The sequence below is a fragment of the Ruegeria jejuensis genome, from assembly GCF_041537905.1.
In the GTDB taxonomy this organism is placed as follows: Bacteria; Pseudomonadota; Alphaproteobacteria; order Rhodobacterales; family Rhodobacteraceae; genus Ruegeria_C.
On the sequence record NZ_JBGRUO010000018.1, the window covers coordinates 1 to 55005 of the forward strand.

A 55005-nucleotide genomic window follows, 5' to 3' on the forward strand; every position below is an offset into this window, starting at 1 on the left:
ATGAACCGCGCTGCTTCAGCGCTGTGTTGTACGAAGGCCAGTTCCTGGTCTTATACGTCGTAGGGGACCAACTGCTCATAACATCCAGCTATCACGCTGGATTCACGAGATGAATCCCCTCAGGCGATTTGTGCAACAAAGCCCTGATGGAACCCGCATTGGCACGGGATCTAATACGGGTGTTTTACGCGTTTTGCGGTCGATGTCTTTAAGAGCCCGCTTGGCCGCCGGTTTGTCGGTTCCCTGGGCCGCCGCTGCGGGCAGCCCAAGGATATGTCTTGATCATCAATACTCAGAGCAAGAAATGGATCTCGGTCAGGTCCGTGGAGATGGTGCTTGCGAGCTCGATTTCGTTGTCCAGATAGGAGATCACCGTCGATCCACCCTGCTGGTTGATAGCGAGATCATCAAATTCGAGGCCGGTTCCATTGATACGGATGCGGTCCTCGACCAGATCGAAATCTGCAATCAGATCCGATCCGGTCGCAACGCCAAAGACGAAAATGTCGGCTCCGTTGCCGCCGGCCATCCGGTCGTCGCCGAGACCACCGATCATGCGGTCATCGCCGTCCTGACCACGCAAGATGTCATCACCTAGATTACCCCGCAGAGCGTCGTTGCCATCGCCGCCCTGCAAGTTGTCCCGACCCTGATTGCCAAACAGTTGATCATCACCTCCGTCACCGCGGAGGATATCGTCACCGGCGCGTCCCCGCAGGATGTCGTTGCCTTCGAGACCGTCAATCTCATTGCTGCCGCCATTGCCGCGCAGGACATCGTTATGGGCTGAGCCGATCAGGTTCTCGATGAAGGCATAGCTGTCCCCTGCCGCATCGCCGGTGTTAACAGCTGCATTGGCGAGGTCGGCGCGTAGGCCTGCCTCGGCGTTGCGATAGCTGGCCGCGTCAATGCCTGAGCCACCATGCAACAGATCGGCACCGGCACCGCCTTCCAGTTCGTCCTCGTCGCTGCCGCCGTAAAGGTCGTCATCGCCGCTGCCACCAATGAGCACATCATCTCCATCATGTGCAAACAGCCGGTCATCTCCACCGCCGCCGACCATGCTGTCGTCTCCGTCGCCACCGAACAGCGTATCCTCGCCGAGCCCGCCATCGAGATCATCGTCGCCGCCACGGCCGCTGAGGAAATCGTCGCCCGAACCACCAGAAAGCAGGTTGGCGCCATCGGTGCCATAAAACGTGTCGGCATAGAGCGATCCAGTTAGCCCCTCGATGCTGATCAGCGTGTCGGTGATCGCGCCGTTCACAACCTGCGGACCGCCGAGTGCAAGATCGACGGTATAGGTGAACCCACCAAGCGGCACGTTGTAAGACACGATATCAAAGCCTGCGCCGCCATTGAGGATGTTCTCTCCGCGGTTTCCGCGCAGCAGGTCATCGCCGTCGCCACCGACAATTCCATCATCGCCAAAGGCGCCGACAAGCGTGTCATTGCCGCCGCCACCGATCAGAACTGAGTTCGTATTGCTTGCACGAACAATGTCGTCGCCATCGCCCATGACCGCCATCTCGAAGTTCTCGACGGTTTCGGTGATCACACCGTTCGACGCAGTGCCGGTCTGCAGATGCACCGTCCAGTCTGCCGATGAGGCCGAGAAGTCGATCCGGTCAAACCCGTTGCCGCCGTCGAAATCGTCGGTTCCTGCGCCATTGAAGATGACGTCATCACCGGCTCCCCCGCGCACGATGTCGTCGCCTGAACCGTCGTAGATTTCGTCATTGCCCCATTGCCCATGCAGGTGATCATCGCCGGTTTCGCCACGCAGCGTATCGTGTCCGTGACCGCCGCGCAGGGTGTCATCACCCGAAGCACCATTGAGCGCGTCATGTCCAAACCCGCCATGCAGGCTGTCATCTCCAGCTCCACCCAGCAGCGCGTCGTTATCAATCCCGCCACTGAGGGTGTCATCATGGCTGCCACCGCTGAGATAGTCCCTGCCGCTGCCGCCCATGAGCATGTCATTGCCGCTGCCGCCGCTCAGGATGTCGTTGCCCTCGAAGCCCCAAATACTGTCGACCGAGCCGCCGCCGCGCAGGTCGTTGGACAATGCGTTGCCGCGAATCTCGTCGCCCCTGTTGGTGCCGACGGCATTCTCGATCCGCGCGCCGTAAGCGATGGCGATGTTGTCGGTCATCCCGTGGGTCGAGGAAAACGCACCCTCACGCAGGTCCAGCCGGACACCAAGCGCGTTGGTATCCCCGGACAGGTCTAGCCAGTCATCCGCCCCACCGGCATCCCAGATCGCATAGACCGGATCGTCATTCACGCTCCAGTCATGGATCGGGTCGTTAGCCAGGGTCGCGTTGTATCCGTAACGCGTGTTGCCCAGACGTGTCTCGTCGTTGATCCCGTAGACCTCCTGGACCACCTTGACGTCATGCAGCATCAGGCTATCAGCGTGGTTGCCGTTGAAGTCGGCCCCCGTATTGGTTTCGCTGAAATAGGACATGATCGTGTATTGCCGGGAGTCCTCGAAATACTCCGCCGAGTTGGCGTAGGTCGGGGACGGGATATCACCGGCGTCATAGTCGCCAGGGTGATCGAAGTTCAGCGCATGGCCGATCTCGTGCATCAAGATGCGGAACCCGCTTTCACCCGGATCGGCACCGTTCAGGATCTGGTTTGCAATACCGGGATAAAGCGTGTTGATGGTGATATCTCCATCGCGGCTGTTGCTCGGGTCATCGTCGGGATGCCGGCCATAAGCGACGCCCGGGGCTGGTACCTGAACCGGTTGCCCGTCGATCTCGACCGTCGGGCCAATGTCACGGGCCAGGAACTGAATTTGCCCCGCATGGCTGGTGCCCGCGTTGAAGAACGCCAGGTTCGACACGTCGGCCCATTGCTGCAGCGCGAGGGCCGCACCGTCACGCGCGTCGGCACCAAAGCCCTGATAGCTCTGCGCCGATAGCAGTCCAACCACATCCGCCCAGTCGTCGGGAAGGGTCTGCGGGAAGGAAAATGACACGACATGCAGATCACCGCCATTCTGGGGCCAGTAAATGCCGCCGCCCTCCCACTGGTCGGGTAGATCATCCAGATCAATTGACGGTTTGTTTCCTTGGAAAACAGGATCGGGTAGATTTGGAACGGTAGACATAACAATAACTCCTTGAAAATTCTGGCCCGGCACACCGCTCGGTGGGCAGTGAGCAAGTGGCGGTCAGCCTCTAACAGATGTCAGGTAAGCAGCACGTCACGGACCGGGGCCCGGGGGCCGAGCCCTTACAAGTTTGAATTTTTGAGACTTCGAGGGTGGCCGAAGCTCGCGACCGCAGCTCTGCTTCAGCCGTTCACCGGTCTGCGATACAACAGAACGACGTCCGTCACACTGACGCTTCCGCCGCTTTCTTCGTCAACCTTGAAGACAAACCGATTGGTGCCTGTGTGAAGCTGGCTGCCTCCGAGGACCTCGTGAACCGTCCTTGGTTCACTGCTTTTCATGGGGAGTGAGAGCACGGTCGCTTCATCTCCCGTTCCAAGCTTCTGCACCTCGACCTTCAGCTTCAGATCGGCTGCCCCGTCGGGGTCGGCGCGAAAGCACAACACCGGGCGGCTTGTCGAGGAATTCAGAATGATGTTGTCAGGTGGATTGAAGTCCACATGAGCTTCTTGCGTCTGAAAGAACGACAGCTTGAAGCCTGCATCGATAAGAACTGCGTAGTCGGAAAGAGTTGCGGACATAATATTTCTCCTCACAAAATTCTGGCACTTCAACGGATGGCAGCGGTCTAACACCGATACGAGAAAGCGGATTAAGATCGCCGTATCAGTCTGCCATCCGGCCAATGGCCAGCGCTTACCCCATCGCCAACAATTGCGATGCACCTCTCATCCTAAGGCGGTCGAACTGATACACATCGTGGAGTTATGTTGAGTCTTCACTCAACGTTGCCGCAACGTGGTTGCGCCTTTCGCTAACCGACTGGCTTATCTGCCACAGCCACCGCGACATGTTCTTCCGGATCAACCGATTTACGAAGACGGTTGAGCGCGCGGTCAAACCTGTCTCGTGCCCTTGCGTGGACAACGGGAAACCTGTCTGCATAGGCTTCAAGGTTGAACCGTGGGAAGCGTTTTGTAATCTCGCAAATGGTGGCATGAGCCGCTTCGGTTTTGCCCAGCATGGCCTGTGACAAGGCACAAAAACCGAGACTGGAGACATGTTCGAACCCGCGCTGCGATGCCGCTACCGACCTTTCGTAATCACCAAGGAAAAACGCAATCCGGGTTTCCACGATCCGATGATAACCGGGGAGCGCAGGATTAAGCGCCTGCGCCTGATCGAGCATTTCGCGGGCCGCGGTCAGATCGCCAAGAACAAGTGCAAGTGGCGTGCTTACCGCGATACAGGCATCGGCGTCCGACGAAACAGACTGCGCTGCTTGCCGCGTCGCTTCGACTGCGCGCTGCAGATCACCGTCACCGGCCCACTTTATGGCCACCAATGCCAGATTGGCTGGGTCGTGCGGTTCAAGGCGGTATGCCTGCTCGATCGCCTCACCCGCCTCGTCGAGCATCTCGGGGGAGGGGTCTGCAACGACATCATAGGCCCAGCGCAGCATGACCGATTTCATCGCCCAGCATCGGGCGAAACGCGGGTCCAACTCCAGCGAGCGACGAAAATGCTCGATTGAGCGCATTAGCCCCGTTTCATCGGGTTCAAGATTGATATCGCACCCCCTGATGAAATGCTCAAACGCGTTGAGGTCGTCGGGGGCGAGAACGGAGGCTGATTTGAACTGCGCTACGTGAAGCTCACCGTGCCAACCGACGAGCTTTGAAACAACCGATCTGACAATTTCATCGCGCGCTGCATTCAGGTTGGTCGCCGAGCGCTCCGCCTTGTCCGACCAAAGCGCTTGTCCCGATTTGCCATCCACCAACTGGAAACGCGCCCGAACGAAGCCACCGATAATATCGAGATTGCTTTCAAGCAGATAGTCAGCCTCAAGCGACTGCGCTATGGCCCGCGCATCCTGTTGCATGTCCACGGAAAATGACGACATGCGCGCAACCACGGCGATGTCACGATACCGCCCCAGCTCGTTGACGAGATCGGTTGCGATGGCCTCTGAGACTTGCGCGCAGTCCTGCGCCTGTTCTTTGACATAGGGCCTCAGAATGGCGAGAGTCACACGAGCCTCGCGCGGGGGCAGAAGCCCCGCCATGCCTGCTTCGCCTGTCTGTACGCCGCCCAGGAATTTGAACCCGCGACCGCGCAAGGTCTTGATGAAACTGGGGTTTTGTGCATCGTCGCCCAAGGCCACGCGCAGGTCGTGAATGTACTCTCGAACAAGGTCGGGCGTAACGTGCAACCCTGGCCAGACTTCTGCGAGCAGTTCTTCACGCGACACAATCTCGCCGGTGCGGGCAACGAGACATTCCAGAACCGCAGCGGCTTTGGGCGTTAGCGAAACGGAGACATCGCCTTTGATGAGGTAGTGTTTGTTTGGGTTGTAGATCCAATCCGGCATCGTACTTTTTTGCGCTTCACAATGCTGAAGCCTCACGCTCTTAAATCTCAAGCATACCATCAGATGAAAATGATTGCATTGAATCTCCCGCGCCGAGACGGTCTGTGCAAAGGGGAGAGAGGCGATAGTGATGGCGCCGTTGCGCTAATACTCAAAAAGCGCGCTGTCTCTATCGCCGCCCAGTTTGCCGATAATCGCTGTCACCGCAGGGTTTGAGCCTGAGCGAACTCAAACGATGTCGGGCGACGTGGAGCCCCCAAATCCCTTCTTCACCCACCGGGCTCTGGCCAAAGGGCCGCCCTTGCCCCTATGCCGCACCTGATGCAAACTTACGCATGGAGGAGGAATGTCTGTTGCACCGTGGGGTCTGCTGCCAAAAAGACCAGCGCGGCGATGTGTTTCGGGAGAAGTGAGTCATGACATCCAAGACCGCAGGTTCCACACCACCGGACGATCTTACGCCACAGCAGCCGGGCAGCCCCGCAGTAAATAAGGTGACGGCAGATGATATCACCGAGTCACTGAAGGCCGGGTTTTCCGACTTTCTGGCGCGCCCCGTCATGAGCGGCTTCTTCGGTCTGTTCTATGCGGTGTTCGGAATCCTGTTTGTTTGGTGCCTGTTCTGGCTCGGCAAGATCTGGATGGTCATTCCAGCCGCTATAGGCTTTCCGCTCGTCGCGCCTTTTGCTGCGGCCGGGCTTTATGAGATGTCCCGCCGGTTGCAGAAGGGAGAGAGCTTCGGTTGGTCTGAAATCCTCACTGTCATGGCCAAGCAACGCAAGCGTGAAATGGGCTGGTTAGCCTTTGTCACCCTGTTCATTTTGTGGGTGTGGTTCTACCAGTTTCGGACTTTGCTGGTGATCATCCTGAAAGATTCATCCTTTTCGGATTTGGACGGGTTTTTGAACACCGTGTTCTTCACATCGGAAGGCTGGATCTTCCTTGCTTTTGGCACCTGCGTCGGCGCGTTTCTGTCGGCAGTTCTCTTCTCGGTGACCGTCGTTGCCATGCCCATGCTGCTCGACCGGGAAGTTGATTTCATTTCTGCAATGTTGACATCCATTCGCGTCGTTTATGAAAACCCCGTGGTCATGCTCGTCTGGGCGGCGATTATCATTGTCACCATGCTGTTGTCGCTGGTTCCGGCGTTTCTGGGCCTGATTTTCACGCTGCCGATCCTTGGCCACACCACATGGCATCTCTATCAGCGGGCCGTGACCCCAGAGGAGGGGTGATCCCCGATACGTTTGGGTCGAGACTCCCCCCGCGTGCAGAACGCTCTTTATTGGATTGCCAATGATTTGCGAGGTCCGCCTTGGGCTCTGCGCCAACTTGCGACAGTGCGGCAAACCCATACAGGCGAGCGGATTTAGCATCGATCTGAAATTCTCAAGCCGAGCGCATAGGCCAGTGCTCCATCAGGGCTTCAAATGTAAATTTTTTTGACAGTTGATAAATAAATAATGTACGCTAAAGTTGCTTCTGCCGGAGACGTCTAGGCTTTTATTCAGAAAGGATTCGAAAGGATGGCCGCAGCATGAACATCATAGTGGTTCTCGTCGACAGCCTGAACAAGGATTGCCTTTCCGCTTACAATCCCGGCACATCCTGCCAAACACCAAATGTCGAAAAACTCGCGGCGCGCGGGCAGGTGTTCGAAGACCATTATGTCGGCAGCTTGCCCTGTATGCCTGCGCGGCGAGAAATCATGTCAGGGCGCAAGGAATTTCTCTGGCGACCCTGGGGCGGGATGGAGGTCTTTGACCCTCGAATGCCCAAGGAAATCGCCAAGGCCGGTTACAACACCGCCATGGTCACCGACCACTACCATTACTGGGAGGAAGAGGCGAACGGCTACATGCAGGGGTTCCAGAACCTGCAACTCGTGCGCGGGCACGAGGTGGATGGCTGGAAATTGCCCGATCCCCATGCCGAAGATCCGCCTTGGGTCAAGAACGTGATGAAATACCGCGCCGCCGAGCACATTCGCCAATACGCGGCCAATGTGAAGGACTTTAAAGGCGAGGAAGACTATTTCGCGCCCAAGGTATTCCAGGGCGCCATGGACTGGCTTGACGAGAATGCCAGCAAGGGGCCGTTCTTTCTGCAGGTGGAGTGTTTCGACGTGCACGAACCCTTCGAAGTGCCCGAACCCTACGCCTCGATGTATACCGAAGGCGACAAGAACGATTTCAACATTTGGCCGCCATATCAGGTCTATGCCGATCTTGAACGATTCATGGATGAAACCACGCCCGAAGAACTGGCATTCTTGCGCGCCCAGTACATGGGCAAGGTCACGATGATGGATACCTGGCTCGGCAAATTCATGGCCAAGATGGATGCGCTGGACCTCTGGGGGGATACCATGGTGGTATTTACCACCGATCACGGCCATGACCTGGGAGAGCGGCGCGCCTTCGGCAAACAGTTCCCGCATTATGACAGCCACGCCAATATTCCGATGATCGTCTGGCATCCGAAGGCGCCGGGCAATGGCCAACATGTCAGTGGGCTAACCCAGACAGTTGATCTGTTTGCTACGCTGATCGAAGCCGCCGGGGGTGAGGTTCCGGAGGGCAACCGTCATTCAAAGTCCATTCTGCCCATGATCAGCGACGGCGCTGACAGTCCGCATGACGCGCTGATCTACGGTACATTCGGTCAAGGGCTGTGTGTGACGGATGGCGAATACACGCTGTTCCGCGCACCGGTAGAAGGCAAACCGCTCTTTACCTATTCCACGGCAATCTTCCGTCCGCTGATTGTCGACAATCCAGTGGATGGCCGCGTCGGGCGACCACCCGAACCCCCTGCGGAACAGGGCATGTTTGACCCATCCGTCGATCTGCCGCTTTGGAAAACGCCGATCAGCATCGACCCGCGCACTTATGAGTGCTTTCTCTACAACCGCGCGCGCGATCCGGGTCAGACCGAAAACCTGTGGCACAGCGATGCCGGGCAAAGACACCGAATGCTACGACTGGCGCGCGATCTTATGGATCAGGAAGGCTATCCGGCGGAACAACTGGAACGGCTCGGCATGACCGATGCGGATCTCAGGGTTGCGTCATAGGCGGCAGCGCCTGCGGGCCTACCGACCGAACGCGGCCCTGCCGGCTGTTGCAAAATTTGGAATTGGTGTCGTCCGGCTCGTCTTCGCCCTGAGGATAGCCCCTGGGCACATTCTCGTTCAGCCTCGCTGGGCAAGCGGCCACCCGCCCGTCCGCCGAATGCCGGCGCATCGCTTTTGGCTGGTTTTACGACCGGGTGATCCGCGGGGCCCGTCCAGTTGCTGCCGGGACCCGGCGTCATCCGCCGGACCACGGCACCCGTTCGGCAGGATCAAAGCGCCTCCGCCTTGACCAGCGAATGCACGTCCTCGACCCGCGCCGTCTCCAGATCGCTTTCGGTTATGCCAAAGCGTTGGTTCATCAGGTCTTCGATCCCGTGTACCATCGCCAGCGCGTCCAACCCGTAATAGCGCATCAGATAGGGTCGCGACCCGCCATGGGCGTAGGTGTCTTTGAGCCCCAGCCTTACCAGCCGCTTGCCGACACCGGCATCAGCCATGGTTTCCGCCACCAGCGATCCGATGCCGCCTTCGGTCACATGGTTTTCCAGCGTTACAACGCCGTGTTTCACCGATCCGATGTGATCCAGCAGCGCCTTGTGGTCAAAAGGCTTGATCGTATGCAAATGTAGATGCCGGATCGACAGACCCGCACGTGACAGGGCCGAGCGGGCACGCATGGCTTCTTCGGTGCAGATACCAGCGGTCACGACAAGAATGTCGTCGCCTGTCGATAGCTCGCGCATCTCGCCGACCTTGATCGGCGTGTCGAACAGGCGCGGAACCGAGCCGCGCAGCACGCGACACCAGACCGGGCCATCGATACTGTCGGCGGCTTCACAGATGCTTTCCACCTCGGTGGCGTCACCGGTCTCCAGAATCGTCATGTTCGGAATGGACCGCATGACCGAGATATCCTCGATCGATTGGTGAGTCATTCCACCCGGAGTGGTGACGCCGGGGAGAAACCCCATGAGGCGAACCTTGCGGCGTGGATAGGCGATGGACGCCATCAGCTGATCATAGGGTCGCCGATACATGAACACGCCAAAGGTGTGGATGAAGGGCCGGAACCCGGCCAGGCCCAGACCACCGGCAAAGCTCATCATGTTCTGCTCGGCCATGCCAAGGCTCAGGAACTGATCGGGGTGCCGGTCACGGAACCCGTCCACCTCGCAGGACGAAGTCAGGTCCGCCGACAGGCACAGGATGTCAGGATTTCCGGCTGCGAATTTCTCGAAGGCCGAGGCGTAGGGGCGGGATACCATTTCTACCATGTCGCAGGCTCCTCAGTGCAGATAGTCGACGGGATCAACGCCAAGATCGGCGGCGATGGACTGGTTCATCCGGGCGCGTTCGTCTTCGGATTTGAAGCGCACGTAGTGCAGCCGGGGGAACCGCTCTTCGAGGATCGACATTGTGTGGAACGGGTTGGTGCGCGCGAGGATGATCAGGGGTTTGCCGTCATGCGGCTCGTTCACCGCATCGCGCATCGCACCAATATCGTGGCCGTCGATCTCGACGCAGGCGGCACCAAAGTTCAGGAACTTGGTGCGGATATCGCCCACCTCCATCACGCTGGACATAGCGCCGTCGCATTGCTGGTCATTCACGTCCATGATGGCAAACAAGTTGTCGATGCCGTGATAGGCGGCGGCTTGCACTGCCTCCCACGTCTGGCCCTCCTGCACCTCGCCATCGGACATGAACACCCAGGTGCGCCCGGAATCGCCACGTCGCTTGCGGCCATAGGCAAGCCCCGCGCCGGTCGACAGGCCGATGCCCAGCGTGCCGTTATGCACCTCCATGCCGGGGCTGTGTTCGGCCCCGATCATCTCCACGCTGGAGCCGTCCTTGTTGAACATCTCCAGCCCTTCGGGGGCCATCCGACCCACCTCGATAAGCGTGGCGTAGGCAACCAGAGCGTAATGGGCCGGTGCAATGAACAACCGGTCGAAATCTGGTGTTGCAGGCCCGTTATAGCCCGCGCCCGTGTGATAATCCGGATTCGATGGCGACGGGACACCCTCGAACGGTTTAGGGATCATGGGCAAAGTCGGAGCGCCCAGATTCAGTTCTTCATTATAAAGCCAGGCAAGTTGCTCTCCGGCCGAACAGGCCTGAGACAGATAGCCGCCATTGTTTCGCATGGAATGTTCAAAAACACGGCGCCTGATCCCAAGTGCGACCTCGTCGGTGGTCTTCTCATTGCGCATTGCGCGGGCCTCCTCGCTGAAATTCGTGGTTGTTCTGTCACGTATCATATGACATATTATTTTACAAATGTAAAAGTGAGTAATCAAAAATGACAAGCGCCGGGCGCCGTGACGCTCCCAAAATGACCGTTGCGCATTGGGGCGCCTATCATATCACCGAGGGGGATGAAGGCATCGACCTGCATCCGAACCCGGAAAACCCATCGCCCGCGCAGATCGGTGATGGCTGGCTTTCGGCGGCCACAGACAAAAAGGCCCGCATCCTGCAGCCTGCCATCCGCAAAGGCTGGCTTGACGGTGATGCGGGCCGCAACCGCTGCGATGATGCCTATATGCAAATGCCATGGGATGAAGTCCTGGACATTGCAGCGGGTGAAATAGCCCGCGTGTCCAAAGATCACGGGAATCAGGCGATTTTCGGCGGGTCTTATGGCTGGGCCAGCGCGGGCCGGTTCCATCACAGCCAGTCACAGCTGCGGCGGTTTCTGAACCTGACCGGCGGCTATGTGGCCGCGCGCGATACATATTCACATGCGGCGGCCGAAGTGATCCTGCCCTACATCACCGGCATGCCATTGAAGCAGCTCGAAGAAGGGCTGACCAGCTGGCCGCTGATCGCAGAGAACTGCTCGCTCATGCTGGCATTCGGCGGCATCTCGGGGCGGACGGCGCAGATCGCGTCGGGCGGCACCTGGTCGCATGAGGTTCAGGACTGGCTGCGCCATGCTGCCCGGAACCGGATGCGGACCATCTGCGTCTCACCGCTGGACACTGACTATGACACGGTGCCGGCAGAGACCTGGCTGCCGATCCGTCCCGGTTCGGATGTGGCGCTGATGCTGGCGCTGTCGCATGAGCTGATTCGCAATGGCTGGCAGGACGAAGCCTTTCTGGCGCGCTATACCCATGGCTATGGCCGGTTCCGCGCCTATGTGATGGGCGAGTCGGATGGTATCGCGAAATCTCCCGAATGGGCCGGGCCACTCTGCGATCTGGAACCTGCAGAGATTGCCGAACTGGCCGCCACGCTGTCGCGTGAAAAGGTGATGATCTCGGTCGCCTGGGGGCTGCAGCGCGCCGATCACGGCGAACAGACGGTCTGGGCGGCGCTGGCGCTGGCCTGTCTGTTGGGACAGATCGGCCAGCCCGGCACCGGCTTTGGCTTTGGCTACGGCTCGACCACGCCGCCGGGTCGGCCCCGACGGTTCATCCACTGGCCCTCGGTGCCGCAGGGCAACAACGCGGTGGCTGATTTCATTCCGGTCGCGCGGGTGGCGGATATGCTGCTGAACCCCGGTGGCAGCTATACCTATGACGGGCAGACCCGATCCTATCCTGACATTCGCCTCGTTTATTGGTGCGGTGGCAACCCGTTCCACCATCATCAGGACCTGCTGCGGCTGGAGCGCGCCTGGACACGGCCCGAAACCGTGATCGTGCAGGATCACAGCTGGACGGCAACCGCCAAACGGGCGGATATCGTGCTGCCCGCCACCACGCCGCTGGAACGCGAAGACCTGTTCCTGAACCGGCGCGACCCCAATCTGATCGCCATGCGGCAAGCACTGCAGCCGGTGGGCGACGGGCGGCACGACCATGACATCTTCTGCGGGCTCGCGACGCGGCTGGGTCTGGAACAGGCCTTTAGCGAAGGGCGCGACGCTGCGGGCTGGCAGGCCTGGCTTTGGGACGAATGCCGCAAGGTGGCGAGCCGCGAAGGAATCGACCTGCCGGAGTATGAGCGCTTTCTGGAGGCAGGGCATTTCGAGATTCCCGACAACCACGAGACCCGCATCCTGTTCCGCGACTTCATCGACAATCCAGAGGGCCAGCCACTGGCCACGCCAAGCGGTAAGATCGAACTCTACAGCGAGGCGATTGCCGCGATGGATCACGCCGATTGCCCCGGCCATCCGGCCTGGCTGGAACCGGCCGAGTGGCTGGGGGCCGCAGAGCCCGACCAATTGCACCTGATTTCCAACCAGCCTGCGACCCGCCTGCACAGTCAACTTGACAATGGTCTTGCGAGCCGCAGTCACAAGATCGAAGGCCGGGAACGCTGTCGCCTGCACCCGGCCAAAGCGGCCGCGCTCGGGCTGCGTGAGGGCGATGTGGTGCGGATATTCAACGACCGCGGGGCCTGTCTGGCGGCGGTGGAACTGTCAGATCATATGCGTCAGGATGTCGTGGTCCTCCCAACCGGGGCCTGGCTGGACCTTCAGGACACACCCGACGGGCGGCTGGACGTGCATGGCAATCCCAACGTCCTGACCATTGACAAGGGGGCGTCGGGATTGACGCAGGGCAATATCAGCCACACCGCACTGGTCCGGGTCGAGAAATGGGTTGCTCCGCTGCCGGATATCCGCGCCTTTGACCCGCCCCGGTTTGTACCGCGAACCGCGCAAGATACAGGAGGCTGAACATATGGAACAGCTATGGTTGGGCATCGACGCGGGGACCACCGCAATCAAGGCGGGCATATATCGGCCCGATGGGACGTGCGTTTCCACCGGTGCCTGCCCCAGCCCGGTGATCACCCCGCAGCCGGGCCAGTCGCAACAGGACATGGCGCAGGTTTGGGACGGAGTCTGCACCGCGATCAGAGCGGCGCTGGAGGGTGTCGATGCAAGCCGGATCGCCAGCATCGGGATCGCCGCACAGGGCGACGGGCTGTGGGCGCTGGACGAGGCTGGCACGCCGGTTGGTCCGGCGATCCTGTGGAACGACACCCGCGCCGCGCCGGTGCTGGAGGGTCTGAGCGCTGCCCAGCAATCCGTGATCAACCGCACCTGCAATACCTCCTTGTGGCCCGGCACATCAGGCACGATTTTCCGGTGGTTGATGGAGGCCGCGCCAGAGCAAGTCGCGCGGGTCCGGTATGTCATGCACTGCGCCGGATGGGTGGGCTATTGCCTGACCGGAGAGATGGCGGTGGATCATTCCGATGCAACCATCCCCTTCCTCGACCTCAACAGCCGCACATACTCGACCGATGCCATGGCTGCGCTCGGTGTCGGCCAGATCGAACAAGCGCTGTTGCCCGTCCGATCGGCGGAAACGCGGCTGGGCGGGATCAGCGCGGATGCAGCAGCGCTTACCGGCCTGATCGCGGATACGCCCGTGTCGGTGGGGACACTGGACCTCTCCGCCATGATCGTCGGCATGGGCATGGATCAGCCCGGCGATACGATGATGATCCTTGGCACCACGGCAGTGATCAACATCCTGACCGACAGGATTGCGCCCAGCGATGCCCCGGTCGGCGCGACGGTGCTGCACGCCAACGGCCAAGTCATGACCCGCGTTCTGGCCCCGACCACGGGCGCGGCGGCCTTTGACTGGTTCTGCGCCCTGCATCCGCAAACGCTTGGCGGAGAAACCCCTGCCGAGATCGCGGCCAAGCTGAACGCCCTGGCCGAAGCCGTGCCGCCGGGATCAAACGGCGTCACCTTCCTGCCCTATCTGAACGGCGAGCGTGCGCCCTTTGTCGAACCCGAGGCCAGCGGTGCGTTTTTTGGCCTGAAAGCCACCAGCACCAAGGCCGATATGGGCCGCGCGGTGATGGAGGGCGCAGCCTTCAGCCTGCGCCATTGCTATCTGGCCGAACGCGGGCACCTGCCCCGGACGCCGATCCGGCTGACCGGGGGCGGGGCGAAGAATGCGCTCTGGTGCCAGATCATTGCCGATGTGATGCAGACGCCGATCCAGGTCAGCGCCGCCTCGGATCACGGCCTTTGGGGCGCGGCGTGCCTGGGGGCTGCCGCGACCGGCAAGGGCAAGGCCTGCGCACTCGCACAGCGCGCGGAAGAGACCGTGACATATGACCCCGATCCCGAAACAGCGCAGCCCTATGACCACGCCTTCATTAGATACGCGGCGTTATCTGAGGCGTGCCAAACCCTCTGGGCCCAGCAAAAAGGCAAGGACCTGACATGACCAATATGATGAAAGCAGCGGTGTATCACGCGCTGGATGATATCCGCCTGGAAGAACGGCCAATCCCCGAGATCGGGCGTGATGAGATCCTGCTCAAGACACTGGCCTGCGGGCTTTGCGGTGGCGAGACGATGGCCTGGTACAAGAAGGCCGATCCGAAAGTCCTGGGACACGAGCCCATTGGTGAGGTGGTAGAGGTTGGCGTCGATGTGAGCGACTACAAGATCGGCGACCGACTGTTCATCAACCACCATGTGGGGCGCGTTGACAGCCACCTGTCCCGTCGCGGTCATTTCACCCGCGATCCGTTCTATGCCTCGATGAAGCTCGATCCCGGCGGCGTCTGCGAATACTATCGCGTCACCGCGCAGCATTTGCGCATGGATGCCCACAAGCTGCCCGACAACATCTCGACCGAGGCCGCCGTGACCATCGAACCATGGTCCTGCGTGCTGTCAGGCTTGAAGGTCTGCAACATCCAGCCCGGCGACACCGTGGCCGTTGTGGGTGCCGGGTTCATGGGCCAGGGTTTCGTACATCTCGCGCCGCTCTTTGGGGCGGGCAAGGTCATCGCACTGGATTTCTCGGACTGGCGTCTGGCGAAGGCCCGCGAATTCGGGGCGACCCATACGATCAACCCCAAGACCGAAGATGCCGTTGAAGCCCTGCGCGCGGCCAATAACGGCCGTCTGGCCGATACCGTGATCGTCATCGCGCCGTTTCCGCAAGCCTGGGCCGATGCCGAAGCGTTGGTCGAGGTGGGTGGCACGCTGCATCTGGGCGCGCCGCTGGCCCCCGGCACCGATTGGGTGCGCGAAGGAAGCCGTGCCTATTTCGACCAGATCACCATCACCTCGCGCTACAGTTCGGATCATACCGACACCTACAGCTATATCCGCCTGCTGGAAGCGGGTCGGATCAAGGCGGATGAGGCGATCTCGCACCGATTTGACATTTCCGACAGCGCCGAGGCGTTCGAGATGCTGCGTAAGGCAGAAAAGTCGCTGAAGATTGTGGTTTATCCCCACGGTATCCCGAAGGAGGCTGCCCATGCTTGAGGCGCTGAAAGAAGAGGTCTGCGAACAGAACCACGAATTGCCCGCAAACGGTCTGGTGGTGGGGTCGGGTGGCAATGTGTCTGGGCGCGACCCCGAAACGGGACTGGTCGTCATCAAACCCTCGGGCGTGAAGTTCAAAACGCTTACGCCTGAGACCATGGTGGTGGTGGACATGGACGGGAATGTGATCGAGGGCGACAGAAAGCCTTCGGTCGATACCGGTGTGCACCTCTATATCTATCGCCACCGCCCGGACGTGTTCGGCATCACCCACACCCATTCGCCCTATGCCACATCCTTTGCAGCGCGGGGCGAGCGGATACCGGCGGTGCTGACGCCGATCACCCATATCCTGGGCCGCGACGTGCCCTGTTCACGCTATGCCACACCCGGCGAGGTGGATACCGGACAGGCTGTGATCGAGGCGGCAGAGGGCGGGTACGCGGCGCTGGTACAAGCGCATGGTGTCTTCACCATGGGCAAATCGGCGAGCGAGGCCACCTCGATCGCCATGTATCTGGAAGAGGCTGCCATGACCACGCATCTGGCCATGTGCCGGGGTCCGGTCGAAGAGCTGTCGCAAGAGGAAATTGACCGCTGCTTCAACTGGTTCCGCAAGAACTATGGCCAATCCGGGCAAAAAAAAGTAAACGCGTAAGATGCGCCGCGACGATCCCAATCGCCAGAAAGACAAAGACGCTTTGCTCGCCAATGTGGCCCTGCTCTATTACGGCGAAGGCCTAACCCAGAGCGAGATTGCCAAGCGGATGGGGGTCTCGCGCCCCACCGTGGTGAACATGCTGCGCGACAGCCGGGATCGCGGAATTGTCGAGATCAGGGTTGGCGGCGATGTGCTGTCCGGATCGAACCTGTCCCGTGCCTTGTGCGATCGGTTCGGGTTGCAGGATGCCTATGTCGCCCGCTCGCGCGACGGGGCGCGGCAGGCGGCGCGGGCCGAGGTTCTGCCGCAGGTCGCGCGGGTGGCGGCGATGGCCATGTTGGACATCGTGCGCGCGGGCGATACGGTCGGGGTGGCCTGGGGCGAAACGATCAAGGCAACGTCGCTGGCGATGAGCCGCGGTGACCTGACTGACGTGACCGTGTGCCAAATGATCGGCTCGATGGTGTCGGACCGGGTGCCGACATCAGAAGATTGCGCCATCCGAATCGCCAACTGCCTGAATGCCGAGTGTTTTACCCTGCACGCGCCAGCGGTGCTGTCCTCGGTCGCGCTGGCTCATCAGCTGAAATCCGAACCGACCATTGCTGCGCAGCTGGACCGGCTGCGGGGGCTGGACGTGGCGGTGTTCTCGGTCGGCAATACGCGCAGCGACACCCATCTGTTGGCTGCCGGGATCGCAGATCGCGATGAGCTGTCTCAGGCGGTTGCGGCGGGGGCCCAAGGCATCCTCTGCGGTCGCTATATCGACCATGAGGGCCAAGGCATGGGCTTGCCGCCCGAAGACCGGCTGATTGCCATAGAAATAGCGCAGTTGCGCGCGGCGGATCGCAAGTTTCTCGTCGCCGCCGGTGAGGACCGGTTGGACGCCGTCATGGCGGCGCTGCGCGGCGGATTGGTCACCCATCTTTGCGTCGATGACGCGCTCGGCGAACGGCTGCTAGAACAGGGCTGACCAAGCTGATCTTTGCAAGAACGTATCGAAGCGGACACCCGCCGGCGGAGTATTCGTGAGCGTCGCTTGATCTGCCTTATGACAAAACATTTGACAATTGTAAAATCCAAGCACTACAATTGATCCAACCGCCCGACCAAGGAGAATTGGGCGCCAGAGTGCTGATATCCAAAGGGAGGATACGATGTCGAATTCCAAGGTAAGCTATGTGTCCAGACGCAACATCCTGAAGGGAGGAGTCGCCGCAAGCGCCGCTCTGGCCGCGCCGAGCTTTTTTGTTGGCAAAGCCCATGCTGCAACCGAAAAGCTGAAGATCGGCATCATCCCCGCCTATTCCTTTGGCATCTACTGGCTGATCCAGGACCAGGGTTTTGCTCCCGGTGTCGAGATGGAGTTCAGCGTCTTCCCCTCCGGCCCGCCCGCGATCGAGGCGATGGTCGGCGGGTCGGTCGATGCGATCACCGTCGGTTCGGTCCCGCCACTTGCGGCAATGGCCCGCAAGGTGGCCGATTTCCGCGAAATCTCGATCTGCGGCGATGCCTCGGGGCTGTTCACCATCGTCGGCGCGCCGGGTCTTTCGTCACTCGCCGATCTGGAAGGCAAGCGGATCGCCGTGACATCGGGATCGAATTTCGACTTCTTCCTCGGTGTCGCGCTGGAGCAAGCCGGACTGGCAGATATGGACCTCAAACGCATCAACATGGAGCCCATTGATGCGCAGGCCGCGCTGATCGCGGGCGCGGTTGATGCGACGGTGCCGCTGGCGACCTCGCGGGAGTTGATCTTTGACAAGTTGCCGGGGGCCAGCATGCTGGTGGACGGGGCAAAGATGCCGCTTGATGCCCGCCCGTCGATCATGGATGTGTTCATGACCATCCAGCAGACAATGGACGCCAAACAAGACGCGTTGATCGAGGTGGTTTCGGCCTTCCACAATCAGGGTGTGGACATGCTGCGCAACGACAATGACGCGGTGGTGCAGCGCATGATCGCCTGGCAGGAAAGCGTCGGTCGCGCCGGTGTGACCGCCGAAGAGGTCGAACCGCTGCTGAACGGGTACTTCTATTTCGATACGCAAGAGATCAAGGATATCTATGCGCAAGGCGTGCTCTACAATGCGCTGGCGGTGCAGTCCGAGTTTCTGGTCGCGAATGACCGCATCCCGAGCCTGCCGGATCTCGATGCCCTGATCAGCGACCAGATTGTTAGCAGACTCTGATATGGCCTTGCTGAATCTAATGACCTCAAGGCGCCTTTGGCTGGGCGCCTTGTCGGTGGCACTGGTGTTCGCGGTCTACATCTGGATCACCAATCTGCCCGACAACAACCCCGCCCTGCTTCCACCGATTTCGGACATCGTGAAGTCGTTCTTCACTAATCTCGAATCCGGTAGCCTGATCACCGCGCTTGGGGCCAGCCTGTTCCGCATCTTCATGGGGTTTTTCATCGGCACCACAGCGGCGCTGATCGTGGGCTGCCTGGTGGGCTGGTACAAGACCATTGAATATTTGGTCGACCCGCTGATCGAGGCGCTGCGCCCGATCCCGCCCCTGGCCTATATCCCGATCATCATCATCTGGTTCGGGATCGAGGAATTCAGCCGCGTGCTGATCATCTCAATCGCCTGTTTCATGGTGTGCGTGGTCAACGTGATCGCCGGGATGAAGAACGTGCCGCAGGTCTATGTGGATGCGGCCTCGACGATGGGGGCCAGCCGGTTTCAGGTGTTTCGCACGGTTGCGGTTCCTGCGGCCACACCGTTCATCATCACCGGCTACCGCATCGCGCTGGGTGCTGCCTGGACAACGCTGGTGGCCTCTGAGCTGTTGGCCGCACAAAACGGCCTTGGTTTCCTGTTGCAGGAAGGACGGCGCTATTTCCTGACCGATCAGGTGATGATGGTGATCGTCATCATCGGCACCTGCGCGTTCATCATGGACAGAATCTTCCGCCGAATTCAGGCACATCTCATGCAATGGTCGGAGGCGCGGGAATAATGCCCGAGATTAAAGTCGACAATCTGACTCACACTTTCGGCAAGGGCGGGCCAGCTGCGCTGACCGTTCTCGAAGGGATCGACCTCACCTTTGAATCGGGCAGTTTCAACTCGATCATCGGCACGTCAGGCTGTGGCAAATCCACGCTGCTGAAAATGATGGCCGGGCTGTTTGATCCCTCCGATGGGCAGATGACCCTGGATGGCGAGATCATCCAGGGCACCAATCGACGCCGGGGCATGGTGTTCCAGCAGGATGCGGTGTTTCCCTGGATGACCGTGTCCAAGAACATCTCATACGGGCCGCGCCTGCGTGGGGCGTCCAAGGCGGAACAGGCCGAGATTGAAGCGAAGTGGACCGAGATGGTCGGCCTCAAGGGTTTCGAGGATCGCTGGCCGCGCGAATTGTCCGGCGGGATGCGCAAACGTGTCGACATCGGACGGGTCTATGCCAACGACCCGGATGTGCTGCTGATGGACGAACCCTTTGGTGCGCTGGATGCCCAGACCAAGGAACGGATGCAGTCAGATCTGCTGGAGACCTGGAGCCAGACCAAGAAAACCGTTGTCTTCGTGACCCACGACATCGAAGAAGCGATCTTTCTGTCCGACAAGATCGTGGTGATGTCCGCGCGTCCCGGCCGTATTCATCATATCGAAGAGGTCGCCCTGCCACGTCCCAGAACGGACGAAATGCGCCTGACTGAGGAGTTTCTGGCCATCAAACGCAGGCTTTGGGGCATGTTGGATCACTAGGCACGGTGGCCTTGTGCGGGTTCGTGCGCTGGCTACGGGCAATTCTCGATACTTAGTAGATCAAGCTGACTACCGGTTGGAAATCCCAAATAATGCTGGCGCGACGACCAACGATGGCCCGTCCCTGTACACCGCCGCGTGCTCACGAAGCTTCGGCGCGTTGATCAGCCAGAAAAGACGCGCATGAAAAGCAGTGGCCCGCCTAAGCGCGACCATTGATGCAGGCTTGGGGACATGTCGGCGTGGATGCAACCGTGTCAGACGCTATTTCTTGTCCAGCACGTTTTCTTTGAACGCGGTTTCGAAATCGGCCTGTTTTTGTGGGCTGGCCTCGGTCTGGTAGGTCGATTTCCACTCGTCCATTGTCATGCCGTAGAAAATCTCGCGCGCTTCGCTCTTGTCCATCTCGATGCCTTTTTCATTGGCCGCTTCCTGATACCAGCGGCTCAGGCAGTTGCGGCAGAATCCGGCGAGGTTCATCAGGTCGATGTTCTGGACGTCGGTGCGGTCTTGCATCAGGTGCTGCTGCAGGCGGCGAAAGGCGGCGGCCTGAAGCTCGATTTCGGTTTGAGGGTCCATTGTCGCGCTCCGGGGTTGCGAGAGGTTGTCTTGCAGTAACATCACAGGTTGGATGGGAAAACAAACGCTTGATGGCGTCGGGCTGTGCCGTCTGCTCAGGCGAGTTTCAGGGCCAGCCAAGGTGTCAGGCAGAAGATCAGCGTCAGAATTTTGTAGTTCGCCAGATAGGTGAAATAGGCCTTTCGCACTTCGGCGGGGGACATGTCGAACATTCTGCCGTGAATTCCAGCGACCCAGTCTTTCAGGACGATGATCATGATCGTGCTGAACCCGAGAATCGCCAAGTTGAGGAGCGTTATCCACCCGAAAACGGTGGTGAGCATATCCTGTGTCATCGGCACCTCCATTGCCTTGGAGATGGGGGGTAAGCGGTGCGTGCGCAATAAACGGCGCGCTGATTGCGCGCCTTCCAGACACTATGTCACAGGCTGCTTTGCGCCAGTGCGTCCTGCAGGATCACGGCCAGCCGTTCGGCCCAGGCGCGCTGCCCGGCATGGTCGGCGATCAGGTCGTTGCGCAGCTCGATCAGGGCGTTGGGGCGATGATGCCCGGTGCAATGCTGATCGATGGAATCCCCCGGCAGCACGCCGGTATACGGCTCGTTCACGCCGACACAGAGATCGCCTTCGGCCTCCAGCCGGTTGACCAGAGGGCGCGAGAACCGCTCATCGGGGGTGTGCAGCACGCCCGCATGCCAAGGCCGGGGCGCGTGCCCGCGCAATTGCCGGGTGAAGGAATGCATCGCGATCACCACCATATGGGGCAGCGACGCAAGCCGTTCATAGGCATCATGATACGGGCGATAGCACATATTCAGCCGTCGCTCGCGTTCCTCTGCTCCTGCATTGCGGTTGGCGGGGATGACCGAGCCGTCATAAAGTTTCATCAACAATGTGGGATCGTCCTCGCCCCGGTTGGGGTCGATGGCCAGGCGCGAGAAATTGGCGGCGATCACCGGGGCGTTCAGCAGCTCTCCCAGATGTTTCGACACTTCATAGGCGCCAACATCATAGGCGATGTGGCGTTCCATATCCTCGCGCGGCAGGCCCAGATCACCACCATTGATCGCGGGCGGCACCATGTTGGTAGCGTGATCGCAGGTGATCAGCCAGCGCCCGGGGCGATCCTCACCATGAATGAAAAACGGGGAATATGTCATCAGCCTGTCATCTTCTTTGCCGCACCTCTAGGACAGTTGCCTGCAAAAGGGAATTGGGTCATAAGCGGCGCAAGTGATGTTTGCGGTAACATCCGGAATGGCAGGAGGGCAAGACGATGCGACGTCTGAGAAATGTGAAAATCGTGGCAACGCTGGGACCGGCGTCAGAGACTTATGAGACGATCCGGGCCTTGCACGAGGCGGGCGCGGATGTGTTCCGGCTGAACATGAGCCACGGCTCCCACGATGAGATTCGCCAGAAGCACAGCATCATCCGAAAGATCGAGCAGGATCTGGACAGCCCGATTGCAATTCTGGCCGATCTGCAGGGTCCCAAGCTGCGTGTCGGTGTATTTGCCAATGACGCCGAGGAACTGGTCGAGGGCGCGGCGTTCCGGCTGGACCTGGATGATACTCCGGGGGATGCTGCCCGGGTCTGCCTGCCGCATCCAGAGATATTTCAAGCGCTGGAACCCGGTGCGCGGCTTTTGGTCAATGACGGCAAGATCCGCCTGACCGTGCAGGAGTGCGGCCCTGATTTCGCCAATACGACCGTCGAGACGGGTGGTACGATCTCCAACCGCAAGGGTGTGAACGTGCCCGACGTGGTGCTGCCGCTGGCTGCCTTGTCCGAGAAGGACCGCAAGGATCTGGAATTTGTCTGCGATCTGGGTGTGGACTGGCTGGCGCTGAGCTTTGTGCAGCGGGCCAAGGACGTGTTCGAGGCGCGCGCGCTCGCCGATGGCCGCGCCGCGATCCTCAGCAAGATCGAGAAACCGGCGGCGATCGAGGCATTTGACGACATCCTTGATGCCTCGGACGGGATCATGGTGGCGCGGGGCGATCTGGGCGTGGAATTGCCAGTCTCTGCCGTGCCGCCGATCCAGAAGCGTCTGGTGCGCAAATGCCGGGCTGCGGCCAAGCCGGTGATCGTGGCGACCCAGATGCTGGAAAGCATGATCGAAAGCCCGATGCCAACCCGGGCCGAGGTCTCGGATGTGGCCACGGCGATCTATGAGGGCACAGACGCCATCATGCTGAGCGCCGAATCCGCTGCCGGGTCCTATCCGGTGGAATCGGTCAGCACCATGAACAAGGTGGCCATCGAGGTCGAGGCCGACCCGACCTATACACAGATCATCGCGGCGTCCCGGTCGGCTGCCGGCACGACCGTTGCAGACGGTATCGTCGCCGCCGCCCGCGAGATTGCGGAAAAGACAGAGATCAAGGCGATCTGCTGTTTTACCCAAAGCGGCACAACGGGCCTGCTGACGGCGCGCGAGCGTCCCGGCATCCCGATCATCGCCATGACCTCGGTGTTGGACACGGCGCGGCGGCTCTGCCTGTCCTGGGGCTGCAACTGCGTCATCACACCGGAACTGGAGCGGTTCAAGGGCGCCGTCGTTGCCGCCGCGCGCGCTGCGCGCTCAGGCGGGTTTGCTGCCGAAGCCGACCAGATCGTGGTCACTGCAGGCGTTCCTTTCAACGTGCCCGGCAGCACCAACATCCTGCGCATCGCCCCCTGCGACGAGCGGTTGATCTACAATATGGATCCGGGGTAAGACCGCGCGCCGTTCGGTCAGACGCCGCGCGACCTCACCGTTTGTTGGTGCCCGGCGCTTGCCTGATGTTGTCCGGGCTCGTTGGGTTGGATCGCAATGATGCTTGGCATTTGCGGGCGAACGTTCATTTCCGGGCGGCTTTTCTGCGGCGTGCGGTCATCGCGCGCCCGTCTCGGATGCTGAGACCCATCAAGGTGAGGTTGATTGCACCTGCGCACAGCTCGATGATCTGCACGATGTAAAAGCCCGCGTCGAAAGACCCCGCATTTGCCTTGGCGCTCAGGTAAAATGCTGCCGGGACGAGGACGAGCAGACCATTTGCGGCAATGATCGGCATGCGCTTTTTCTTGGCAAGCGCCGGCGCGTCCTTGCGCCGCTTTCCAATCGACATGCCGGTGGCACCGACAAGTGCCATGGCGGGGACGAGGATCAAAAGGCCCCTCACAATCATGGACTTGACCATGGCGACTGTCTCATAGGTTCCGAACACTTCGCTGTAGATCGTCGAGGTCCAGAAGATGAGGATCGTCAGAAATCCGACTGTTCCGGCGATGGGATGGATTGCTCTCAACATGTGATGGCTCCGATTGGTGTTATGCGACGCAGTGGTTTTCGACGGCGAGTTTTCGGAAGAGGTGGGGCCGGGCCACGGCGCTGGCAGGGTACTCGGCGAGGCGGCTCTGGAACTCGGGATCGTTGAACGCTTCGCGGAAGCTCTGAACGTCCTGCCAGATCGCATAGTTCACAAAACTCGAACTACCTGCGATGCCCTTGTGCAACTGGGTCGAAATGTAGCCCGGCCGAGTTTTCATGAAGTCAGCGTCATGGGCCCAGGCCGCCAGCAGGGCCTCTTCGTCCTTTGCATCGACGGTGAACAGGTTGATCAGCACGATCGGGCCTTCTTCGGCCTGCATCTGATCGGCCAAAGTTGTGATTGCATCCAATTCTTCAAAACGCGGGGCCATGGGATTTCCTTTCGGCAAGAATTAACATAGCATGCTATTTAATATTGCACAGCATGCTATGCAAGTGGTAATTTCACTCATGGAATTCGAAAAAGAGAGTTCGGCGGGATATCTCGTCAATCATATGGCGCGGCTGTTCGCCAAAGAGCTGCAGCAACGCATCGCGCCCCATGGCATCGTGGTCGGGCAGTTTCCGATCTTGCTGGAGCTTTGGCAGAAAGACGGCGTTTCGCAAAAATCGCTGCTGGATAAGATCGATGTCGAGCAGGCAACCCTGGCCAATACGCTCAACCGAATGGAACGTGACGGGCTGATAAAACGAACAAAAGACCCAACGGACGCCCGCGCTCAACAGATTTGGCTAACGAACAAGGCTAGCGCATTGCGGGAATACGCCTATGCGTCTGCTCAGCGCGTGAACGCTGAGGCGTTGGATGTTCTGAATGCGTCAGAACAAGAGCAGTTCATGGACTATATGCGCCGGATCATAAGCAGTATGCGCGCATCATAGGCATGTGGGACCGCGCTTCCCTTGGTCCGGTGGGCGCGCCTGAAGCAGCGCGCCGCAACCTATTAGGTATTTGGGCCGATCAAACCTTCAGGTTCGGAATGATCTGCTTTTTGCGGCTCATCACGCCGTGCAGGACCACGGTGTCACCCGCCGGTGCGGCGTCGAAAGATTTCTCGGCCACCGATTTCACCAGATCGTTGGGGACCAGCAGGGTCGCTTCCTCGTTCAGGATATCCACCACAAAGAGCAGCACCTGATCGACACCATCCTCTGAGGCAACGGTGGTCATGCTGTCCATCAGCGAGGCTTTGCGATCCAGCACCACGCCCGGTGCGGTGGTTTCCAGAACCGAGACGCGGAACTTGGTGCCCTCGACCGCGTATTCCTTGCTGTCCATGCGCAGCAACTCGGCGTCCGAGAAGCTGGAGACGTCGGATTTTGCGGCGAACATTTCGGCGGCATAGGCGGGGATATCCAGACCCAGTTCTGCGGCCAGCGCCTCAGCGACGGCGCGATCATGGTCGGTGGTGGTGGGGGAGCGGAATTCCAGCGTGTCGGACAGGATGCAGGTCAGGGCCGCGCCCTTGACGGCTTCGGGCATCTTGGCGGAATCGTCACCGATCAGGTCCATCATGATGGTTGCCGTGCAGGCCAGCGGGCGCACGGTGATGTCGATCGGGCCTTTGGTTTCAAGACCGCCGACCAGCTTGTGGTGGTCGATGATGGCGCGGATATCGGCGCTGTTGATGCTGTCGGGCAGCTCAGCCGGGTTGTTGGTGTCAACGATGACGACCGGCGCATCCTCGGCCACGTCATCGATGATCTCGGGCTTGTCCAGACCCCAGCGTTCCAGCATGAAGGCGGCCTCGGTGTTGGGCTCGCCCAGCAGCACCGGCTTGGCGGTCTCGCCCTTGATCTCGTTCAGGTACCAGGCCCAGAGAATGGGAGAACCGGTGGAGTCGGTATCGGGGGATTTATGTCCAAAGATTTGGGTGGTCATGTCGCTGTCCTATCGTCACGAATTTGCGCGCCTTATAGGGGGGGTGGCAGGCCTTGTCACCCGGGCTGTTGGCGGCAAATGGACGCCGGGCCATCAGTGGCATAGAACTGGGGACAATGAAGCGCGAACAGGATATTTATGCGCCGGTCAAGGCGCTGCTGCAACGACAGGGATATGTCGTCAAAGGCGAGGTTGGCGCCGCTGATGTGGTGGCAAGGCGCGGCGACGAGGCGCCGGTGATTGTGGAACTGAAGCTGCGGTTTTCGCTGGCGCTCTATCATCAGGCGATCGCACGGTTCCGGCTGACCGATCAGGTTTATATTGCGGTTCCCAGACCCACGGGCCGCAGCCAGCGGCGGGTGCTGCGGGACAATATCGCCATGTGCCGCCGGTTGAGCCTGGGCCTGATCACGGTGCGCGGAGATGGACGGGCCGAGGTGCAGTGCGATCCGGGGCCTTACGCGCCACGCAAATCCCGCAAGCTTACCGCGCGTTTGCTGCGCGAGTTCGACCGACTGCAGGGCGACCCGAATGCGGGCGGGGCCACACGGCACGGAATTGTCACCGCCTATCGTCAGGACGCGTTGCGCTGCGCGGCCTATCTGGCCGAACATGGCGTGACCAAGGGCGCCGCGGTGGCGAAATCCACTGGTGTGTCGCAGGCGACGCGGCTGATGCGAGACAATCACTACGGCTGGTTCGAGCGGGCGGGAACCGGGTTATACGCCCTGACCGAGGCTGGCGCTGAGGGGTTGCGGCACTGGGCTTATAGCTGGGAACCCGACTGAGCGCGATATCGGTCCGTTGTGCTGGCCAGTGTAACAAATTCTTCACGCTGAATTCATGCCGACATGTCATGTATGTTACAAACCCAGTCTCCAGTTCTCTCACTCGTCAAAGCCGACAGGGAGCTTTTTATGCCACTTATTCGACGTTCGCGCCGTGCCGTTCTGGCTTCGGGTGCGGCCTTTGTTGCAATGCCTTCGATCAGCCGCGCAGCGTCGCGCCCCAGTTTCAACCACGGTGTCCAGTCCGGGGACGTGGACACCACCTCGGGCATGCTCTGGACCAGAACCGATCGTCCCGCCAAAGGGCGTGAGGTTGAAGTGGCAGATCTGCTGCGTTTCATCAAAACCGCAGGTGTCGAAAACACCGTCTGGTTGACCGCAGACGTGCATTACACGGCGGCGCATTACTATGATCCGAACGCCGCGCAGTTCAGTGATTTTGAACCGTTCTGGGAATTCGTTTCTGGCCCGCTGCATGCTGGCAGCTTCGGACCCAACGCGCTCGACAATACGTTCGGTCCCGAAGTGAAGTTTGTGAAAGCACCGCCCGAGGGTCAGGTCAATCTGCCGCCGTCGATGGGGCTGCAGTTCTTCGGCCTTGTGGACATTGACGGCGCAACGCAGCAGATGACCGTTCGCCTGATGGATCGCGCAGATACCGAGCTCTACCGTGTGACGCTGGACCCGGTCGGTACATCAATCTGATCGTTCAGGGGGCGTGCCGCCGGGCGCGTCCCGCTCTCTTGATCGGTCCGATGTAAGGCACGTGTCTTCAGTCGCATCTGCGCTGTCGGAGCCTGCAAACCGGACAACCAAGAATTTGCCAAGATAATTCACGCAGAGCCGTTGACACACACATGCGATATGCCTAGCTATGCGCCGTTAGCACTCAGGATGCTTGAGTGCTAACGGCCCTCCGCGGGAGGCGTGAGGGCGCAAAAGGAAACGTACTTTGAGCCCAAGGAGCTGCAAAGATGGCATTGAAACCGCTTCATGACCGCGTGCTGGTTCGTCGCGTAGAGAGCGAAGAAAAAACCGCAGGCGGCCTGATCATTCCCGACAGCGCAAAAGAAAAGCCCAGCGAAGGTGAAGTCGTCGCAATCGGCGAAGGCGCGCGCAAGGACAGTGGCGAACTGATCGCGATGTCGGTCAAAGCAGGCGACCGCATCCTGTTCGGCAAATGGTCCGGCACCGAAGTGAGCATCGACGGCGAAGAGCTGCTGATGATGAAGGAAAGCGACATCATGGGGATCATGGCCTAAGTCCCTGGGGCTTTGCCGATCTCATATCGCTCAACGCTGACAAGAATTCTCAAGGAGAAAGAACATGGCTGCTAAGGACGTCAAGTTCGATACCGATGCCCGCAACAAGATGCTGCAGGGCGTCAACATCCTGGCCGACGCGGTCAAGGTGACCCTCGGCCCGAAAGGCCGCAACGTGGTTCTGGACAAATCCTTCGGCGCGCCGCGCATCACCAAGGACGGTGTGTCGGTTGCCAAGGAAATCGAACTGGAAAACAAGTTCGAAAACATGGGCGCACAAATGGTCAAGGAAGTTGCTTCCCGGACCAATGACGAAGCCGGTGACGGCACCACCACCGCAACGGTTCTGGCCCAGTCCATCGTCAAGGAAGGCCTCAAGCAGGTTGCTGCCGGTCTGAACCCGATGGATCTGAAGCGTGGCATCGATCTGGCAACCTCGAAAGTTGTCGAAGGCATCAAGTCCGCTTCGCGCGAAGTCAAAGACAGCGCTGAAGTTGCTCAGGTTGGCACCATCTCGGCCAACGGCGAAGCCGAAATCGGCCAGCAGATCGCCGACGCGATGCAGAAGGTTGGCAACGAAGGTGTGATCACCGTCGAAGAGAACAAAGGTCTGGAAACCGAGACCGATGTTGTCGAAGGCATGCAGTTCGACCGTGGCTACCTGTCGCCTTACTTCGTGACCAATGCTGACAAGATGATCGCAGATCTCGACGACTGCATGATCCTGCTGCACGAAAAGAAACTGTCTTCGCTTCAGCCGATGGTTCCGCTGCTGGAATCGGTGATCCAGTCGCAAAAGCCGCTGCTGATCATCGCCGAAGACGTCGAAGGTGAAGCGCTGGCGACCCTCGTGGTCAACAAGCTGCGCGGCGGTCTGAAAATCGCAGCCGTCAAGGCACCGGGCTTCGGCGATCGCCGCAAGGCCATGCTGCAGGACATCGCGATCCTGACCGGCGGTCAGGTCATCAGCGAAGATCTGGGCATGAAGCTGGAAAACGTCACCATGGACATGCTGGGTTCGGCCAAGAAAGTGTCGATCACCAAGGATGAGACCACCGTGGTTGACGGCTCGGGCGAAAAGGCTGAGATCGAAGCGCGCGTTGCTCAGATCCGTACCCAGATCGAAGAAACCACGTCCGACTACGACCGTGAAAAGCTGCAGGAACGCGTTGCCAAACTGGCAGGCGGTGTTGCTGTGATCCGCGTCGGCGGCATGACCGAAGTGGAAGTGAAAGAGCGCAAGGACCGTGTGGATGATGCGCTGAACGCGACCCGCGCGGCCGTTCAGGAAGGCGTTGTCGTCGGTGGCGGCGTGTCTCTGGTTCAGGCTGGCAAGGCGCTGGACGATCTGAAAGGCGCAAACGCCGATCAGGACGCGGGCATCACCATCGTGCGCAAGGCTATCGAAGCACCGCTGCGCCAGATCGCTGAAAACGCAGGTGTCGACGGCGCGGTGGTTGCCGGCAAAGTGCGCGAATCCTCGGATGCCGCATTCGGCTTCAACGCACAGACCGAAGAATATGGCGACATGTTCTCGTTCGGCGTGATCGATCCGGCCAAGGTTGTCCGGACCGCGCTGGAAGACGCGGCATCGGTTGCGGGCCTGCTGGTCACCACCGAAGCGATGGTTGCGGACCTGCCCCAGAAAGACGCGCCTGCCGCAGGCGGCGGCATGCCCGACATGGGCGGCATGGGCGGCATGATGTAAGCCAACCAGACCTACTGGTCAAAATCTGGGGCTGCCTTCGGGCGGCCCCTTTTTTGTTGCGCCGCACCCAGACATTTGCGCCGCGCGCGCCAAGTCAGCTTGTTTCACCGGGTTTTTGGTTTATTCATTGGACGCATAGATTTTCGGAGATTCACGTGGCGACCCCAGAAATACACCCCTTGGCAGCCGAGCATATCCCCTCTTATGTGGTGGCTGCCGATGGCAGCGACTTTCTGTTCACCTTCATGCTGGTCTTTACGGTCGCAGTGATCCTGCTGATCGGGGTGGGCTATTTCACCCTGCATTCGATCCCGGAAAAAATGGCCCATGAGTCCAATCACCCGCAATTCCAGCTTGTGGGTATTCTGGCGCTGTTGGCGCTGTTTACCCATAACGGGATTTTCTGGATCGCGGCGATCCTGGTGGCGGGCTTTCAGATCCCCGATCTTGCCGCGCCCCTGCGTTCGATTGCGGACGCGATCCGATCTCTGACCCCCGCGCGGCAAGTGCCGCCTGCGCCCGAGCCGCCCCGCGACCCCGAAACTCTGGTCGAGGAGCGCTGATCCATGCTGGAAACGATGATGTGCGCCCTGATCACGGTGCTGCCCGACTACCTGTTCCGCCGCTATTTTCAGGGCAAGCGGATCGGTCACGAGATCACGCTGTTTACAATGTGGTACGAGTTGCGCTGGGGTCTGACCGCCTGCGCGATTCTCGCTCTGACGGTGATCACCACCTTGTTCTATTTTCACCCGGCCAGTTCCAAAGTGGCCTCGTATTTCCGCACGGTGACCATTCTTCCGCAGCTGGGCGGGCGTGTCTCCGAGGTATTCGTCAAAAACAACGAATTGGTGACCGCCGGGCAGCCGATTTTCAGGCTTGAGGACTATACCCAGCAGGCGCAGGTTCAGGCCGCCAACGCCAAGATCGCCGAGGTTCAGGCCTCGATGAAAGTCGCTGAAACCGATCTGGCCGAGGCAGATGCGGGCATCGCGGGTGCGCGGGCCTCGCTCGCTCAGGCGGTCGAGGACCTTGAGCGCAATGAGACCCTGCGCGACGAAGGATCCAGTGCGGTTCGGCTGGCCGAGGTTGAGCGGCTGGAAAACCTCGTCGCCGAGCGCGAGGCGCAGGTGGTGGCGGCTGAGGCACAGAAGGCTGCCGTCGAACAGCAGATCGAGGAATTGATTCCGGCGCAGATGGCCAGCGCCATAGCACAGCTTGATGCTGCCAATACCGAACTTGAAAAGACACTTATCCTTGCCGGGGTTACCGGCACGGTCGAACAGTTCGGGTTGCAGGTCGGCGATTATGTCAGCCCGCTGCTGCGCCCAGCCGGCATTCTGGTGCCGTCCTTTTCCGGGCGCGACCGGTTTACGGCCGGATTCAACCAGATGGCCGCGCAGGTCATCAAGCCCGGCATGATCGGCGAGATTGGCTGCATGACTCGCCCGTTCAAGGTCATTCCGGTGGTGGTGGTGGCCGTGCAGGATGTCATTCCCTCCGGCCAGATCCGCCCAAGCGACGAACTGCGTGATCTACAGAAAAACACCGTTCCGGGAACGCTCACCGTCTATCTGGAGCCGCTTTATAAAGGCGTGGCTGAACACATCCCGCCGGGCAGCACCTGTCTGGCCAATGTCTATACCGACAACCACCACCAGCTTGAGGACGAGAATCTGGGCTTCTGGCACAAGGCGTTCCTGCATGTGGTGGATACGATCGGCGTGGTGCACGCGGCGGGGCTGCGGCTGCGGCTGATCTTGATGCCGGTCAATACGCTGGTTCTGACGGGCGGCCACTGAGCCTCGATCTTTTGCCCGCCGGGCTCTTGCAGCTATCAACGCGCGCAAGAGCGCCGGGGGCAATGCGCAGGAAACGGATCGTCACCTGCGCGCCCGCATGTCATCGCTGGGTCTCCAAAACCAAGGAGCCGGGCGATGGGGCCAGTAGCCAAATCAATGGATGCGCAGGACTGGGGTCTGCTTGTCTTTCTGTCGATCCTGTGGGGCGCGACATTCTTCTGGGCCGGGGTCGCGGTAAAAGAACTGCCGCCGCTGACCGTTGTGCTGATCCGGGTCGGCCTTGCCGCACTTGTCCTGCTGCCGCTGCTGTTCTGGGCTGGTCACCGCCTGCCGCGCAGCGTCTCTGGTTGGGTGCCGTTTCTGGGTATGGGGCTGCTTAACAACGTGCTGCCGTTTGGCTTCATCTTTGCAGGGCAAACGCAGATCGGTGTGGGTCTGTCCGCCATCATCAACTCGATGACACCGCTTTTTACCGTTCTGGTCATGGCCGGTTTCGGTGAAGAGCGTCTGACCCGGTTGCGTCTGATCGGCGTGCTGATGGGCGTCGCAGGTGTGGGCGTTCTGAACGGTGGCGGCGCGGCGCTGCAAGGGGGGCAGATGCTGGGTATCGCGCTCTGCATGGCGGGCGCGATGAGCTACGGCTTTGCTGCGCTCTGGGCGCGCCGCAGGCTCGTGGGTGTACCGCCGCTCAAATCGGCCACCTGCCAGCTGATGTGTTCGACCGCGATCCTGTTGCCGGTTGTGACGCTGATCGACCGGCCCTGGACGCTTGCGATGCCCTCTGACGGGGTGCTCTATGCGATGCTTGCGTTGGCCGTTCTGGGTACAGCGCTGGCCTATCTGGTGTTTTTTCGCATTGTTGCAAGCGCTGGCCCAAGCAATGTGATGCTGGTCACGCTGCTGATTCCTGTCACCGCGATCCTGCTGGGCTGGGCGCTGCTGGACGAGGCCGTGACAGCCCGCGATCTGATCGGGGCCGGGGTCATCGGGCTGGGCTTGCTGTTCATCGACGGTCGCATTCCGTCCCGTCTGGGCGGATTGCGACGCGCGAGGTCATGACCGCACCTGATCCGGCGCATACGCGAAATTGAGTGTTCAAGGCACGGCCCAGCAGATATGGGCAAGGTATGCGTCTGATCTTACTCATCTGTCTCACCATGGTGGCCTTCGCCGCCAACTCGATCCTGAACCGGCTGGCCGTGGGTAGCGATGCTGCTGATCCCGGCTCTTTTGCCGTGGTCAGGGTGCTGGCCGGGGCGGTTTTCCTGTTCCTGCTGGTACATGTGCGTGGGGGGCGGGTGCCGCTGACGGCTTCGGCCCGTGTGGTGGGCGCTCTTTCGCTGTCTATCTACATGGTCGGGTTTTCGATGGCCTATCTGACGCTGGATGCGGGGCTGGGGGCGTTGATCCTGTTTGGCGTTGTGCAGATCGCGATGTTTGCCTTTGGTGCGTTGCGCGGTGCGCGACCCTCGCCAAAACAGATCCTGGGCGCGGTGATCGCCTTTGCCGGTCTGGCTTATGTGCTCTGGCCGTCGGGTGGCGTGCAGGTGGATGCCGGGGGCGCTGCGCTGATGGCCTTGGCCGGGCTTGGCTGGGCCGCCTATACGCTGGCGGGCCGGTCTGCCCCGGATGCGCTTGAGGCGACAGCGGCCAATTTTGTGGTCGCCCTGCCGCTGACTACGGCTGCGATCTGGGTGGTAGGCCCGGCGTTGAACATGACGCCTATTGGACTGGCGCTGGCCTGTCTCTCGGGTGCGGTGACATCGGGCATGGGCTATGCGCTCTGGTACAGGTTGGTACCGCAGCTCAGCCCGGCTGTGGCGGCGACGGTGCAGTTGAGCGTGCCGGTCATCGCGCTGGTGGCGGGCGTTCTGCTGCTGGGCGAGGCGGGCAGTCTTTCGCTGGTTCTGGGCACGGCGCTGGTGCTGGGCGGTATTGCCCTTGCGGTCCTGCCCGGAGCGCGGCGCTGAGGGTTTATCCCGGTACGGATTGAAGGTATCCCGCTGTCATGCGTGTCCTTGCTTTCCTGTTGCTGTTTCTGCCTGCGCCGGCATTGGCCGAATGTGTCATCCTGCTGCATGGGTTGGCCCGGACCGAGGTATCGCTGACCGTGATGCAACAGGCGCTGGAATTGGCCGGGTATGACACGGTTGCGCCGGGCTATCCTTCGACCGATCTGCCGGTCGACGAACTGGCCGCGCAAACGCTGCCCCCCGCGATCGAGGCCTGCGGCGATCAGAAAGTGAACTTTGTAGCCCACAGCATGGGGGGTATCCTGATCCGTTACTGGATGCAGGATCACAAGCCTGAGAAAATGGGCCGCGTTGTCATGTTGGGGCCGCCCAATCAGGGCAGCCAACTGGTCGATGAGTTGGGCGATTTTGAGGTGTTTGGTCTGTTGCACGGGCCTGCGGGTCTGTCGCTGGGCACTGGCCCCGGCAGCGTGCCGCTGAGCCTGCCGCCGGTGAATTTCGAGCTTGGGGTGATTGCTGGCAGGAACTCGCTGAACCCGGTCTTTTCGGCGATGATCGACGGACCCGATGACGGCAAGGTGTCGGTTGCCTCAACCATCGTGGTGGGGATGGACGATCATATCGTGCTGCCGGTCACCCATACATTCATGATGAACAATCCGCTGGTCATCAGAGAGACCGAGCATTTCCTGAAATATGGCCGGTTCGACCCTGACCTGACCTGGATCGACTCGCTCATCGGGCCGGTCAAGGAAGGTTGCGAGGGGCAGGATTGCGGCACCGATTCGGAGGCGCCGCGCGAATGAGCCTGGAGCTGACAGTGACCGGAGCCGAGGTGCTGTTGCCGGGGCAGGGGCTGGTTGAGGCCGAGATATCCGTTGCTGACGGGATGATCTGGGAGGGTGGCGGCCGCAAGGTGGATCTGGATGGCTATCTGGTGTTGCCCGGTATCGTTGATCTGCATGGCGACGGGTTCGAGCGGCATCTGGCCCCAAGGCGCGGCGCGATGAAACAGATGGAAGAGGGCGTGATCGCCACCGAGGCGGAACTGGCTGCCAACGGGATCACCACCGCTGTCATGGCGCAATTCTGGAGCTGGGAGGGTGGCGTGCGCGGCCCGGATTACGCGGCGCAGGTCTTTGCCGCCATCGCCAGAATGCGCGACCGTGTCGTTACCGATCTGGTGCCGCAGCTGCGGTTTGAGACGCATATGCTGGAGGATTATGACGCGCTGCCGGAGCGTATGGCGGATTGGGGCGTGTCTTATTTGGTGTTCAACGACCATCTGCCTCATGATCGGCTGGCTGCGGGTCGCACACCGCCGCGCTTGACCGGCCAGGCCCTAAAAGCGCGGCGTAGCCCCGAAGCGCATCTGGCAATGCTGCAACGGCTGCATGAGAACGGGGCGGAGGTGCCAGCCGCGCTGGATCGCATTTGTGACGTTTTGCGTGCGCAGGGCGTTGTGTTGGGCAGTCATGACGACCAGAGCGCACAGGATCGCGCGGAATGGCGCGCGCGCGGCGTACGGATTGCCGAATTTCCCGAAACCATCGAGGCCGCCGAGGCGGCCAAGGCTGCAGGTGATCCTGTCATTCTGGGGGCCCCTAACGTGGTCCGGGGCGGATCGCATAAGGGCAATGCCAGCGCGTTGGACCTGATCACGATGGGACTGTGTGACGCCATTGCCTCGGACTATCACTATCCCAGCCCGCGCCGGGCTGCGCTGATGCTGGCGCGCAGCGGCGTATTGGAGTTTGCGTCCGCCTGGGATTTGATCTCGTCAGGCCCGGCGCGGGTGCTGGGAATGGCAGACCGAGGCGAGATTGCGCCGGGCAAGCGCGCCGATATCGTGATTCTGGACGCGGAGACCCATCGGGTGGCGCTGACACTGGCAGGCGGGCGCGTGAGTTACATGAATGGTGCCATCGCCGAGCGGTTGCTGAAGTAGCGGGGACGCGGCGGCTCGGGCCCGGCGGGCCGTCGCCGCCACGTCGAAAATCTGCGATTTTCGGGCGCTAGGTGGCGCGGGTGATGCGATTGACATGGCCCATCTTGCGGTCTGGTTTGACCTCGGCCTTGCCATAGAGATGCAGCGCCACGTCTCGCTCTCGCGCCAGTGCAGGAACCCGGTCCATATCGTCGCCGATCAGGTTCTCCATCACCACATCCGTATAACGTTGCCCGTCGCCCAGCGGCCAGCCCGCGACGGCGCGGATATGTTGTTCGAACTGGTCGACAGTGCAGCCATTCTGTGTCCAATGGCCGGAGTTATGTACGCGCGGGGCAATCTCGTTCACGATCAGCCCTTGCGGGGTCACAAACAGCTCGACCCCCATCACGCCGACATAATCCAGCCGGTTGAGTATTTTGGCGGCCAGCAGCACCGCATCGGTTTTCTGCGCAGAGGTCAGCCGGGCAGGGACGGTGGTGGTGCGCAGGATGCCTGCCTCATGCACGTTCTCACCGGGATCGAAACAGGCGACCTGACCGTCAAGCCCGCGCGCGGCGATGATCGAGACCTCGTGAGAGAAGTCCACAAACCCTTCCAGAATGGCGGGCGCGCCCGCCATATCCGCCAATGCGGCCTCGGCATCGGCTGAGCTTTTCAAGCGGGCCTGCCCCTTGCCGTCATAGCCGAAGCGGCGGGTCTTCAGAATCGCGGGCGTACCGATTTCAGCGATCGCCGCCTCAAGGCTGGTCAGATCGGTGATGTCGGCAAAAGGCGCGGTCTGCAGGCCGAGATCGCGCAGGAAGGTCTTTTCGGTGAGCCGATCCTGGCTGATCCGCAGTGCCTCTCGCCCGGGGCGGATCGGGCGGTGCGCTTCGAGCAGGTCGAGCGCCTGGGTCGGGATGTTCTCGAACTCATAGGTGATCACATCGACCGATCGGGCAAAAGCGGCGAGTGCGGACTCATCCTCGTAAGCGGCGGTTGTGACCTCATGGGCAACATGGCCTGCTGGTGGGTTGGCGCCGGGCTCGAAGATATGGGTGCGGAACCCAAGCCGGGCTGCCGCGACCGAGAGCATGCGGCCCAGTTGCCCGCCGCCCAGAATACCAATGGTTGCGCCTTGCGGCAGGGGCTCAGTCATTGCTGGGCTCCTCTGGGATCGATGCGGAGAGGGCTTCGCGCCAGGCGTCGAGCCGTTGCGCCATCGCTTCATCCTGCAGCGCGAGGATGCCTGCGGCCATCAATCCGGCATTGGCGGCGCCCGCTGATCCGATGGCCATGGTGGCGACCGGAAAGCCCTTGGGCATCTGCACGATGGAATAGAGCGAATCGACGCCGGAGAGCGCGCGGGTCTGGACCGGTACGCCGATCACCGGCACGCGGGTTTTCGAGGCCATCATCCCCGGCAGATGTGCGGCCCCTCCGGCACCTGCGATGATCACCTGCAGGCCCCGATCGGCGGCGGTTTTGCCATAGTCCCACAACCGGTCCGGCGTGCGATGGGCCGAGACGATGCGCGCCTCATAAGGCACGTCGAGCGCGTCCAGAATATCGGCTGCCTCTTTCATCGTGGGCCAGTCCGACTGGCTGCCCATGATGATCCCCACTTTGATGTCGCCCATCCGCTCGAACCCCGGCTTTGGAAAGAGCGCGCACTATAGCCAAATCGTTGTGGCTGGCAATGCGGATGAAACTGCGGGTGACTCTTTAGGATCGATTGGAGGGGCTGGGTGTGAGCAGCCACCACAAGAGCAGAAACAAAGCGGCTGCCGAACATATGCTAAGCATCACCCATCGCAGAGCTTGGTACAGGGCATACGTGACCGCACTGATCGGCACCCAAAGCTCAGAGGTTTCCTGCGACACAACGTATTGAGGAGAGCCGCGCAGTAGAACATAATTCTGGCTGGCAATCATCTTGTGTCCAGCCACGACGTCACCGATCCAGAAGTGAAGAGCAAGCGAAGCGGCAAAAACGAACCCGATTGCAATCAAGTAAAGCTTCCAGAGCTTCGATTTTGTTTTGGCAAGTTGCAAATCCGGGCTCTTGCAGATCACGCAATGATATCCGGCGTAAGCCGATCCTCGATCAGGGCGATCATGTCCTTGAGCCTTAATTTCTGCTTTTTCAGCCGCTTGATTGTCAGCTGATCCGCCGTTCCCTTGTCCACGAGCGCATGGATGGCCTCGTCCAGATCGCGGTGCTGGCGGCGGAATACCTCCAGCTCGACGCGCAGCACATCGTCGGTTTTCATCGAGAGGTCGGTAGGTGCGTTCATGAGCGACTCGGGTCTTTGTTGGATCTTGCCTGAGCCCTAGAATACGCGTTCACGATGATTTCGCCTAGACCTTGTGGTGGGCAAGGTTTCTCCCCATATTGTCCTATGCGCGGTTGCCGGAACGGGACCGCGCGCACCGTCGCTTTGACAGAAAAAGGACGATTGGACGTGTCAAAAACTACGCTTGCGTCTTACCCGCATCTGCTTGGGTTCGAGCAATTGGAACGCCTGCTGGAACGCTCGGCGAAATCGGGCAATGAAGGCTATCCGCCCTATAACATTGAACAAACCTCGGATCATTCCTATCGCATTACCTTGGCCGTGGCCGGGTTTGCCGAAGAGGATCTGGCGATTACGGTCGAGGACCGCCAACTGGTCATCCGCGGCCGTCAGCGCGACGATAGCGAAGGGCGCGTGTTCCTGCATCGCGGCATCGCGGCGCGCCAGTTTCAGCGCATGTTTGTGCTGGCTGACGGTGTCGAGGTCGGTGAGGCCATCATGGAAAACGGGTTGCTGCATGTCGATCTGACACGCGCGATCCCGGATACCGTGGTGCAGAGGATCAACATAAGGAAAGGGTAAGCGATGAATACGCCACATGATTTGAAGACTGACGCGGACCGGATCGTTTATGTGAAAGCGGTCGACGTGGCCGATCTGCCGGACAAGCTGCGCTCGCAGGCCGGCGATCTGGAGCAGATTTATGCGGTTCACGACACTTCGGGCCAGCAGCTGGCGCTGGTGGCTGACCGTAAGCTGGCCTTTGTGCTGGCGCGTGAACACGACTATATGCCAGTGACCGTTCACTGACGCTTTTGCCACGCGGGCCGGGCAACTTCCCGCGTGACAAGCCGGACAGAACCGGAGATAGATGTCACCCTGACGGCCCGCCAAAGTCAGGGGACACGAGATGAGCAGGTTCGATTTCGATTGGGTGGATGCGTTTACCAACCATGCCTTTGGCGGCAATGGTTGTGCGGTGGTGCATCAGGGCGCGGGCCTGCCTGACGAGACCTGCATGCGTTTTGTGCGCGAGACATCGCTGATGGAATGCACCTTTACGGGTCCTTCAGACGAAGCCGATCTTCTGGTCCGCTATTATCTGGCCAGCCGTGAAATTCCCTTTGCCGGGCATCCGACGATTGCGACCGTGGCGGCTCTTCGAGCGCGCGGGCTGGTGACAAAGGATGAACTGACACTTGAAACCGGCGCTGGCCTTGTCGCTGTCCGTATTGATGGCGATCTAATCGAAATGACGCAGGTCGCGCCCGAGTTCGGGGTTGAAGTTCCGACAGAGATCGTTGCGGCTTCGATTGGTTTGCAGGCGGATGACATTGTTGGCCAGCCACAGATGGTCTCGACCGGCTTGCCCTTTTGCATCACGCTCCTGCGGGATCGTGCGACCCTGGATCGGGCGGTGCTCAATGTCGATGCGTTTCGCATCATGACGGATTTTCTGGGCTATGACGGCACCGACATGATGGAGCCGTTCATGGTGACGCTGGGCGGCGCAACCGATGAGGGTGATACCTATTCCCGGCTGCTGTTGGCCCCGCCCAGCCCGGCTGAGGACCCGTTCACCGGATCGGCCACCGGTGCGATGGCGGCGTATCTCTGGCATCGCGGGCTGATGGACAAGGACAGTTTTATCGCCGAACAGGGCCACGGCATGGGTCGCCCGGGGCAGGCGCGTGTCACACGGGTCGGGCCACGTGACGCCATGACCGGTATTCGCGTCTCGGGTCAGGGTTTTGTGCTGATGCAGGGGCAGGTCAACATGCCCGAGGGTGCGGCATGAACGACGCGCCGGGCATCGCGATCCTGCCTTATGGTACCTCACTGGGACCGAAGCTGGCGCAGATGCCGCTGTCTGAGTTGACCTGGCCGCTCGGCTGCCCGGATCGCCTGCTAGGTAAGCGTGTGGGTGATCTGGAGCGCACCGATCATTTGATCATGTATCCCAAGACGTCGCATCATTATGTGCTGCGCCGGGGCACTAGGGCGCGGATATCACTGATGATGGGCGAGCCGTCGGTGATTCATGCCAAGCATATCAAACTGCTGAAATGGACATGGCGGCGGTTTTATCGGGTGCTGAGTTTTCACGCGGCGCTGGTGGGGTCCATCCCCAATTGCGTGTTCTTTCCCTATGGCACCACCTGGGTGCCTGAATGGCGCGATCTGAAGATCAAAAAGACCAAGGCTTGCTCGCTGATCGCCTCGGCCAAGCGCGATACGGCGGGACACCGGCTACGCCATGAGATGGTCGATTGGGTGCGCGAAACGGGGCAGGATGTGGAGGTTCTGGGGCGTGGCTATACGCCGTTTGACAAGAAGTCCGACGGGCTGGCGCCCTACCGCTATTCGATCGTGATCGAGAATGTGCGCGAAAAGAACTATTTCTCGGAAAAGCTGCTGGACGCCGTGTTCTGCGAGACCGTGCCGATCTATTGGGGCTGCCCTAATATCGGCGACTTCATCGATCCCGAAGGCATGATCATCTGCGAAACGGGTGAAGAAGTGCGTGCGGCGGTGCAAAACATGTCCGAGGAAGATTATCAGAGCCGTTTGCCTGCGATCCGGGCTCTGAAAGAGCCTTTGCAGCCTTATGCCGATATCGATCTGCGCGCGGCGAAAGCCATTGAGAAAGAAATCGCGGCCTCCGGCTGATTGACCGGTTCCGCCGCGCGGCGGAACCGGATGACAGGCCGTGATTATTCCGGGATCAGAACCGTGTCGATCACATGGATCACGCCGTTGGACGCCTCGACATCGGCAGTGACAACCTCGGCGTTGTTGACCTTGACCCCGTTGCGGGCGTTGACGGCCAGACGGTCGCCCTGAACCGTAAGAACCTTGGCGCGTTTGCCTGCAATGTCACCCGACATCACTTTGGCGGGCACCACGTGATAGGTCAGAACTGCCACAAGCTGATCCTTGTTTTCCGGTTTCAGCAGGTTTTCAACGGTGCCCTCGGGAAGAGCTGCAAAGGCTTCGTCGGTCGGGGCGAAGACGGTGAAAGGCCCGTCGCCTTTCAGCGTACCTACCAGATCGGCGGCCTGAACGGCGGCGACCAGAGTGCCGAACGAGCCCGCACCAACCGCGGTATCGACGATGTCTTTCTGGCCACCGGCAAAGGCGGCGGTCATGCTGGTTGCCGCAATAGCGGCGGCGCTGAGGGTGGCGATGAAGTGGCGTCTGAACATTGTTCTCTCCCTGTGTGAATATGGGTCTGTTACGTCGCCGCCCGAAGAAGTGGATCACATTGAGGTCAAAGAAAATTGAGCTCCAATTTGTGAGGATCTAAATTTATTTATAAAAAACAAATGCTTGGTATGTTTCTGAAAATAGAAAAAGCCCGCCGGTTGGCGGGCTTCCCGTTCAATATGGTCTGGTGATCAGCCGGCGATCAGGCCCATGCTTTCCAGTTTCAGCAGCACTTGATGGGCGCAATTGTCGACATCGACATTCTCGGTTTCGACGCTCAGCTCCGGGTCTGCGGGAACGTCATAGGGGTCCGAGATGCCGGTGAACTCTTTGATCTTGCCTGCGCGCGCCAGCTTATAGAGCCCCTTGCGGTCGCGGCGCTCACATTCCTCGATCGAGGTGGAGACATGCACTTCGACAAAGGCGCCGAAGGCTTCGATATCCTCGCGCACAGCCCGGCGGGTGGTGGCGTAGGGCGCAATCGGCGCGCAGATGGCAATGCCGCCATTCTTGGTGATTTCGCTGGCCACATAACCGATGCGACGGATGTTCAGGTCGCGATGTTCTTTCGAGAAGCCAAGCTCTGAGCTGAGGTTCTTCCGCACGATATCACCATCCAGCAGCGTGACGGGGCGGTCGCCCATCTCCATCAGCTTGACCATCAAAGCATTGGCGATGGTGGATTTGCCCGAGCCTGAGAAACCGGTGAAGAACACGGTGAACCCCTGTTTCGAGCGCGGCGGGTAGCGGCCGCGCAACTGATCCACCACCTCGGGGAAAGAGAACCATTCCGGGATCTCCAGCCCTTCGCGAAGACGGCGGCGCAGTTCGGTGCCTGAGATGTTCAGGATCGTGACGTTGTCCTTGTCGGCGATCTCATCATTGGGTTCGTATTGGGCGCGTTCCTGCACATAGACCATGTGTTTGAAATCAACCATTTCGATGCCGATCTCGTCCTGATGTTCGCGGAACAGGTCCTGTGCATCGTAAGGCCCGTAGAAATCCTCACCGGCAGAGTTCTTGCCCGGTCCGGCGTGGTCGCGACCAACGATGAAATGCGTGCAGCCATGGTTGCGGCGGATAATGCCGTGCCACACCGCCTCGCGCGGGCCAGCCATGCGCATCGCGAGGTTCAGCAGCGACATGGAGGTGGTGGCGGCCGGGTATTTGTCCAGCACCGCCTCGTAGCAGCGCACGCGGGTGAAGTGGTCGACATCGCCCGGTTTGGTCATGCCCACGACCGGATGGATCAGCAGGTTGGCCTGCGCCTCTTTGGCGGCGCGGAAGGTCAGTTCCTGATGCGCGCGGTGCAGCGGGTTGCGGGTCTGGAAGGCGACGATCCGGCGCCAGCCCACCTTGCGGAAATAGGCGCGCAGCTCGTTCGGGGTATCACGGCGGGCGCGGAAATCGTAATGCACCGGCTGCTGGATACCGACGACAGGGCCACCCAGATATACCTTGCCAGCCACGTTATGCAGGTAGTTCACCGCCGGATGCGCCTGATCGTCGGCACCGAATACCTTTGCGGCCTCGTTCGATTTGTCCGGAGTCCAGCGGTCGGTCACCGTCATGGTCGCCAGAATCACGCCTTCCTGATCGCGCAGGGCGATGTCCTGTCCCAGTTCGATGCTGTCGGCAAACTCCTCGGACACATCCAATGTGACCGGCATCGGCCAGAGCGAGCCGTCCGCCAGACGCATGTTTTCGACCACGCCGTTATAGTCGGTCTCGCTCAGAAATCCCTTGAGCGGGTTGAACCCACCGTTCATCAGCAATTCCAGATCGCAGATCTGGCGCGGGGTCAGATCATGGCTGGTCAGATCGGCGGCTTCGACTTTGAGTTTCTGGGCGGAATCGTAGGAAACATACAGCTCCGGGATCGGAGCGAGATTGGCAAGCATGGTCATTCGAATACTCTCTGATCAATCCGTAAATTCGGGTTTGATGGACACTGCCGCGCACTTGCCCGGTCTTGTTTCGGAAGTCCAGAGATTGAGAACAATTGAAGGAGGAGGTGTGCAGAAAAATCGCAATTTGGAACAGATTCCTGCTCAAACGGCGGGTTGTATACCATATGTTTCCAATCGCGCCCGCAGGGGTCAGCCGAAATGTGCCCCTTTTCTCAACGGTGCCACCGCGATGGTGAGTTGTGACGCGGTGACCACCGGCAGGCCGCGGATCGGTTCGGAAACACCGCGCAGCTTGAACGGGTGCAGGGCGATATCATCGCCCGAATACCCTGCCGCCGTCAGCAGAGGCGCTGAAACGATCAGCTCAACGCCCATTCTCTTGGTTTCCGCCTGCAAACGGCTGGTGGCGTTCACGGCGTCCCCGATGATCGTGCGCGGCGCATTCTCGGTGGTGCCGATCTCGCCCAGAACCACATTGCCCAGATGCAGAGCCATGCCGATCTGAACCGGGCGGTCGTTCTGATCTTCGAGCGTCTGGTTGAACTCTTCCAGAGCTTTGCCCGCGCCTTCGGCGGCGCGCAGACCCGCGCGGGCCGAATCTTGGGCCGTGTCTGCTTCGAATACTGCCAGAAATCCATCCCCCATGTATTTATCCACCTTGCCGCCTGCTTTGGTGATTGCAGGGACAATCGCGTCAAAGAAGCGGTTGAGAAAAAACACCACATCATAGGGCAACTGCTCGGCAGTGCGGGCAGTGAAGCTGCGCATGTCCAGAAACAGGATGGCAAGCTGGCGTTCCTGTCCTTGGCTGGCATGGGCGCGGGTGCGTCCGCCCTGGGGGCGAAACACCCGATAGACCGTCAGCGGATCGACGGGGCGAATCTGGCAGGCCAGGCGCGTATTGGCTGTCGCACCTACGGCTTGCAGGCTGCGCTCTTCTGCCTCGCTTGGGGGGTGCAACAGATCGGCACCGTCCTCGATCACCACCCGGCAAGTGGTACAGCGTCCCTTGCCACCACAAAGCGCGGTATGAGGAACATTGTTTGCCCGAGACATCTCAAGCAGGGTCATGCCGCGTTCGGATGTGATCTCGGGTCCGTCGACATAACTGATCCTTACCGACTTCCGTTTGCGCAGCAATTTACGGCTCAGATAGACGATGGCAGTCAGGATCAGCAGTGCCCAAAAGATGTTCTGGGCCATGTTTTTGGCAGCAAAAAGATGTTGGAACGCAGCTTCGTCAGGCCAGTTGAAATACTCGATTGCTATGTTGCGCAACTCGGGGTCGCCAAAGGCTGCCCACATGTTGCGCCCTTCGGTCAGTAGCCCGGCAAAGGCAAAGGCTGGGATCAGCACTGCGAGCCCGATCAGATAGGGGATGGCGTTTTGCCACCAGCTTGTCAGACGTAGCCAGAAATGCATGCCCATACAGCCATGCACCCAGACCAGCAGCAACAGCAGCGATTGATACCAGACCGAGGGGTTGTTCCACATCAGCACGATCAGATAGCTCATCTTGTCATTGACCTCGAAAACCTCATGCGCAAAGCGCGTGAAGGCCAGATGAGACAGCAATTGCAGCGGGATGAGCAGGCCGAGTATCACCTGCAGCGCATGCGGCCATGACATGCGCAAAGTCCGGCGCGTGGCCAGATCATAAAGCGCGATGCCGATATGGGTCAGGAACGCCCCATATAGCAGCGTCGATCCGATCGGATTGCGGGTGATGGCATGCCGTCCGGCCTGAAACGCATCCATTGCCTCGACCGATATGAGGCCCATGCCGATATTAAGGAAATGGAACAGGGCATAGGTGAACAGGATCAGGCCTGAGACGATCCGCGCCCGAACCAGCCAGCTTCCCTGCCACAACACGTTGGCCACGCGCGTTCCTTTCCGTTTCGACGGTTCAGAATGGGGTGCCCGGGCAATGGGGTCAAGTCACAGCCGCGTGCTGTTGTCGGTCTCCGCAGGCCAGGTTTGCGTTGCGATCTCTGGGTGCGCGCGTGCGACCTGCGGGTCGAAGATCACCAGATGGCTGAGGTCTGGCCGTGAGCGCGAGGAATAGAGCATCGCCTGCGCGCCATCTGCACGGGCCGTATCGGAAAACGCCCAGGTGGGCGAGGGCGCGCCGGTGGCGTGAATGTCCTGCCAGATAACAGAGGCCTCGCGATTGCCCCGCAGATCGGCCACGCGCGCCGCACGGATGTGTAGCGGTTGGATCAGGCGCGGCGCATCATTGGGCGACATGTAGCGGCGGATCGCAATCGCGGTGCCTTCAGCCGTGAGCGAGCTGTAGATCGCCACCTGCCCGGAATGGTGAAACCGTCCCTCGGGCGAGGTGACCGGGACCTGCGCATCCTGACCCTGAAAGGTCATGCGCCAGACGGTCCCGGTGAAGGGGATCATTCCTGCTCGGCCAGGAACCGCCCCGCATCCAACGCCGCCATGCAGCCCATCCCGGCGCTGGTCACCGCCTGGCGATAGACATGGTCGGTCAGATCACCCGCCGCAAAGACCCCGGGCACCGAGGTTTCGGTGGTGCCGGGTTTGGTCACCACATAGCCGCCCATATGGGTGTCGAGCTGATCAATCACCAACTCGTTGGCAGGCGCGTGGCCGATGGCGACAAAGACGCCCTTGCAAGGGATTTCGGAGATTTCGCCGGTCTTGACGTTCCTGACTTTCACGCCTTCAACGCCCAGCGGTGCGTCGGTCCCGGTCACTTCTTCCAACTGATGGAACCAGAGCGGTTCGATCTTTTCGTTCTTGAACAGGCGATCCTGCAGGATTTTTTCAGCGCGCAACTCATCGCGGCGGTGGATCAACGTAACCTTGCTGGCGAAATTGGTCAGAAACAGCGCCTCTTCCACGGCGGTGTTGCCGCCGCCGATCACCACGATTTCCTGCCCGCGATAAAAGAATCCGTCACAGGTCGCGCAAGCCGAGACGCCGAAGCCCTTGAACTTCTCTTCCGAAGGCATACCCAGCCACTTGGCGCGCGCGCCGGTGGCCAAAATGACTGCGTCTGCGGTATAGAGCGTGCCGCTGTCGCCCTTGGCGGTAAAGGGGCGTTTGGACAGGTCGAGATCGCTGATGATGTCACCGATCACCTCGCAGCCCATGGCCTTGGCATGCGCCTCCATCCGGACCATCAGATCAGGGCCCTGAACCTCGGTATCGCCGGGCCAGTTCTCGACCTCGGTGGTGGTGGTCAGCTGACCGCCCGGCTCGATGCCCTGCACCAGGATCGGTTCCAGCATGGCACGGCTGGCATAGACGGCGGCGGTATAGCCCGCCGGGCCGGATCCGATGATAAGAACCTTGGTGTGACGTGTCTCGGCCATGGGAACCCCGTTTTGATGGATGGCGGGAGTGCCATCTTCGGAGGATGGATATAGCGATGCGCAATCGCGGCTTAAACCCCTTATCTGAAGTGGCCCCGGGCTTGTTATAAGCGGCGCAGCCAAGCCCGATTGGTCATTGTGGTTAACATAATTGCGCTGCAGCGAAATATTATTGCTCATCCCGGCGCGGCTGATATAACAACCGCAAAAATGAGCGGAGAATTTCATGGTCGCGACCCGACTCGATCCGATCGACAGGAAAATACTGGCAGAATTGCAGGCAGATGGCCGGATGACCAATGTGGAACTGGCCAAACGGGTCGGCATCTCCGCGCCGCCCTGCCTGCGGCGGGTCCGCTCGCTGGAAGAGGCGGGCTATATCCACGGCTACCATGCCGATGTGAACGCGCGCGAACTGGGATTCGAGGTGCAGGTCTTTGCCATGGTCGGGCTGGAAAGCCAGGCCGAGGTTGAATTGTCGGCCTTTGAAGAGACCTGCCGCAACTGGCCACTGGTGCGCGAGTGTCACATGCTCAATGGCGAGGTCGATTTCATCCTGAAATGCGTCGCGCCGGATCTGAGCAGTTTTCAGAGCTTTCTGACCGGCGAATTGCTGTCCACCCCCAATGTGGCCAGCGTTAAGACCTCGCTTGTCATTCGCGGCGCGAAGGACGAGCCCGGAGTGCCCTTCGACGTGCTCGAAGACCGCCTGAGCCGGAGCGCTTGAGCGCAATCTGTTCCTTGGTGGTCACGGTTGAGGGCAGGAAGGCGCTGATGAAGACGCTGATCACCCATAGTAGCATCAGTTTCATGGCAAACCTCAGACGCTGATCGCGTCGTATTGACCATCCCCGGCACGCGGCAGAATCTGTGGCCCGAAATCGGTCAGTTTCTCGACATGCGCGAAGAGGTTCAGATAGAGGGACCGCATCGCGTGGCTCATGACCCGTACCGCGTGGATACCGGGGTGATAGGTTTCGAATTGCAGCCCGTCCACCTTGATCACCGAATGGCGTTTGAGGCACAAATGGAACACCTCGACCGGCGTTGGCGGCGAGGTTTCGACCACGTTCATGCCATCCACGAATTCCTTGATCGGCGTCAGAATCTGATCTCCGGCACACAGGCTTTGCAGGTGTCCGGGCGTGGCCAGTAACCGCGCCGATGGCCCGACGATCACCCCCGACATCGGGCGTTGCATGCCAAAGCTGTCGGCCATGATTCGGGTCAGGCTTTGCGCGCGGCCTTTCAGGTCGGGTCGGCCGGGGATCAGCGTTGTCGATCCTTTCCAGAGCAGTTCCTGCGCCGATCCATCCTGCACGATCAGGCGGTCACCCGGCAGCAGGTCCTCGATTGCCAACGGCCCCATGTCTGTTTCCACCAGCGAGCCACGGGAAAACGCGCAGAACGCCTCTTCGAACAGCGGCAGTGCCGGCGCGATGTGACGTGTCTGGGCAATCTCGTTCTTGCCGACCAGCGTGCTCACCTCATAGCGCCGCAATTGTGGTTTGGTCCGGCTTTGCAGCTTGGCCGGGTCCTCTAGCAGTTTGCCGGTTTCGACAGCATTCCGCGCCGCTCGTGCCAGCGAGTGGGGGATAGTCATACCTATTCAACCTTCTTCATACATGTCAGCTCTGTGTTGGCCCCAGACAACGAGTCAGAGCGACTCGGTTTTAATTGTTTTTGCCCCCAAAATTACCGTCCGGCCGCGTGGCTTTTACACCGCGTTCCCCAGTCTGCGCCCATCCGGCTCACAATCCCATTGACCCCCCAATGGCATCGTTTCTTAGCGGGAGGGTGTTTTGCTCCCGGTCTTCTGTGCTGCCCAAACCCGCCTCGCCATTGGGCGAGGCGGGCTCTTGTCCCCGGCCGGTCAGGGGCAGCGTCCGGCACCGGGTTCCCAGGGTGAACCGGTCAGGCTCACCCGTATTGCGTTCCATTCAACTGCTATCGCGCCTCTCAAGGCCGCTTTCGGCGCGGCGCGCGATCATCTGGGCGCGGCGTGCGCCGCGGGTCCAAGGCAGTTGAACTTTCTGAGCAGACACGGCGGTGATCTTTAAGGTTGTATTGCGTCCCTTGATCTTCAACCCCGTCCCTCCTGATCCTGCTTGCGGGGCCGGTTCGGCACCGCATGTTCGACAGGATCAAAGTCGCAGTTCTTTGGGGCGGCGATTGGGCTGATCCGGGGAAAATAAGGGACGTTTGGAGGCAGCGCGGCGCCAGACGTTAAGAGCGCGCTAAACGAGGTTTCGCTCTGATATTTATGACAAAAACCAAAACGGATAACCTGTGTGCCAGCGGCAGGCGGTCCATCTTCGGCCACATTTGTGACACGTCAGAGCCGTCCACCTGCGATGTCAGAGGCGAATGGCCGAGATCAATCGACCGTAATCGGCCTCTTTGGCATGGGTGCTGCGACGATAGGAATAGAATCGGTCGGCATCGGAATAGGTGCAGTGCCGCGTCCATTCCGCCTGTTCGACCCCGGCGCGGCGCAGGCGGTGCAGCCCGAATGCAGGCAGGTCGAACTGCATCCGGTCGCCCTGTCCATTGGCAAAGAAACGCGCGTTTTCCGGGTCGTCCTGCATGAACTCGTCAAACATTTCAGGCCCCACCTCATAAGCGCGCTGCGAGATTGCGGGGCCGATCACGGCCATGGTCTTCGCGCGCTGGGCTCCCAGCCCCTCCATGGCATCGAGCGTGGCTTCCAGCACGCCGGAAAGCGCGCCGCGCCACCCCGCGTGGGCGGCGCCGATGACACCCGCCTTGGGATCGGCGAAAAGCACGGGCTGGCAATCGGCCGTCAGAATCGACAGCGCCAGGCCGGGCGTTGACGTCACCACCGCGTCGGCTTTGGGCTTGTCGGGCAGGGGGTGATCCACAATCACCACGTCGGGTGAGTGGACCTGATGCACGCCGACCAGATGGGTCTCGGGCACATCCAGCGCTTGTGCCACGCGCTGGCGGTTGATCGCGACCGCCTCACGTTGGTCGGATGAGCCGGTGCCGCAGTTCAGCCCGGCAAACACCCCGGACGACGCTCCGCCCCGGCGGGTAAAGAACCCGTGTCGAATTGGGGACAGGCCATCTGAGGTCAGGATTTCCAGTGTCATGCTTCCAGCCCGGGTGGAGGGTTCGCGGTGGCTGGATAGAGTCCCAGCACCTTGAACAGGTTTCCCATTTCCCCGGGATGCGTCAACCGGCGATGCGCGGAAATCAGAGATTGTAGCTCTGATCCGCTCAGGGGTTTCGCAAGATTTTGCGCGCGTTCGGTGATGCCCAGCCGCTCCAGAAACACGCCCTGCGGGGTCAGGCGGGTATGGGCGCAGCCCGCCTGTTGCGCGATCTGCGCCAAGGCTTCGAAATCCACATGCGCGGTCAGATCGGCCTGTCCGGGCTCTGCCAATGGATCGGTTTTCTGATGATGTCGCACCGCCTGCAGCGTATTGCCCAGCGAGTGCCAGTCACCGTAATCGACCAGCAGCGCCGCGCCGCCATGCGCGGCGATTCGCGCGGCGATACCGGTGATGACCGGACGCGCGGCATCGCATATCTCGACCAGATCTCCGGGTTCGGTATCCTCCAGTCGATGCGCCAGACCCGGTTGCGGTGCGTCGGCACCCAGTCCAAAGGCGAGCGCCTCGCCCTGCGCGCCAATCAGGCGTTCACGCCACCCCGAGGTCTCGCGGATGAATTGCCGGATCGGCAGCGCGTCAAAGAACTCGTTGGCGATCAGGAAGAGCGGCGCTTGGGGCAGGGTGTCGACATTGTCTGTCCAATGCGGATCGGCTGAAGCCAGTCTTTCCGCCTGCATCTGGCGCAAGGTTGGCGAGGCCTCGACCAGCATGACCTGTGCGGCGGCGTGAAACCCCGGCACCCCGGCGGTTGCGCGCAGCAGATCCGCCATCAGCGTGCCACGACCGGGGCCAAGCTCGGCCAGCGTGAACGGGTCTGGGCGGTCCTGATCCAACCAGGCTTGCGCCAGCGACAGTCCCAGCACCTCACCGAACATCTGACTGATCTCGGGGGCGGTGGTGAAATCGCCCCTGGCTCCGAACGGATCGCGGGTGGCGTAATAGCCGAATTCCGGATGCAGCAGGCAGTCGGACATGTACTGCGCCACGCTCAGCGGCCCGGTCTGGCTGATCCGTTCCAGCAGCAGGCCGCGCAGGCTCATGCCGGTGCGGCGCTGGCCGCGCGGTGTGCCCGCAGAATGAACCACAGCCCCAGCGCGATCATTGGCAGCGACAGGAGTTGCCCCATCGTCAGCCCATAGCCACCCACATGCCATGCCAGTCCCAGCGGGTTGCCGGGCGAGATGAACTGCGCGTCGGGCTGACGCAGGAACTCGACCGCAAACCGCGCGAGGCCATAGCCCGCAAAGAACGTTCCCATGATCTGGCCGGGCCGTTTGAATGCGCCGCGCCGATAGGCCAGCCAGAGCAGCAGTGCACCCAGTACCAGCCCTTCCAGCAGCGCCTCATAAAGCTGCGAGGGATGCCGGGCGCAAAGTCCTTCGACCCCCGGACAGCTCTGCGCGGCCCCGCCGGGAAAGATCACCGCCCAGGGCAGGTCCGACGGGCGCCCCCAAAGCTCGGCGTTGATGAAATTCGCCAGCCGACCCAGCAACAGCCCCGGCGGCACTGTATGGGCCACGAGATCGCCAAGGGTCAGCACGGGAACTTTCTGCCGCACGGCAAAAATCCAGGACGCGACCACAACGCCCAGCATGCCGCCATGAAAGGACATGCCGCCCTGCCAGACCATCAGAATCTCGATGGGATGGGCTAGGTAATAGGCGGGTTCGTAGAACAGCACAAAACCCAGCCGCCCGCCCAGAATCACACCCAGAATGATCCAGGTGATCAGATCGTCCAACTGCACGCGATTGAGCGGCGCATGATCTCCGGGCCAAAGTGCCGGGCGCGCGATGGCCATCCGCGCCAACTGCCAGGCGATCAGGATGCCGACGATATAGGCGAGCGCATACCAGCGCAGCGCAAAGTCGAAACCAAGCAGCGAGATGGTGAAGATCTCGGGCGAAAAATCCGGGAAGGTAAGAACAGCCTGCATGGCGCTTCAATGCCCATGCGGGGCAGTGCAAGTCAACCTTGAGACGCGGCGCAATCTTGCCCATATAGAGGGCAGCCGCGAAACCGGAGACATGACATGCAAAGCCGCAACAAAGTACTCGACGATATCTCGCAACTGATGACCAACGCGATGGGCGTGGCGCAGGGTGCACGGGAAGAGGCCGAAACCGCCATGAAGTCGATGATCGACCGCTGGCTGGCCGATCGCGATTTCGTCACCCGCGAAGAGTTTGACGCCGTGCGCGCCATGGCGCAGAAGGCCCGCGAAGAGAATGAAGCGCTGGCCGCGCGGATCGCCGCATTGGAAGAAAAGCAGGGCGGCTGACGCAACTTTACACGTATTCGGCATCAGGGCGCGCGGTGTATCATGCACCGGTGCGCCCTTTTTGCAAGCAATTCCCGGTTAATACCCCAATATTTCGGGCGAAGTGACAATCCCTCCACAACTTATTGCCGTTATCCCCAAAATTAGGGGTTGCCAGGTGAGCTGCAACGCAGCACCATATCTGGTACAAGCTGCGGGAAACGCCCCGGTTTGTAGAGCAGGCAACTAGCGCTGGGGCGCTGCCAGCCCCAATCCGCTAGAGATCAGTGAGGTGGCATCATGGCCCTTTCCGAGCAGTATCTGGAAGAAGACATTCATCCCATCGACATCGTCGAACATATCGCAGAGCACCATGACTGGGATTTTGATCGCATCGGGGACGATCAGATTGCCATGGCGGTTGAGGGACAATGGCGTACCTATTCCATCACGCTCGCATGGTCGGGCTATGACGAGACGCTGCGGATGGTCTGCACCTTTGAAATGGAACCCCCCGAAGACAAGATTCCGCAGCTCTATGAGCTGATCAATGCGATGAACGATCAGTGCTGGGCGGGGGCTTTCACCTATTGGGGCGGACAGAAACTGATGGTCTATCGGTATGGTCTGGTTCTGGCGGGCGGCCAGGTGGCCAGCCCCGAGCAGATCGACACAATGATCAATGCAGCCGTGCTGAGCGCCGAGCGCTATTATCCGGCGATCCAGCTGATGGTCTATGGTGATCGCAGCCCGGCGGACGCGATGCAGGTTGCCATTGCAGAGGCCTATGGCCGCGCATAAACCTTGACCCCGAACGTATCGACGGGAGGGGTGTCATGGATATGTCACGGATTGCAGCGCAGGGGCTTGTTCTGCTGGGCTGCGGCAAGATGGGATCGGCGATGCTGGCGGGCTGGCTCTCGGAAGGGCTGCCCGCTTCGTCTGTTTGGGTGATCGAGCCATACCCGTCAGACTGGCTGCGCGCACAGGGCGTGCATTTGAACGAGACGCTGCCGGGTGAACCAGCGATTGTTCTGGTGGCGGTCAAGCCGCAGATGATGGTTGACGCCTTGCCGGGGTTGCAGATCTTGGGTGGTGGTAGGACGCTGTTCGTTTCGGTCGCGGCCGGGACGCCAATTGGCACCTACGAAGAGATCTTGGGTGACGCCACCCCGATCATCCGCGCCATGCCTAACACCCCCGCTGCCATCGGGCGGGGCATCACCGCGCTGATCGGTAATACCTATGCCTCGGAAGAGCATCTCGATCTGGCCGATGGGTTGCTGGCCGCCGTGGGCCAGACCGTCCGGCTTGACAACGAAGGCCAGATGGACGCGGTCACCGGTGTCAGCGGCTCTGGCCCGGCCTATGTCTTTCACCTGATCGAGACGCTGGCTGCAGCAGGCGAGGCGCAGGGTCTGCCCGCAGCCCTGTCTATGCAGCTGGCCCGTGCGACCGTGGCAGGTGCTGGCGCGCTGGCCGAAAGCGCCGAAGAAAGCCCCTGCCAGTTGCGCGTCAACGTGACCAGTCCCAACGGTACCACGCAGGCCGCGCTTGAAGTGCTGATGCATGAAACACAGGGCTTTCCTGACCTGCTGCACCGCGCGGTGAGTGCCGCAACCGAACGCTCAAAGGAATTGTCCCGTGGCTGATATCTCGTTCGATGACTTCCTGAAGGTCGATATCCGCGTCGGAGAGGTGATCCGCGCGGAACCTTATCCCGAGGCGCGCAAACCGGCGATCAAGCTTTGGATCGATTTTGGCGATGAGATCGGCGTGCGCAAATCCTCGGCCCAGATCACTGCGCATTACACGCCGGAGGCTTTGATCGGCAAACAGGTTATGGCGGTGGTGAACTTTCCGCCGCGCCAGATCGGCAAATTCATGTCCGAGGTTCTGGTGCTGGGCCTGCCGGATGACGAGAAAGAGATTGTTCTGATCGGCCCCGACGGGACCGTGCCCAAAGGCGGAAGGATGCACTGATGCGTGTCTGGATCACACGCCCTCTGACAGAGGCGGTTGAAGCACGGGCGCGGGACGCGCTTGATGTGGAGTTCCGCACGGAAACCACGCCGCTCGACCGGGATGAGCTGCATCGGGCCCTGACCGAGTTCGACATCGTGGTGCCGACGTTGGGCGATCAGTTCAGCGCAGAAGTGTTTGGCGCGGTGCCACAGCCCCGTTGCCGCCTGCTGGCCAATTTCGGGGTCGGCTATAATCATATCGATGTCGCGGCAGCGGGCGCATCCGGGATCGCCGTCACCAACACGCCGGGTGCGGTCACCGATGCCACCGCCGATATCGCCCTGACGCTGCTTTTGATGACCGCGCGCCGCGCGGGTGAGGGCGAGCGGCTGGTGCGTGCGGGCAACTGGCAGGGCTGGCATCCGACCCAGATGCTGGGCCATCACGTCACCGGCAAGCGGCTGGGCGTTGTTGGCATGGGCCGCATCGGGCAGGCGATCGCGCAACGCTGCCATTTCGGCTTCGGGATGGAGGTGTCTTATCTGGCCCGCAGTCCCAAGGAACTGAGCTTTCCCGCCACGCAGGCGGATGATCTGCGCGGCCTCGCGGCCTCGGTCGATTTTCTGGTCATCGCGGTGCCGGGCGGGGCCGAGACCACTCATCTGATCAACGCGGATGTGCTGGCGGCGATGAAACCCTCGGCACTGCTGATCAATATCGCCCGGGGCGAGGTGGTGGATGAGGCCGCGCTTATCTCTGCCCTGCAGGCGGGGCAGATCGCGGGTGCGGGGCTGGATGTCTATGAGTTCGAGCCGAAAGTGCCTGATGCGCTGATCGGCATGCAGAATGTGACCCTGTTGCCGCATCTGGGTACGGCGACCGAAGAGGTCCGCACCGCAATGGGGCATATGGCGCTGGACAATGTTGCGGCCTGCATCGCTGGTCAGGATTTGCCGAACCTCGTGAGCTGACCCCGGTCGTTCGAACCGGCTCAGGGTGCCTCTGCGGGGAGGTCACCCATCGCCTCGCGCCAATGCTTACGGCAGAGCGAGACATAGGTTTCATTCCCACCGATCTGTACCTGCGCACCTTCCGTGATGGCACGCCCCTGTTCATCCTGCCGGATCACCATCGTGGCCTTGCTGCCGCAGGCGCAGATCGTGCGCACTTCGCGCATTTCATCGGCCAGCGCCAGCAGCGTGGCCGACCCCGGAAACAGCTTTCCCTGAAAGTCGACGCGCAACCCGTAGGCGAGAACGGGCACGCCCAGATCATCAACGGCGCGGGCCAGCTGCCAGACCTGATCAGGCGTCAGGAACTGGGCCTCGTCAACAAAGACACAGGCCAGCTGCCCTTGATCCAGCTTGCGGGCGATCATAACAAAAACGTCATCGCTGGTGGTGAAGGTATCCGCATCGGCACCGATGCCGATCCGCGAGGCGATCCGGCCTTGCCCGGCGCGCCCGTCGATCG

At 60.6% G+C, this 55005-nt stretch carries 58 protein-coding genes (1 of these 58 only partly in view); 32 read left to right on the forward strand and 26 right to left on the reverse strand.

What is annotated here, in order from left to right; translation table 11 throughout:
- Positions 1-292: 292 nt before the first annotated feature.
- From AB1E34_RS18410 to AB1E34_RS18420, 3 genes are all read right to left on the reverse strand, one after another.
- A complete protein-coding gene (locus AB1E34_RS18410) occupies positions 293-3121 on the reverse strand; it encodes a M10 family metallopeptidase C-terminal domain-containing protein (protein ID WP_372573780.1) in 2829 nt (942 codons plus the stop codon).
- A 185-nt stretch (positions 3122-3306) separates the two neighbouring features.
- Complete coding sequence (locus tag AB1E34_RS18415; protein ID WP_372573781.1) at positions 3307-3705, reverse strand: hypothetical protein; 399 nt, start codon at positions 3703-3705, stop codon at positions 3307-3309.
- 233 nt (positions 3706-3938) lie between these two features.
- Positions 3939-5498, reverse strand: a complete 1560-nt coding sequence (locus AB1E34_RS18420) for a winged helix-turn-helix domain-containing tetratricopeptide repeat protein (protein ID WP_372573782.1) — start codon at positions 5496-5498, stop codon at positions 3939-3941.
- Positions 5499-5914: 416 nt separating this feature from the next.
- Here AB1E34_RS18420 and AB1E34_RS18425 point away from each other — a divergent pair, with 416 nt between their 5' ends.
- Both AB1E34_RS18425 and AB1E34_RS18430 read left to right on the forward strand, forming a co-directional pair.
- Positions 5915-6733 carry a DUF2189 domain-containing protein gene (locus tag AB1E34_RS18425; RefSeq protein WP_372573783.1) on the forward strand — a complete coding sequence of 273 codons (819 nt, stop codon included), beginning with the start codon at positions 5915-5917 and terminating at the stop codon, positions 6731-6733.
- A gap of 302 nt (positions 6734-7035) precedes the next feature.
- Entirely contained in the window at positions 7036-8574 is a 1539-nt protein-coding gene (locus AB1E34_RS18430) for a sulfatase (RefSeq protein WP_372573784.1), read from the forward strand.
- Here AB1E34_RS18430 and AB1E34_RS18435 read toward each other — a convergent pair.
- From AB1E34_RS18435 to AB1E34_RS18445, 3 genes are read right to left on the reverse strand one after another with little or no spacing between them, the layout of a single operon-like run.
- Entirely contained in the window at positions 8511-8813 is a 303-nt protein-coding gene (locus AB1E34_RS18435; RefSeq protein ID WP_372573785.1) for an SUMF1/EgtB/PvdO family nonheme iron enzyme, read from the reverse strand. The two genes, AB1E34_RS18430 and AB1E34_RS18435, sit on opposite strands and share 64 nt — an antisense overlap.
- Positions 8814-8843: 30 nt before the next feature.
- Entirely contained in the window at positions 8844-9848 is a 1005-nt protein-coding gene (locus tag AB1E34_RS18440; RefSeq protein WP_372573786.1) for a transketolase family protein, read from the reverse strand.
- 12 nt (positions 9849-9860) lie between these two features.
- Positions 9861-10787 (reverse strand): transketolase, encoded by a 927-nt coding sequence (locus tag AB1E34_RS18445; RefSeq protein ID WP_372573787.1) that lies wholly within the window; start codon positions 10785-10787, stop codon positions 9861-9863.
- A 122-nt stretch (positions 10788-10909) separates the two neighbouring features.
- Here AB1E34_RS18445 and AB1E34_RS18450 point away from each other — a divergent pair, with 122 nt between their 5' ends.
- The 8 genes from AB1E34_RS18450 to AB1E34_RS18485 all read left to right on the forward strand — a co-directional run bounded on the left by AB1E34_RS18450 (position 10910) and on the right by AB1E34_RS18485 (position 20170).
- The gene (locus AB1E34_RS18450; RefSeq protein WP_372573788.1) at positions 10910-13210 is read left to right on the forward strand and encodes a molybdopterin-dependent oxidoreductase; all 2301 of its coding nucleotides are present in this window, start codon (positions 10910-10912) and stop codon (positions 13208-13210) included.
- Between the two features lie 4 nt (positions 13211-13214).
- Positions 13215-14726 carry a xylulokinase gene (locus AB1E34_RS18455; protein WP_372573789.1) on the forward strand — a complete coding sequence of 504 codons (1512 nt, stop codon included), beginning with the start codon at positions 13215-13217 and terminating at the stop codon, positions 14724-14726.
- Positions 14723-15784, forward strand: a complete 1062-nt coding sequence (locus AB1E34_RS18460; protein ID WP_372573790.1) for a zinc-binding dehydrogenase — start codon at positions 14723-14725, stop codon at positions 15782-15784. The genes AB1E34_RS18455 and AB1E34_RS18460 overlap by 4 nt, the downstream gene beginning before the upstream one ends.
- Entirely contained in the window at positions 15777-16442 is a 666-nt protein-coding gene (locus AB1E34_RS18465; RefSeq protein ID WP_372573791.1) for a class II aldolase/adducin family protein, read from the forward strand. Before AB1E34_RS18460 ends, AB1E34_RS18465 begins: the two co-directional genes overlap by 8 nt.
- A 1-nt stretch (position 16443) precedes the next feature.
- The gene (locus tag AB1E34_RS18470) at positions 16444-17418 is read left to right on the forward strand and encodes a sugar-binding transcriptional regulator (RefSeq protein WP_372573792.1); all 975 of its coding nucleotides are present in this window, start codon (positions 16444-16446) and stop codon (positions 17416-17418) included.
- A gap of 184 nt (positions 17419-17602) precedes the next feature.
- Positions 17603-18637 carry an ABC transporter substrate-binding protein gene (locus AB1E34_RS18475; RefSeq protein ID WP_372573793.1) on the forward strand — a complete coding sequence of 345 codons (1035 nt, stop codon included), beginning with the start codon at positions 17603-17605 and terminating at the stop codon, positions 18635-18637.
- 19 nt (positions 18638-18656) lie between these two features.
- A complete protein-coding gene (locus tag AB1E34_RS18480; protein ID WP_372573794.1) occupies positions 18657-19415 on the forward strand; it encodes an ABC transporter permease in 759 nt (252 codons plus the stop codon).
- Positions 19415-20170, forward strand: a complete 756-nt coding sequence (locus AB1E34_RS18485; RefSeq protein ID WP_372573795.1) for an ABC transporter ATP-binding protein — start codon at positions 19415-19417, stop codon at positions 20168-20170. Before AB1E34_RS18480 ends, AB1E34_RS18485 begins: the two co-directional genes overlap by 1 nt.
- Positions 20171-20434: 264 nt before the next feature.
- On the opposite strand, the gene AB1E34_RS18490 is transcribed toward AB1E34_RS18485, so the two are convergent.
- The 3 genes from AB1E34_RS18490 to AB1E34_RS18500 all read right to left on the reverse strand — a co-directional run bounded on the left by AB1E34_RS18490 (position 20435) and on the right by AB1E34_RS18500 (position 21908).
- Positions 20435-20749, reverse strand: coding sequence for a DUF1244 domain-containing protein (locus tag AB1E34_RS18490; RefSeq protein ID WP_372573796.1), 315 nt, complete (start codon positions 20747-20749; stop codon positions 20435-20437).
- Between the two features lie 95 nt (positions 20750-20844).
- The gene (locus tag AB1E34_RS18495; protein ID WP_372573797.1) at positions 20845-21084 is read right to left on the reverse strand and encodes a DUF6868 family protein; all 240 of its coding nucleotides are present in this window, start codon (positions 21082-21084) and stop codon (positions 20845-20847) included.
- Positions 21085-21170: 86 nt separating this feature from the next.
- On the reverse strand, positions 21171-21908 hold the full coding sequence (locus AB1E34_RS18500; RefSeq protein ID WP_372573798.1) for an N-formylglutamate amidohydrolase: 738 nt from the start codon (positions 21906-21908) through the stop codon (positions 21171-21173).
- 116 nt (positions 21909-22024) lie between these two features.
- Between AB1E34_RS18500 and pyk the strand changes: the two genes are divergently transcribed.
- On the forward strand, positions 22025-23470 hold the full coding sequence (gene pyk / locus AB1E34_RS18505) for a pyruvate kinase (RefSeq protein WP_372573799.1): 1446 nt from the start codon (positions 22025-22027) through the stop codon (positions 23468-23470).
- 124 nt (positions 23471-23594) lie between these two features.
- Here pyk and AB1E34_RS18510 read toward each other — a convergent pair whose 3' ends face one another.
- Together AB1E34_RS18510 and AB1E34_RS18515 are read right to left on the reverse strand one after the other, a co-directional pair.
- Positions 23595-24044 (reverse strand): hypothetical protein, encoded by a 450-nt coding sequence (locus AB1E34_RS18510; protein WP_372573800.1) that lies wholly within the window; start codon positions 24042-24044, stop codon positions 23595-23597.
- A gap of 19 nt (positions 24045-24063) precedes the next feature.
- Complete coding sequence (locus tag AB1E34_RS18515; RefSeq protein WP_372573801.1) at positions 24064-24435, reverse strand: antibiotic biosynthesis monooxygenase family protein; 372 nt, start codon at positions 24433-24435, stop codon at positions 24064-24066.
- 79 nt (positions 24436-24514) lie between these two features.
- Between AB1E34_RS18515 and AB1E34_RS18520 the strand changes: the two genes are divergently transcribed.
- Positions 24515-24946 (forward strand): MarR family winged helix-turn-helix transcriptional regulator, encoded by a 432-nt coding sequence (locus AB1E34_RS18520; RefSeq protein ID WP_372573802.1) that lies wholly within the window; start codon positions 24515-24517, stop codon positions 24944-24946.
- Positions 24947-25025: 79 nt separating this feature from the next.
- Here AB1E34_RS18520 and AB1E34_RS18525 read toward each other — a convergent pair whose 3' ends face one another.
- Positions 25026-25946 carry a manganese-dependent inorganic pyrophosphatase gene (locus AB1E34_RS18525; protein ID WP_372573803.1) on the reverse strand — a complete coding sequence of 307 codons (921 nt, stop codon included), beginning with the start codon at positions 25944-25946 and terminating at the stop codon, positions 25026-25028.
- Positions 25947-26062: 116 nt separating this feature from the next.
- Here AB1E34_RS18525 and AB1E34_RS18530 point away from each other — a divergent pair, with 116 nt between their 5' ends.
- From AB1E34_RS18530 to AB1E34_RS18575, 10 genes are all read left to right on the forward strand, one after another.
- Positions 26063-26734 (forward strand): DUF2161 domain-containing phosphodiesterase, encoded by a 672-nt coding sequence (locus AB1E34_RS18530; RefSeq protein WP_372573804.1) that lies wholly within the window; start codon positions 26063-26065, stop codon positions 26732-26734.
- Positions 26735-26863: 129 nt separating this feature from the next.
- On the forward strand, positions 26864-27439 hold the full coding sequence (locus AB1E34_RS18535; RefSeq protein ID WP_372573805.1) for an alkaline phosphatase D family protein: 576 nt from the start codon (positions 26864-26866) through the stop codon (positions 27437-27439).
- 269 nt (positions 27440-27708) lie between these two features.
- A complete protein-coding gene (gene groES, locus AB1E34_RS18540; protein ID WP_372573806.1) occupies positions 27709-27996 on the forward strand; it encodes a co-chaperone GroES in 288 nt (95 codons plus the stop codon).
- A 64-nt stretch (positions 27997-28060) separates the two neighbouring features.
- Positions 28061-29704 (forward strand): chaperonin GroEL, encoded by a 1644-nt coding sequence (gene groL / locus AB1E34_RS18545; RefSeq protein ID WP_372573807.1) that lies wholly within the window; start codon positions 28061-28063, stop codon positions 29702-29704.
- Positions 29705-29859: 155 nt separating this feature from the next.
- Positions 29860-30267, forward strand: coding sequence for a hypothetical protein (locus tag AB1E34_RS18550; protein ID WP_372573808.1), 408 nt, complete (start codon positions 29860-29862; stop codon positions 30265-30267).
- Positions 30268-30270: 3 nt separating this feature from the next.
- Complete coding sequence (locus AB1E34_RS18555) at positions 30271-31506, forward strand: HlyD family secretion protein (protein WP_372573809.1); 1236 nt, start codon at positions 30271-30273, stop codon at positions 31504-31506.
- 135 nt (positions 31507-31641) lie between these two features.
- Positions 31642-32565: a DMT family transporter gene (locus tag AB1E34_RS18560; protein ID WP_372573810.1), complete on the forward strand. Its 924-nt coding sequence runs from the start codon at positions 31642-31644 to the stop codon at positions 32563-32565.
- A gap of 68 nt (positions 32566-32633) precedes the next feature.
- Positions 32634-33476: a DMT family transporter gene (locus AB1E34_RS18565; RefSeq protein WP_372573811.1), complete on the forward strand. Its 843-nt coding sequence runs from the start codon at positions 32634-32636 to the stop codon at positions 33474-33476.
- Between the two features lie 38 nt (positions 33477-33514).
- Positions 33515-34285: an alpha/beta hydrolase gene (locus tag AB1E34_RS18570; protein WP_372573812.1), complete on the forward strand. Its 771-nt coding sequence runs from the start codon at positions 33515-33517 to the stop codon at positions 34283-34285.
- Positions 34282-35427 carry an alpha-D-ribose 1-methylphosphonate 5-triphosphate diphosphatase gene (locus AB1E34_RS18575; RefSeq protein WP_372573813.1) on the forward strand — a complete coding sequence of 382 codons (1146 nt, stop codon included), beginning with the start codon at positions 34282-34284 and terminating at the stop codon, positions 35425-35427. Before AB1E34_RS18570 ends, AB1E34_RS18575 begins: the two co-directional genes overlap by 4 nt.
- Before the next feature lie 67 nt (positions 35428-35494).
- Here the strand turns inward: AB1E34_RS18575 and AB1E34_RS18580 are convergent, their stop codons facing one another.
- From AB1E34_RS18580 to AB1E34_RS18595, 4 genes are all read right to left on the reverse strand, one after another.
- Positions 35495-36568: a 5-(carboxyamino)imidazole ribonucleotide synthase gene (locus AB1E34_RS18580; RefSeq protein ID WP_372573814.1), complete on the reverse strand. Its 1074-nt coding sequence runs from the start codon at positions 36566-36568 to the stop codon at positions 35495-35497.
- Entirely contained in the window at positions 36561-37049 is a 489-nt protein-coding gene (purE, locus tag AB1E34_RS18585; RefSeq protein ID WP_372573815.1) for a 5-(carboxyamino)imidazole ribonucleotide mutase, read from the reverse strand. The genes AB1E34_RS18580 and purE overlap by 8 nt, the downstream gene beginning before the upstream one ends.
- A gap of 85 nt (positions 37050-37134) precedes the next feature.
- Positions 37135-37464 (reverse strand): hypothetical protein, encoded by a 330-nt coding sequence (locus tag AB1E34_RS18590; RefSeq protein WP_372573816.1) that lies wholly within the window; start codon positions 37462-37464, stop codon positions 37135-37137.
- Between the two features lie 17 nt (positions 37465-37481).
- Entirely contained in the window at positions 37482-37706 is a 225-nt protein-coding gene (locus tag AB1E34_RS18595) for a YdcH family protein (RefSeq protein ID WP_249708120.1), read from the reverse strand.
- Between the two features lie 168 nt (positions 37707-37874).
- Here AB1E34_RS18595 and AB1E34_RS18600 point away from each other — a divergent pair, with 168 nt between their 5' ends.
- From AB1E34_RS18600 to AB1E34_RS18615, 4 genes are all read left to right on the forward strand, one after another.
- Positions 37875-38288: an Hsp20 family protein gene (locus tag AB1E34_RS18600; RefSeq protein ID WP_249708122.1), complete on the forward strand. Its 414-nt coding sequence runs from the start codon at positions 37875-37877 to the stop codon at positions 38286-38288.
- Between the two features lie 3 nt (positions 38289-38291).
- Positions 38292-38516, forward strand: coding sequence for a DUF1150 family protein (locus AB1E34_RS18605; RefSeq protein WP_372573817.1), 225 nt, complete (start codon positions 38292-38294; stop codon positions 38514-38516).
- A gap of 100 nt (positions 38517-38616) precedes the next feature.
- Entirely contained in the window at positions 38617-39504 is an 888-nt protein-coding gene (locus AB1E34_RS18610) for a PhzF family protein (protein ID WP_372573818.1), read from the forward strand.
- Positions 39501-40376: a hypothetical protein gene (locus tag AB1E34_RS18615; RefSeq protein WP_372573819.1), complete on the forward strand. Its 876-nt coding sequence runs from the start codon at positions 39501-39503 to the stop codon at positions 40374-40376. The genes AB1E34_RS18610 and AB1E34_RS18615 overlap by 4 nt, the downstream gene beginning before the upstream one ends.
- Positions 40377-40420: 44 nt before the next feature.
- On the opposite strand, the gene AB1E34_RS18620 is transcribed toward AB1E34_RS18615, so the two are convergent.
- The 5 genes from AB1E34_RS18620 to trxB all read right to left on the reverse strand — a co-directional run bounded on the left by AB1E34_RS18620 (position 40421) and on the right by trxB (position 46170).
- Positions 40421-40912 (reverse strand): fasciclin domain-containing protein, encoded by a 492-nt coding sequence (locus AB1E34_RS18620; protein WP_372573820.1) that lies wholly within the window; start codon positions 40910-40912, stop codon positions 40421-40423.
- 192 nt (positions 40913-41104) lie between these two features.
- Entirely contained in the window at positions 41105-42820 is a 1716-nt protein-coding gene (locus tag AB1E34_RS18625) for a bifunctional sulfate adenylyltransferase/adenylylsulfate kinase (RefSeq protein WP_372573821.1), read from the reverse strand.
- 192 nt (positions 42821-43012) lie between these two features.
- Positions 43013-44707, reverse strand: a complete 1695-nt coding sequence (locus AB1E34_RS18630) for an adenylate/guanylate cyclase domain-containing protein (protein WP_372573822.1) — start codon at positions 44705-44707, stop codon at positions 43013-43015.
- A 57-nt stretch (positions 44708-44764) separates the two neighbouring features.
- On the reverse strand, positions 44765-45232 hold the full coding sequence (locus tag AB1E34_RS18635) for an RES family NAD+ phosphorylase (RefSeq protein WP_372573823.1): 468 nt from the start codon (positions 45230-45232) through the stop codon (positions 44765-44767).
- Entirely contained in the window at positions 45229-46170 is a 942-nt protein-coding gene (trxB, locus tag AB1E34_RS18640) for a thioredoxin-disulfide reductase (RefSeq protein WP_372573824.1), read from the reverse strand. The genes AB1E34_RS18635 and trxB overlap by 4 nt, the downstream gene beginning before the upstream one ends.
- 226 nt (positions 46171-46396) lie before the next feature.
- On the opposite strand from trxB, the gene AB1E34_RS18645 reads away from it, so the two are divergent.
- Positions 46397-46897 (forward strand): Lrp/AsnC family transcriptional regulator, encoded by a 501-nt coding sequence (locus tag AB1E34_RS18645; RefSeq protein ID WP_372573825.1) that lies wholly within the window; start codon positions 46397-46399, stop codon positions 46895-46897.
- Between the two features lie 93 nt (positions 46898-46990).
- Here the strand turns inward: AB1E34_RS18645 and AB1E34_RS18650 are convergent, their stop codons facing one another.
- The 4 genes from AB1E34_RS18650 to lgt all read right to left on the reverse strand — a co-directional run bounded on the left by AB1E34_RS18650 (position 46991) and on the right by lgt (position 51243).
- Complete coding sequence (locus tag AB1E34_RS18650; protein WP_372573826.1) at positions 46991-47773, reverse strand: Hint domain-containing protein; 783 nt, start codon at positions 47771-47773, stop codon at positions 46991-46993.
- A gap of 754 nt (positions 47774-48527) precedes the next feature.
- Positions 48528-49283, reverse strand: a complete 756-nt coding sequence (pgeF, locus tag AB1E34_RS18655; protein WP_372573827.1) for a peptidoglycan editing factor PgeF — start codon at positions 49281-49283, stop codon at positions 48528-48530.
- Positions 49280-50347, reverse strand: coding sequence for a class I SAM-dependent methyltransferase (locus AB1E34_RS18660; RefSeq protein WP_372573828.1), 1068 nt, complete (start codon positions 50345-50347; stop codon positions 49280-49282). The genes pgeF and AB1E34_RS18660 overlap by 4 nt, the downstream gene beginning before the upstream one ends.
- Complete coding sequence (lgt, locus tag AB1E34_RS18665) at positions 50344-51243, reverse strand: prolipoprotein diacylglyceryl transferase (RefSeq protein ID WP_372573829.1); 900 nt, start codon at positions 51241-51243, stop codon at positions 50344-50346. The genes AB1E34_RS18660 and lgt overlap by 4 nt, the downstream gene beginning before the upstream one ends.
- Positions 51244-51339: 96 nt before the next feature.
- On the opposite strand from lgt, the gene AB1E34_RS18670 reads away from it, so the two are divergent.
- The 5 genes from AB1E34_RS18670 (at position 51340) to AB1E34_RS18690 (ending at position 54503) form a co-directional block, all read left to right on the forward strand.
- Entirely contained in the window at positions 51340-51588 is a 249-nt protein-coding gene (locus AB1E34_RS18670) for an accessory factor UbiK family protein (protein ID WP_306200362.1), read from the forward strand.
- 279 nt (positions 51589-51867) lie between these two features.
- Complete coding sequence (locus AB1E34_RS18675; RefSeq protein WP_372573830.1) at positions 51868-52368, forward strand: type III secretion system chaperone family protein; 501 nt, start codon at positions 51868-51870, stop codon at positions 52366-52368.
- 35 nt (positions 52369-52403) lie between these two features.
- A complete protein-coding gene (proC, locus tag AB1E34_RS18680; protein WP_372573831.1) occupies positions 52404-53219 on the forward strand; it encodes a pyrroline-5-carboxylate reductase in 816 nt (271 codons plus the stop codon).
- A complete protein-coding gene (locus tag AB1E34_RS18685) occupies positions 53212-53550 on the forward strand; it encodes a tRNA-binding protein (protein ID WP_372573832.1) in 339 nt (112 codons plus the stop codon). The genes proC and AB1E34_RS18685 overlap by 8 nt, the downstream gene beginning before the upstream one ends.
- Positions 53550-54503 (forward strand): 2-hydroxyacid dehydrogenase, encoded by a 954-nt coding sequence (locus AB1E34_RS18690; protein WP_372573833.1) that lies wholly within the window; start codon positions 53550-53552, stop codon positions 54501-54503. The genes AB1E34_RS18685 and AB1E34_RS18690 overlap by 1 nt, the downstream gene beginning before the upstream one ends.
- A gap of 20 nt (positions 54504-54523) precedes the next feature.
- Here the strand turns inward: AB1E34_RS18690 and AB1E34_RS18695 are convergent, their stop codons facing one another.
- Positions 54524-55005, reverse strand: partial view of a thymidine kinase gene (locus tag AB1E34_RS18695; protein WP_372573834.1) — the 3' portion only. Its footprint extends 115 nt past the window's final position; the window shows 482 of its 597 coding nt (coding positions 116-597); its start codon lies beyond the right edge, outside the window; it ends in the stop codon at positions 54524-54526.

Excerpts from the sequence above, each read along its gene's own strand:
- AB1E34_RS18410 (WP_372573780.1), bottom strand. The coding sequence starts at position 3,121 with ATGTCTACCGTTCCAAATCTACCCGATCCTGTTTTCCAAGGAAACAAA.
- AB1E34_RS18415 (WP_372573781.1), bottom strand. The coding sequence starts at position 3,705 with ATGTCCGCAACTCTTTCCGACTACGCAGTTCTTATCGATGCAGGCTTC.
- AB1E34_RS18420 (WP_372573782.1), bottom strand. The coding sequence starts at position 5,498 with ATGCCGGATTGGATCTACAACCCAAACAAACACTACCTCATCAAAGGC.
- AB1E34_RS18425 (WP_372573783.1), top strand. The coding sequence starts at position 5,915 with ATGACATCCAAGACCGCAGGTTCCACACCACCGGACGATCTTACGCCA.
- AB1E34_RS18430 (WP_372573784.1), top strand. The coding sequence starts at position 7,036 with ATGAACATCATAGTGGTTCTCGTCGACAGCCTGAACAAGGATTGCCTT.
- AB1E34_RS18435 (WP_372573785.1), bottom strand. The coding sequence starts at position 8,813 with ATGACGCCGGGTCCCGGCAGCAACTGGACGGGCCCCGCGGATCACCCG.
- AB1E34_RS18440 (WP_372573786.1), bottom strand. The coding sequence starts at position 9,848 with ATGGTAGAAATGGTATCCCGCCCCTACGCCTCGGCCTTCGAGAAATTC.
- AB1E34_RS18445 (WP_372573787.1), bottom strand. The coding sequence starts at position 10,787 with ATGCGCAATGAGAAGACCACCGACGAGGTCGCACTTGGGATCAGGCGC.
- AB1E34_RS18450 (WP_372573788.1), top strand. The coding sequence starts at position 10,910 with ATGACCGTTGCGCATTGGGGCGCCTATCATATCACCGAGGGGGATGAA.
- AB1E34_RS18455 (WP_372573789.1), top strand. The coding sequence starts at position 13,215 with ATGGAACAGCTATGGTTGGGCATCGACGCGGGGACCACCGCAATCAAG.
- AB1E34_RS18460 (WP_372573790.1), top strand. The coding sequence starts at position 14,723 with ATGACCAATATGATGAAAGCAGCGGTGTATCACGCGCTGGATGATATC.
- AB1E34_RS18465 (WP_372573791.1), top strand. The coding sequence starts at position 15,777 with ATGCTTGAGGCGCTGAAAGAAGAGGTCTGCGAACAGAACCACGAATTG.
- AB1E34_RS18470 (WP_372573792.1), top strand. The coding sequence starts at position 16,444 with ATGCGCCGCGACGATCCCAATCGCCAGAAAGACAAAGACGCTTTGCTC.
- AB1E34_RS18475 (WP_372573793.1), top strand. The coding sequence starts at position 17,603 with ATGTCGAATTCCAAGGTAAGCTATGTGTCCAGACGCAACATCCTGAAG.
- AB1E34_RS18480 (WP_372573794.1), top strand. The coding sequence starts at position 18,657 with ATGACCTCAAGGCGCCTTTGGCTGGGCGCCTTGTCGGTGGCACTGGTG.
- AB1E34_RS18485 (WP_372573795.1), top strand. The coding sequence starts at position 19,415 with ATGCCCGAGATTAAAGTCGACAATCTGACTCACACTTTCGGCAAGGGC.
- AB1E34_RS18490 (WP_372573796.1), bottom strand. The coding sequence starts at position 20,749 with ATGGACCCTCAAACCGAAATCGAGCTTCAGGCCGCCGCCTTTCGCCGC.
- AB1E34_RS18495 (WP_372573797.1), bottom strand. The coding sequence starts at position 21,084 with ATGACACAGGATATGCTCACCACCGTTTTCGGGTGGATAACGCTCCTC.
- AB1E34_RS18500 (WP_372573798.1), bottom strand. The coding sequence starts at position 21,908 with ATGACATATTCCCCGTTTTTCATTCATGGTGAGGATCGCCCCGGGCGC.
- pyk (WP_372573799.1), top strand. The coding sequence starts at position 22,025 with ATGCGACGTCTGAGAAATGTGAAAATCGTGGCAACGCTGGGACCGGCG.
- AB1E34_RS18510 (WP_372573800.1), bottom strand. The coding sequence starts at position 24,044 with ATGTTGAGAGCAATCCATCCCATCGCCGGAACAGTCGGATTTCTGACG.
- AB1E34_RS18515 (WP_372573801.1), bottom strand. The coding sequence starts at position 24,435 with ATGGCCCCGCGTTTTGAAGAATTGGATGCAATCACAACTTTGGCCGAT.
- AB1E34_RS18520 (WP_372573802.1), top strand. The coding sequence starts at position 24,515 with ATGGAATTCGAAAAAGAGAGTTCGGCGGGATATCTCGTCAATCATATG.
- AB1E34_RS18525 (WP_372573803.1), bottom strand. The coding sequence starts at position 25,946 with ATGACCACCCAAATCTTTGGACATAAATCCCCCGATACCGACTCCACC.
- AB1E34_RS18530 (WP_372573804.1), top strand. The coding sequence starts at position 26,063 with ATGAAGCGCGAACAGGATATTTATGCGCCGGTCAAGGCGCTGCTGCAA.
- AB1E34_RS18535 (WP_372573805.1), top strand. The coding sequence starts at position 26,864 with ATGCCACTTATTCGACGTTCGCGCCGTGCCGTTCTGGCTTCGGGTGCG.
- groES (WP_372573806.1), top strand. The coding sequence starts at position 27,709 with ATGGCATTGAAACCGCTTCATGACCGCGTGCTGGTTCGTCGCGTAGAG.
- groL (WP_372573807.1), top strand. The coding sequence starts at position 28,061 with ATGGCTGCTAAGGACGTCAAGTTCGATACCGATGCCCGCAACAAGATG.
- AB1E34_RS18555 (WP_372573809.1), top strand. The coding sequence starts at position 30,271 with ATGCTGGAAACGATGATGTGCGCCCTGATCACGGTGCTGCCCGACTAC.
- AB1E34_RS18560 (WP_372573810.1), top strand. The coding sequence starts at position 31,642 with ATGGGGCCAGTAGCCAAATCAATGGATGCGCAGGACTGGGGTCTGCTT.
- AB1E34_RS18565 (WP_372573811.1), top strand. The coding sequence starts at position 32,634 with ATGCGTCTGATCTTACTCATCTGTCTCACCATGGTGGCCTTCGCCGCC.
- AB1E34_RS18570 (WP_372573812.1), top strand. The coding sequence starts at position 33,515 with ATGCGTGTCCTTGCTTTCCTGTTGCTGTTTCTGCCTGCGCCGGCATTG.
- AB1E34_RS18575 (WP_372573813.1), top strand. The coding sequence starts at position 34,282 with ATGAGCCTGGAGCTGACAGTGACCGGAGCCGAGGTGCTGTTGCCGGGG.
- AB1E34_RS18580 (WP_372573814.1), bottom strand. The coding sequence starts at position 36,568 with ATGACTGAGCCCCTGCCGCAAGGCGCAACCATTGGTATTCTGGGCGGC.
- purE (WP_372573815.1), bottom strand. The coding sequence starts at position 37,049 with ATGGGCGACATCAAAGTGGGGATCATCATGGGCAGCCAGTCGGACTGG.
- AB1E34_RS18595 (WP_249708120.1), bottom strand. The coding sequence starts at position 37,706 with ATGAACGCACCTACCGACCTCTCGATGAAAACCGACGATGTGCTGCGC.
- AB1E34_RS18605 (WP_372573817.1), top strand. The coding sequence starts at position 38,292 with ATGAATACGCCACATGATTTGAAGACTGACGCGGACCGGATCGTTTAT.
- AB1E34_RS18610 (WP_372573818.1), top strand. The coding sequence starts at position 38,617 with ATGAGCAGGTTCGATTTCGATTGGGTGGATGCGTTTACCAACCATGCC.
- AB1E34_RS18615 (WP_372573819.1), top strand. The coding sequence starts at position 39,501 with ATGAACGACGCGCCGGGCATCGCGATCCTGCCTTATGGTACCTCACTG.
- AB1E34_RS18620 (WP_372573820.1), bottom strand. The coding sequence starts at position 40,912 with ATGTTCAGACGCCACTTCATCGCCACCCTCAGCGCCGCCGCTATTGCG.
- AB1E34_RS18625 (WP_372573821.1), bottom strand. The coding sequence starts at position 42,820 with ATGACCATGCTTGCCAATCTCGCTCCGATCCCGGAGCTGTATGTTTCC.
- AB1E34_RS18635 (WP_372573823.1), bottom strand. The coding sequence starts at position 45,232 with ATGATCCCCTTCACCGGGACCGTCTGGCGCATGACCTTTCAGGGTCAG.
- trxB (WP_372573824.1), bottom strand. The coding sequence starts at position 46,170 with ATGGCCGAGACACGTCACACCAAGGTTCTTATCATCGGATCCGGCCCG.
- AB1E34_RS18645 (WP_372573825.1), top strand. The coding sequence starts at position 46,397 with ATGGTCGCGACCCGACTCGATCCGATCGACAGGAAAATACTGGCAGAA.
- AB1E34_RS18650 (WP_372573826.1), bottom strand. The coding sequence starts at position 47,773 with ATGACTATCCCCCACTCGCTGGCACGAGCGGCGCGGAATGCTGTCGAA.
- pgeF (WP_372573827.1), bottom strand. The coding sequence starts at position 49,283 with ATGACACTGGAAATCCTGACCTCAGATGGCCTGTCCCCAATTCGACAC.
- AB1E34_RS18660 (WP_372573828.1), bottom strand. The coding sequence starts at position 50,347 with ATGAGCCTGCGCGGCCTGCTGCTGGAACGGATCAGCCAGACCGGGCCG.
- lgt (WP_372573829.1), bottom strand. The coding sequence starts at position 51,243 with ATGCAGGCTGTTCTTACCTTCCCGGATTTTTCGCCCGAGATCTTCACC.
- AB1E34_RS18670 (WP_306200362.1), top strand. The coding sequence starts at position 51,340 with ATGCAAAGCCGCAACAAAGTACTCGACGATATCTCGCAACTGATGACC.
- AB1E34_RS18675 (WP_372573830.1), top strand. The coding sequence starts at position 51,868 with ATGGCCCTTTCCGAGCAGTATCTGGAAGAAGACATTCATCCCATCGAC.
- proC (WP_372573831.1), top strand. The coding sequence starts at position 52,404 with ATGGATATGTCACGGATTGCAGCGCAGGGGCTTGTTCTGCTGGGCTGC.
- AB1E34_RS18690 (WP_372573833.1), top strand. The coding sequence starts at position 53,550 with ATGCGTGTCTGGATCACACGCCCTCTGACAGAGGCGGTTGAAGCACGG.